Origin of the sequence: Pseudomonas sp. BN606 (assembly GCF_029873115.1) — a bacterium.
GTDB lineage: Bacteria > Pseudomonadota > Gammaproteobacteria > Pseudomonadales > Pseudomonadaceae > Metapseudomonas.
Genome location: NZ_SSOF01000039.1, coordinates 57,275 through 114,314 on the forward strand (window position 1 = coordinate 57,275; position 57,040 = coordinate 114,314).

At 61.6% G+C, this 57,040-nt stretch carries 53 protein-coding genes, 2 tRNA genes, 1 other RNA gene and 1 pseudogene (1 of these 57 only partly in view); 22 read left to right on the top strand and 35 right to left on the bottom strand.

Features of this window, described 5'->3' with window-relative positions:
- The 12 genes from rbfA to rlmE all read right to left on the bottom strand — a co-directional run.
- Positions 1–160, bottom strand: the beginning of a protein-coding gene (gene rbfA, locus E8E75_RS03510; RefSeq protein WP_120654514.1) for a 30S ribosome-binding factor RbfA. It extends 230 nt beyond the left edge of the window; 160 of the gene's 390 nt are visible here — the first part of the coding sequence; it begins with the start codon at positions 158–160; its stop codon lies off the left edge, out of view.
- A 94-nt stretch (positions 161–254) separates the two neighbouring features.
- Entirely contained in the window at positions 255–2,816 is a 2,562-nt protein-coding gene (gene infB / locus E8E75_RS03515; protein ID WP_153920518.1) for a translation initiation factor IF-2, read from the bottom strand.
- A gap of 26 nt (positions 2,817–2,842) precedes the next feature.
- On the bottom strand, positions 2,843–4,324 hold the full coding sequence (gene nusA / locus E8E75_RS03520; protein ID WP_120654512.1) for a transcription termination factor NusA: 1,482 nt from the start codon (positions 4,322–4,324) through the stop codon (positions 2,843–2,845).
- A 47-nt stretch (positions 4,325–4,371) separates the two neighbouring features.
- Complete coding sequence (gene rimP / locus E8E75_RS03525) at positions 4,372–4,830, bottom strand: ribosome maturation factor RimP (protein WP_120654511.1); 459 nt, start codon at positions 4,828–4,830, stop codon at positions 4,372–4,374.
- A gap of 130 nt (positions 4,831–4,960) precedes the next feature.
- Positions 4,961–5,037: transfer RNA gene (locus tag E8E75_RS03530), tRNA-Met, on the bottom strand.
- A gap of 98 nt (positions 5,038–5,135) precedes the next feature.
- Positions 5,136–5,221: transfer RNA gene (locus tag E8E75_RS03535), tRNA-Leu, on the bottom strand.
- Between the two features lie 10 nt (positions 5,222–5,231).
- Positions 5,232–5,615: a preprotein translocase subunit SecG gene (gene secG / locus E8E75_RS03540; RefSeq protein ID WP_077522865.1), complete on the bottom strand. Its 384-nt coding sequence runs from the start codon at positions 5,613–5,615 to the stop codon at positions 5,232–5,234.
- Positions 5,616–5,619: 4 nt separating this feature from the next.
- Positions 5,620–6,375 (bottom strand): triose-phosphate isomerase, encoded by a 756-nt coding sequence (gene tpiA, locus E8E75_RS03545; protein ID WP_153920519.1) that lies wholly within the window; start codon positions 6,373–6,375, stop codon positions 5,620–5,622.
- Between the two features lie 65 nt (positions 6,376–6,440).
- Complete coding sequence (gene glmM / locus E8E75_RS03550; protein WP_120654509.1) at positions 6,441–7,781, bottom strand: phosphoglucosamine mutase; 1,341 nt, start codon at positions 7,779–7,781, stop codon at positions 6,441–6,443.
- A gap of 18 nt (positions 7,782–7,799) precedes the next feature.
- Positions 7,800–8,651: a dihydropteroate synthase gene (gene folP / locus E8E75_RS03555; RefSeq protein ID WP_120654508.1), complete on the bottom strand. Its 852-nt coding sequence runs from the start codon at positions 8,649–8,651 to the stop codon at positions 7,800–7,802.
- Positions 8,652–8,660: 9 nt separating this feature from the next.
- Positions 8,661–10,574: an ATP-dependent zinc metalloprotease FtsH gene (ftsH, locus tag E8E75_RS03560; protein WP_120654507.1), complete on the bottom strand. Its 1,914-nt coding sequence runs from the start codon at positions 10,572–10,574 to the stop codon at positions 8,661–8,663.
- Positions 10,575–10,775: 201 nt separating this feature from the next.
- On the bottom strand, positions 10,776–11,399 hold the full coding sequence (rlmE, locus tag E8E75_RS03565; RefSeq protein ID WP_120654506.1) for a 23S rRNA (uridine(2552)-2'-O)-methyltransferase RlmE: 624 nt from the start codon (positions 11,397–11,399) through the stop codon (positions 10,776–10,778).
- A gap of 76 nt (positions 11,400–11,475) precedes the next feature.
- On the opposite strand from rlmE, the gene E8E75_RS03570 reads away from it, so the two are divergent.
- Positions 11,476–11,790, top strand: coding sequence for a YhbY family RNA-binding protein (locus E8E75_RS03570; RefSeq protein ID WP_120654505.1), 315 nt, complete (start codon positions 11,476–11,478; stop codon positions 11,788–11,790).
- A gap of 22 nt (positions 11,791–11,812) precedes the next feature.
- Here the strand turns inward: E8E75_RS03570 and E8E75_RS03575 are convergent, their stop codons facing one another.
- The 9 genes from E8E75_RS03575 to grpE form a co-directional block, all read right to left on the bottom strand.
- Complete coding sequence (locus tag E8E75_RS03575; protein WP_120654504.1) at positions 11,813–12,253, bottom strand: DUF4149 domain-containing protein; 441 nt, start codon at positions 12,251–12,253, stop codon at positions 11,813–11,815.
- Complete coding sequence (gene greA, locus E8E75_RS03580; RefSeq protein WP_016494781.1) at positions 12,231–12,707, bottom strand: transcription elongation factor GreA; 477 nt, start codon at positions 12,705–12,707, stop codon at positions 12,231–12,233. Before greA ends, E8E75_RS03575 begins: the two co-directional genes overlap by 23 nt.
- Positions 12,704–15,925: a carbamoyl-phosphate synthase large subunit gene (gene carB, locus E8E75_RS03585; RefSeq protein WP_153920521.1), complete on the bottom strand. Its 3,222-nt coding sequence runs from the start codon at positions 15,923–15,925 to the stop codon at positions 12,704–12,706. Before carB ends, greA begins: the two co-directional genes overlap by 4 nt.
- 19 nt (positions 15,926–15,944) lie before the next feature.
- Entirely contained in the window at positions 15,945–16,595 is a 651-nt protein-coding gene (gene leuE / locus E8E75_RS03590; RefSeq protein WP_120655349.1) for a leucine efflux protein LeuE, read from the bottom strand.
- A 25-nt stretch (positions 16,596–16,620) separates the two neighbouring features.
- Positions 16,621–17,757 carry a glutamine-hydrolyzing carbamoyl-phosphate synthase small subunit gene (gene carA / locus E8E75_RS03595; RefSeq protein WP_120654502.1) on the bottom strand — a complete coding sequence of 379 codons (1,137 nt, stop codon included), beginning with the start codon at positions 17,755–17,757 and terminating at the stop codon, positions 16,621–16,623.
- A gap of 183 nt (positions 17,758–17,940) precedes the next feature.
- A complete protein-coding gene (gene dapB / locus E8E75_RS03600) occupies positions 17,941–18,744 on the bottom strand; it encodes a 4-hydroxy-tetrahydrodipicolinate reductase (protein WP_120654501.1) in 804 nt (267 codons plus the stop codon).
- A gap of 82 nt (positions 18,745–18,826) precedes the next feature.
- Entirely contained in the window at positions 18,827–19,954 is a 1,128-nt protein-coding gene (dnaJ, locus tag E8E75_RS03605; protein ID WP_153920523.1) for a molecular chaperone DnaJ, read from the bottom strand.
- A gap of 124 nt (positions 19,955–20,078) precedes the next feature.
- Positions 20,079–21,992, bottom strand: coding sequence for a molecular chaperone DnaK (dnaK, locus tag E8E75_RS03610; RefSeq protein ID WP_120654499.1), 1,914 nt, complete (start codon positions 21,990–21,992; stop codon positions 20,079–20,081).
- A 100-nt stretch (positions 21,993–22,092) separates the two neighbouring features.
- Complete coding sequence (gene grpE / locus E8E75_RS03615) at positions 22,093–22,662, bottom strand: nucleotide exchange factor GrpE (protein WP_120654498.1); 570 nt, start codon at positions 22,660–22,662, stop codon at positions 22,093–22,095.
- A 156-nt stretch (positions 22,663–22,818) separates the two neighbouring features.
- Between grpE and recN the strand changes: the two genes are divergently transcribed.
- A complete protein-coding gene (recN, locus tag E8E75_RS03620; protein WP_120654497.1) occupies positions 22,819–24,492 on the top strand; it encodes a DNA repair protein RecN in 1,674 nt (557 codons plus the stop codon).
- A 57-nt stretch (positions 24,493–24,549) separates the two neighbouring features.
- On the opposite strand, the gene fur is transcribed toward recN, so the two are convergent.
- Complete coding sequence (gene fur / locus E8E75_RS03625; protein WP_120654496.1) at positions 24,550–24,954, bottom strand: ferric iron uptake transcriptional regulator; 405 nt, start codon at positions 24,952–24,954, stop codon at positions 24,550–24,552.
- Positions 24,955–25,053: 99 nt separating this feature from the next.
- Between fur and E8E75_RS03630 the strand changes: the two genes are divergently transcribed.
- Positions 25,054–25,587 carry an outer membrane protein assembly factor BamE gene (locus tag E8E75_RS03630; protein ID WP_120654495.1) on the top strand — a complete coding sequence of 178 codons (534 nt, stop codon included), beginning with the start codon at positions 25,054–25,056 and terminating at the stop codon, positions 25,585–25,587.
- A gap of 53 nt (positions 25,588–25,640) precedes the next feature.
- Here the strand turns inward: E8E75_RS03630 and E8E75_RS03635 are convergent, their stop codons facing one another.
- Positions 25,641–25,961 carry an RnfH family protein gene (locus E8E75_RS03635; protein WP_153920525.1) on the bottom strand — a complete coding sequence of 107 codons (321 nt, stop codon included), beginning with the start codon at positions 25,959–25,961 and terminating at the stop codon, positions 25,641–25,643.
- Entirely contained in the window at positions 25,954–26,388 is a 435-nt protein-coding gene (locus E8E75_RS03640) for a type II toxin-antitoxin system RatA family toxin (protein WP_120654493.1), read from the bottom strand. Before E8E75_RS03640 ends, E8E75_RS03635 begins: the two co-directional genes overlap by 8 nt.
- Positions 26,389–26,541: 153 nt before the next feature.
- Here E8E75_RS03640 and smpB point away from each other — a divergent pair, with 153 nt between their 5' ends.
- Complete coding sequence (gene smpB, locus E8E75_RS03645) at positions 26,542–27,021, top strand: SsrA-binding protein SmpB (RefSeq protein WP_028629989.1); 480 nt, start codon at positions 26,542–26,544, stop codon at positions 27,019–27,021.
- Between the two features lie 45 nt (positions 27,022–27,066).
- Here smpB and E8E75_RS03650 read toward each other — a convergent pair whose 3' ends face one another.
- Positions 27,067–27,834: an FCD domain-containing protein gene (locus E8E75_RS03650; RefSeq protein ID WP_120654492.1), complete on the bottom strand. Its 768-nt coding sequence runs from the start codon at positions 27,832–27,834 to the stop codon at positions 27,067–27,069.
- Positions 27,835–28,158: 324 nt separating this feature from the next.
- On the opposite strand from E8E75_RS03650, the gene E8E75_RS03655 reads away from it, so the two are divergent.
- The 5 genes from E8E75_RS03655 (at position 28,159) to E8E75_RS03675 (ending at position 34,800) form a co-directional block, all read left to right on the top strand.
- Positions 28,159–29,844: a lactate permease LctP family transporter gene (locus E8E75_RS03655; RefSeq protein ID WP_120654491.1), complete on the top strand. Its 1,686-nt coding sequence runs from the start codon at positions 28,159–28,161 to the stop codon at positions 29,842–29,844.
- Positions 29,845–29,918: 74 nt separating this feature from the next.
- A complete protein-coding gene (gene lldD / locus E8E75_RS03660) occupies positions 29,919–31,064 on the top strand; it encodes an FMN-dependent L-lactate dehydrogenase LldD (protein WP_153920527.1) in 1,146 nt (381 codons plus the stop codon).
- 58 nt (positions 31,065–31,122) lie between these two features.
- A complete protein-coding gene (locus E8E75_RS03665; RefSeq protein ID WP_153920529.1) occupies positions 31,123–33,936 on the top strand; it encodes an FAD-binding and (Fe-S)-binding domain-containing protein in 2,814 nt (937 codons plus the stop codon).
- Positions 33,937–34,147: 211 nt separating this feature from the next.
- Positions 34,148–34,426, top strand: coding sequence for a hypothetical protein (locus E8E75_RS03670; RefSeq protein ID WP_120654488.1), 279 nt, complete (start codon positions 34,148–34,150; stop codon positions 34,424–34,426).
- A 128-nt stretch (positions 34,427–34,554) separates the two neighbouring features.
- Positions 34,555–34,800 carry a hypothetical protein gene (locus tag E8E75_RS03675; protein ID WP_120654487.1) on the top strand — a complete coding sequence of 82 codons (246 nt, stop codon included), beginning with the start codon at positions 34,555–34,557 and terminating at the stop codon, positions 34,798–34,800.
- A gap of 39 nt (positions 34,801–34,839) precedes the next feature.
- Here the strand turns inward: E8E75_RS03675 and E8E75_RS03680 are convergent, their stop codons facing one another.
- A complete protein-coding gene (locus E8E75_RS03680; RefSeq protein ID WP_120654486.1) occupies positions 34,840–37,758 on the bottom strand; it encodes an ATP-binding protein in 2,919 nt (972 codons plus the stop codon).
- A 141-nt stretch (positions 37,759–37,899) separates the two neighbouring features.
- On the opposite strand from E8E75_RS03680, the gene ssrA reads away from it, so the two are divergent.
- Positions 37,900–38,274: a transfer-messenger RNA gene (gene ssrA, locus E8E75_RS03685) on the top strand.
- A 127-nt stretch (positions 38,275–38,401) separates the two neighbouring features.
- On the opposite strand, the gene E8E75_RS03690 is transcribed toward ssrA, so the two are convergent.
- The 3 genes and pseudogenes from E8E75_RS03690 to E8E75_RS03700 all read right to left on the bottom strand — a co-directional run bounded on the left by E8E75_RS03690 (position 38,402) and on the right by E8E75_RS03700 (position 39,634).
- Complete coding sequence (locus E8E75_RS03690; RefSeq protein WP_120654485.1) at positions 38,402–38,773, bottom strand: hypothetical protein; 372 nt, start codon at positions 38,771–38,773, stop codon at positions 38,402–38,404.
- A gap of 56 nt (positions 38,774–38,829) precedes the next feature.
- Positions 38,830–39,068, bottom strand: a pseudogene (locus tag E8E75_RS03695) (tyrosine-type recombinase/integrase); the annotation flags it as partial.
- Between the two features lie 389 nt (positions 39,069–39,457).
- Entirely contained in the window at positions 39,458–39,634 is a 177-nt protein-coding gene (locus tag E8E75_RS03700; RefSeq protein WP_153920530.1) for a hypothetical protein, read from the bottom strand.
- Between the two features lie 183 nt (positions 39,635–39,817).
- Here E8E75_RS03700 and E8E75_RS03705 point away from each other — a divergent pair, with 183 nt between their 5' ends.
- From E8E75_RS03705 to E8E75_RS03725, 5 genes are all read left to right on the top strand, one after another.
- Positions 39,818–40,129: a hypothetical protein gene (locus E8E75_RS03705; RefSeq protein WP_153920533.1), complete on the top strand. Its 312-nt coding sequence runs from the start codon at positions 39,818–39,820 to the stop codon at positions 40,127–40,129.
- A 9-nt stretch (positions 40,130–40,138) separates the two neighbouring features.
- Entirely contained in the window at positions 40,139–40,354 is a 216-nt protein-coding gene (locus E8E75_RS03710; protein ID WP_120654483.1) for a CsbD family protein, read from the top strand.
- Positions 40,355–40,396: 42 nt separating this feature from the next.
- Positions 40,397–40,633, top strand: coding sequence for a hypothetical protein (locus E8E75_RS03715; RefSeq protein ID WP_120654482.1), 237 nt, complete (start codon positions 40,397–40,399; stop codon positions 40,631–40,633).
- Positions 40,634–40,754: 121 nt separating this feature from the next.
- Positions 40,755–41,138: a hypothetical protein gene (locus E8E75_RS03720; protein WP_153920535.1), complete on the top strand. Its 384-nt coding sequence runs from the start codon at positions 40,755–40,757 to the stop codon at positions 41,136–41,138.
- Between the two features lie 28 nt (positions 41,139–41,166).
- The gene (locus E8E75_RS03725) at positions 41,167–49,878 is read left to right on the top strand and encodes a glucoamylase family protein (RefSeq protein WP_280358047.1); all 8,712 of its coding nucleotides are present in this window, start codon (positions 41,167–41,169) and stop codon (positions 49,876–49,878) included.
- Positions 49,879–50,034: 156 nt separating this feature from the next.
- On the opposite strand, the gene E8E75_RS03730 is transcribed toward E8E75_RS03725, so the two are convergent.
- The 3 genes from E8E75_RS03730 to E8E75_RS03740 form a co-directional block, all read right to left on the bottom strand.
- Positions 50,035–50,181, bottom strand: a complete 147-nt coding sequence (locus E8E75_RS03730; protein ID WP_120654479.1) for a lmo0937 family membrane protein — start codon at positions 50,179–50,181, stop codon at positions 50,035–50,037.
- A gap of 179 nt (positions 50,182–50,360) precedes the next feature.
- Positions 50,361–51,098, bottom strand: coding sequence for a Crp/Fnr family transcriptional regulator (locus E8E75_RS03735; protein WP_153920657.1), 738 nt, complete (start codon positions 51,096–51,098; stop codon positions 50,361–50,363).
- Between the two features lie 313 nt (positions 51,099–51,411).
- Positions 51,412–51,684 carry a BON domain-containing protein gene (locus tag E8E75_RS03740; RefSeq protein ID WP_256673123.1) on the bottom strand — a complete coding sequence of 91 codons (273 nt, stop codon included), beginning with the start codon at positions 51,682–51,684 and terminating at the stop codon, positions 51,412–51,414.
- A 186-nt stretch (positions 51,685–51,870) separates the two neighbouring features.
- On the opposite strand from E8E75_RS03740, the gene E8E75_RS03745 reads away from it, so the two are divergent.
- From E8E75_RS03745 to E8E75_RS03755, 3 genes are all read left to right on the top strand, one after another.
- A complete protein-coding gene (locus tag E8E75_RS03745; RefSeq protein ID WP_120654474.1) occupies positions 51,871–52,080 on the top strand; it encodes a hypothetical protein in 210 nt (69 codons plus the stop codon).
- Between the two features lie 150 nt (positions 52,081–52,230).
- Positions 52,231–52,404 (top strand): CsbD family protein, encoded by a 174-nt coding sequence (locus E8E75_RS03750; RefSeq protein WP_120654473.1) that lies wholly within the window; start codon positions 52,231–52,233, stop codon positions 52,402–52,404.
- Between the two features lie 104 nt (positions 52,405–52,508).
- Positions 52,509–52,922, top strand: coding sequence for a PRC-barrel domain-containing protein (locus tag E8E75_RS03755; RefSeq protein ID WP_120654472.1), 414 nt, complete (start codon positions 52,509–52,511; stop codon positions 52,920–52,922).
- Positions 52,923–52,973: 51 nt separating this feature from the next.
- Here the strand turns inward: E8E75_RS03755 and E8E75_RS03760 are convergent, their stop codons facing one another.
- Positions 52,974–53,120 carry a lmo0937 family membrane protein gene (locus E8E75_RS03760; protein WP_120655347.1) on the bottom strand — a complete coding sequence of 49 codons (147 nt, stop codon included), beginning with the start codon at positions 53,118–53,120 and terminating at the stop codon, positions 52,974–52,976.
- A 289-nt stretch (positions 53,121–53,409) separates the two neighbouring features.
- On the opposite strand from E8E75_RS03760, the gene E8E75_RS03765 reads away from it, so the two are divergent.
- A complete protein-coding gene (locus E8E75_RS03765) occupies positions 53,410–54,093 on the top strand; it encodes a Crp/Fnr family transcriptional regulator (RefSeq protein WP_280358051.1) in 684 nt (227 codons plus the stop codon).
- Between the two features lie 125 nt (positions 54,094–54,218).
- Positions 54,219–54,542 carry a DUF883 family protein gene (locus tag E8E75_RS03770; protein WP_153920541.1) on the top strand — a complete coding sequence of 108 codons (324 nt, stop codon included), beginning with the start codon at positions 54,219–54,221 and terminating at the stop codon, positions 54,540–54,542.
- 109 nt (positions 54,543–54,651) lie between these two features.
- Here the strand turns inward: E8E75_RS03770 and E8E75_RS03775 are convergent, their stop codons facing one another.
- Positions 54,652–55,257 carry a lecithin retinol acyltransferase family protein gene (locus E8E75_RS03775; RefSeq protein ID WP_153920543.1) on the bottom strand — a complete coding sequence of 202 codons (606 nt, stop codon included), beginning with the start codon at positions 55,255–55,257 and terminating at the stop codon, positions 54,652–54,654.
- Positions 55,258–55,608: 351 nt separating this feature from the next.
- Here E8E75_RS03775 and E8E75_RS03780 point away from each other — a divergent pair, with 351 nt between their 5' ends.
- Together E8E75_RS03780 and E8E75_RS03785 are read left to right on the top strand one after the other, a co-directional pair.
- A complete protein-coding gene (locus tag E8E75_RS03780; RefSeq protein WP_153920545.1) occupies positions 55,609–55,851 on the top strand; it encodes a hypothetical protein in 243 nt (80 codons plus the stop codon).
- Between the two features lie 41 nt (positions 55,852–55,892).
- Positions 55,893–56,102 (top strand): hypothetical protein, encoded by a 210-nt coding sequence (locus tag E8E75_RS03785; protein WP_153920546.1) that lies wholly within the window; start codon positions 55,893–55,895, stop codon positions 56,100–56,102.
- 79 nt (positions 56,103–56,181) lie between these two features.
- On the opposite strand, the gene E8E75_RS03790 is transcribed toward E8E75_RS03785, so the two are convergent.
- Positions 56,182–56,919, bottom strand: a complete 738-nt coding sequence (locus tag E8E75_RS03790) for a serine protease (RefSeq protein ID WP_153920548.1) — start codon at positions 56,917–56,919, stop codon at positions 56,182–56,184.
- Positions 56,920–57,040 lie beyond the last annotated feature (121 nt).

Below are 57,040 nucleotides of genomic sequence, written 5' to 3' on the forward strand. Positions count from 1 at the left end.
TGATGAACACCTTGGCATGGGAGAGGTCACGGCTCACGTCGACAGCAGTGATGGTCACAAGCCCCAGGCGCGGGTCTTTGATCTCACGCTGGATCAGCAGCGCCATTTCGCGCTGCATCTGGTCGCCGATGCGTTGGGTACGGCTGTAGTCTTTAGCCATTTCGTTTCACTCTTGATCGCTTAAAAGCCGAAAGCCAGGAGTGGAAGGCGATGGCTTCCAGCTCCTGGCTCCCGGCTTGTGGCAAGCGCGACACTTACAGCGTGCGCGCCACCTGGACCTTCTCGAAGACTTCGATCTTGTCACCGACTTTGACGTCGTTGTAGCTCTTCACGCCGATACCGCACTCCATGCCGGCACGCACCTCGGACACGTCGTCCTTGAAGCGGCGCAGGGATTCCAGTTCGCCTTCGAAGATCACCACATCGTCGCGCAGTACGCGGATCGGGCGGTTGCGGTGTACCAGACCTTCGGTAACCATGCAGCCGGCGACCGCGCCGAACTTCGGCGAGCGGAACACGTCGCGCACCTCGGCGATACCCAGGATGTTCTCCCGGACTTCGCTGCCCAGCATGCCGGACAGTGCTTTCTTAACGTCTTCGATGATGTCGTAGATGATGTTGTAGTAGCGCAGGTCCAGACCTTCCTGCTCGACGATCTTGCGCGCACCGGCATCGGCACGCACGTTGAAGCCGAACAGCACGGCGTTGGACGCCAGCGCCAGGTTGGCGTCGCTCTCGGTGATACCACCTACACCGCCACCCACAACACGTACCTGGACTTCCTCGTTGCCGATATCGGCCAGGGCGCCCTGCAGGGCCTCGAGAGAACCACGCACATCGGACTTGAGCACGATGTTGAGGGTCTTTTTCTCGTCCTGCCCCATGCTTTCGAAGATGTTTTCCAGCTTGGAGGACTGCTGGCGAGCCAGCTTGACCTCGCGGAACTTGCCTTGACGGAACAGGGCAACTTCGCGCGCTTTCTTCTCGTCGGCGACCACAGTCAGGTCGTCACCGGCGTCCGGAGTGCCATCCAGGCCAAGAATCTCGACCGGGATGGACGGACCGGCTTCTTTCACCGGCTTGCCGTTCTCGTCGAGCATGGCGCGAACGCGGCCATAGTTGACGCCGCAGAGAACCATGTCGCCCTGGCGCAGGGTACCGTCCTGTACCAGCACGGTAGCGACCGGGCCACGGCCCTTGTCCAGGCGGGACTCGACCACGACACCACGACCAGGGGCCGACGGAGTGGCAGTGAGCTCCAGAACCTCTGCCTGCAGCAGCACGGCTTCGAGCAGTTCGTCGACGCCGGTACCGGCCTTGGCCGAAACAGGCACGAACTGGGTGTCGCCGCCCCACTCCTCCGGAATCACATCCAGCGCGGCAAGGCCGTTCTTGATGTTGTCCGGGTTGGCTTCCGGCTTGTCCATCTTGTTGACCGCAACCACGATCGGCACGCCAGCCGCTTTCGCGTGCTGTACCGCTTCAACGGTCTGCGGCATCACCCCGTCGTCGGCCGCCACCACTAGGATGACGATGTCGGTAGCCTTGGCACCACGGGCACGCATCGCGGTGAACGCTGCGTGGCCAGGGGTGTCGAGGAAGGTCACCATGCCGCGATCGGTTTCGACGTGGTAGGCGCCGATGTGCTGGGTGATACCACCCGCTTCACCGCTGGCTACCTTGGTACGACGAATGTAGTCGAGCAGGGAGGTCTTGCCGTGGTCGACGTGGCCCATCACGGTCACTACCGGCGCACGGGTCAGGGCTTCGCCTTCAAACTTCAGGGACTCGGCCAGTTGGTCTTCCAGGGCGTTCTCGTTTACCAGTTTGACCTTGTGGCCGAATTCTTCGGCGATCAACTGAGCGGTCTCACGGTCGAGCACCTGGTTGATGGTCACCGGAGTGCCCATCTTGAACATGAACTTGACGACTTCTGCACCCTTGACAGCCATCTGGGCGGCCAGTTCGGCCACGGTGATGGTCTCGCCAATGCTGACTTCACGCACGATAGGTCCTGTCGGGCTCTGGAACCCGTGCTGGTTACGCTTCTTCAGCTTGGACTTGCCACCACGGCCACCGCCACGACGACCGAAAGCATCGCTTTCTTCGTCGGTACTGCGCGGTGCCACGCGGGGAGCCGGAGCCTTTTCTTTCTCTTTGAGCGAAGGACGGTGCTGCGCATGCTTGCGGTCGCGGCGATCGTCTTCATCACGAGCACGCTCGGGACGACGAACCTCTTCCTTCTTGCGCTCGCCGTTAACCGCAGCTGCGCCGGCCGCTGCAGGAGCAACTGCTGCCGCAGAGGCAGCAGCGACAGGCGCGGCTGCGACAGCGGCCGGCTCGCCGGCAGCAGCAACAACGTCCGCCGGAGCGGATTCGGTAGCTACCTTGGCACGAGATTCCGCTTCGCGGCGGGCAGCCTCTTCGGCACGCTGACGAGCCTCATCTTCAGCCTTCAGTCGAGCGGCTTCTTCCGCTACGCGCTGCTCTTCGAGTTCGCGCTGACGCTCAGCCTCGATCTCGTCGGGGCTGCGCTTGACGTAGGTCTTCTTCTTGCGTACTTCGACGTTGATGGTCTTGCTACCGGCGACCCTCAGCGTAGTAGTGGTCTTGCGCTGCAGGGTAATCTTGCGCGGCTCTTCCAGGCGCTCACCGTGGCTGCTCTTGAGATGGGCCAGCAGGGCCTGCTTCTCATTGTCGGTTACAACTTGTTCGGCGCTGGTGTGCGGCAATCCCGCCTCGCGCATCTGCAGCAGCAGGCGCTCCACCGGTGTATCGACCACTTGGGCCAGTTCTTTCACCGTGACTTGCGTCATGCACTTCTCTCCTCAGGCCGCGATACTTACTCGAACCAGTGGGCTCGGGCGGCCATGATCAGCTTGCCGGCACGCTCTTCGTCCATGCCGTCGATGTCGAGCAGGTCGTCGATCGACTGCTCGGCCAGATCTTCGCGGTTAATAACGCCACGTACGGCGAGTTCAACAGCCAGGTCCTTGTCCATGCCTTCCAGGGAAAGCAGGTCTTCGGCAGGCTGGGCATCCGCCAGCTTTTCTTCGGTTGCGATAGCCTTGGTCAGCAGGCGGTCCTTCGCGCGCGCACGCAGCTCGTTGACGATGTCCTCATCGAAGCCGTCGATGCTGAGCATTTCTTCCATGGGCACGTAGGCGATTTCTTCCAGGCTGGTGAAACCTTCTTCAACCAGTACCTGGGCCAGCTCTTCGTCCACTTCCAGCTCTTCAACGAATGCACGCAGGATGTCGCCGGTTTCGGCTTGCTGCTTGGCCTGGATGTCCGCTTCGGTCATCACGTTGAGGGTCCAGCCGGTCAGCTGGCTGGCCAGGCGCACGTTCTGGCCGCCACGACCAATGGCCTGGGCCAGGTTGTCTTCGGCAACGGCGATGTCCATTGCGTGGGCATCTTCGTCGACGATGATCGCAACCACTTCGGCCGGGGCCATGGCATTGATCACGAACTGTGCCGGGTTGTCGTCCCAGAGGACTATATCGACACGCTCACCGCCCAACTCGCCGGATACGGCCTGGACGCGGGAGCCACGCATACCGATGCAGGCACCCTGCGGGTCGATACGTTTGTCCTTGGAGCGTACGGCGATCTTGGCGCGCGAACCCGGGTCACGGGAGGCGGCCATCACTTCGATCAGCTCTTCGGCGATTTCCGGCACTTCGATGCGGAACAACTCGATCAGCATCTGCGGCGCAGTGCGCGACAGGATCAGTTGCGGACCGCGATTTTCGGTGCGGATTTCTTTCAGCAGGGCACGCACACGAGCACCAACCCGGAAGGTTTCGCGGGCGATGATGTCCTCGCGAGCCAGGAGCGCTTCGGCGTTGTTGCCCAGGTCAACGATCACGTTGTCGCGAGTGACTTTCTTCACAGTGCCGAAAATGATGTCGCCCAGCTTCTCGCGGTAGGCTTCAACCACCTGCGCACGCTCGGCCTCACGTACCTTCTGCACGATGACCTGCTTGGCGGTCTGGGCAGCGATGCGACCGAACTCGATGGACTCGATCTTCTCTTCGATGATGTCGCCGATCTTGGCATTCTCATCGCGAGCCTGAGCCTGGTCGAGGGTCAGCTGGATCGCCGGATCCTCGAAATCTTCTTCCTCGACCACAGTCCAGCTACGGAAAGTGTCGTAGTTACCGCTCTGACGATTGATCGACACTCGCAGGTCGACCTCGTCCTCAAAACGCTTCTTGGTAGCGGTGGCCAGGGCCAGCTCCAGCGCCTCGAAAATAACGCCAGCCGGTACACCCTTTTCGTTGGATACCGACTCAACAACCAGCAGTACTTCTTTGCTCATCGTACGCCTCGCCTTTCGCAATCCATTGGATCCGCGGGATCCGCGTCTCAGTCAAAACGGGGAATGATGTTGGCCTTGTCGATCAACTCGATCGGCAGGAGGAACTCGCGGTCTTCTATGAGAACCACCACGTCCTGCTCCTCCACCCCGCGGAGGAGCCCCTGAAAATTGCGCCGCCCTTCGAAGGGCGAACGCAGCTTGATCTTGACCAGCTCACCGGCGTGGGCCGCAAACTGCTCAAGGGTGAACAGCGGACGATCCATGCCCGGCGAAGAAACTTCGAGGGTGTATTCGTTGCTGATCGGGTCCTCGACATCGAGTACACCACTGATCTGCCGACTGACCTTCTCGCAATCCTCGACTAGGATGCCGTTCTCGTGATCGATATAGATACGCAGCAGGGAATGCCGCCCTTGAGACAGGAACTCGATGCCCCAGCACTGATAACCGAGCGCTTCGACTACCGGGGCCAACAAGGCCTGCAACTGTTCTAGCTTGCTCGACACCTGATCGCCTCTCGCATGCTGTGCAAATAAAAAATGGGCGAAACGCCCATCCCTTCAAACCGCCTGATCTGTGATCGGAGGCCAACTGTCCAGCTAGCAAAAAGCCCCTAAAAAGGGGCTTCGCGACTACTGGTTGCGGGGGCTGGATTTGAACCAACGACCTTCGGGTTATGAGCCCGACGAGCTACCAGACTGCTCCACCCCGCGTCAAAGCTGGTGCGAGAGTATACGGCCAGCACCTTGCGTGGTCAACCGAACATCCCGCGAAGAAGAAGGCCCGCATCACTGCGGGCCTTCTCTTTGTATGGTACCGAGGAGGGGACTCGAACCCCTACAGCCTATGGCCACTACCACCTCAAGGTAGCGTGTCTACCAATTCCACCACCTCGGCAAAACTTGCCTTACTTCTGCTCCGGAGCCTGCGGCACATCACCCGATTGGGTAGCTGGCTTCTGCTCTTCGAGCACCGGCACATCATCAGCTGCCGGCTTAGCGGGCTGAACTTCGAGGGCCGCCGGATCTGGCAGACCTACATTGCTCAGCGCCTCAGCCTTTTCCTTAGCGAAGAACGCTAAACCCAGACTGGTAATGAAAAAAACCGCGGCGAGTATAGCAGTAACTCGACTCAAAAAGGTAGCAGAACCTTGGCTTCCGAATACGGTTGCCGAAGCACCGGAGCCAAAAGAGGCACCAGCATCCGCGCCCTTGCCCTGCTGAACCAGCACCAGACCAACAACGCCCAGCGCGACCAGCAAGTGCACCACAATTACGACAGTTTCCAGCATCTCGTCAGCTTCCTGCGGCGCGACAGATCGCACCGAACTCATCCGCATTCAGGGAGGCTCCACCAACCAGCCCCCCATCGATATCCGGCATGCCGAACAAGTCGGCCGCACTGGCCGCCTTCACACTGCCGCCGTACAGAATTCGTACGCCGCGAGCAACCTCAGCATTCTCCGCCGACAGTTGCGAGCGAATCGCCGCATGAACCTCTTGCGCTTGCTGCGGCGAAGCTGTCAGCCCCGTACCAATGGCCCAAACCGGCTCATAGGCAATTACCGCTTGCGCAAATGCGCCCACACCAAGCTCTTCGATCACGCTACCCAACTGACGCCCTACAACATCGAGCGTCTTGCCGGCTTCGCGCTGCTCCCGAGTTTCACCGACGCACAGCACCGGGATCAGACCACAGGATTGAGCAGCAGCGAACTTGCGACTCACGACTTCGTCGCTTTCGCCCAAAATCAGGCGACGCTCCGAATGACCGACCAGAACCAGACTGCAACCCACGTCCGCCAACTGGCTTGCCGCGATCTCTCCGGTGAGGGCTCCCTGCACCGGCTCCACCGCACAATTCTGAGCACCTACGACAATCGACTTGCCGTCCAGGCCTTGAATGACCTGATTGATGTACAGACAGGGCGGCATTACCGCGACTTCGACTCCAGTAGGCAACGCCAAATGGCGCAAGCCTTTGATCAGCTCTGCGACGCTGGCGCGGGTACCGTGCATTTTCCAGTTACCGGCTACCAGAGGTCGGCGCATGCTTTATCTCGTCGATCAAAGTGGGCGCAGATGTTACCCAAGAGATTTTCAACAAGCAAGCGAAATCAAGCACATACCTCTGTCACGACTTTTGCCAGTTCCTCGGCGTAGCCGCGCACCAGCTTTTCGTCGTCGCCCTCGACCATCACGCGCACGAGCGGCTCGGTACCGGACTTGCGCAGAAGCACACGCCCCCGCCCTGCCATCTGGGTAGTAACGCGGGCAGACGCATCCTTCACGGCCGGATGATTGACCGGATCCACGTCGCCGCCTGCGTAGCGAACGTTGATCAGCACCTGCGGGCACTTGCGCATGCCCTGGCGAGCTTCGGCGAGAGATTGACCGCTGCGCTGCAAAGCCAGCAGGACCTGGAGGGCGGAAACGATGGCGTCACCCGTGGTAGTGAAATGGCTACAGACGATATGGCCGGAATTCTCGCCACCCAGCGTCCAGCCATTGGCCTGCAGTTCACTCATCACGTAGCGATCGCCGACTTTGGCACGTACGAATGGAATCTCGAGCTCCTTGAAGGCCAGTTCAAGGCCCAGGTTGCTCATCAGGGTACCGACAACCCCCCCGTTCAGCCTGTCTCGGGCATGCAGGTCACGGGCGATCAGATAGATCAGTTCGTCGCCATCGACTACCGCACCAGTGTGATCGACCATCAGGACGCGGTCGCCATCTCCATCGAAGGCAATACCGATGTCCGCATTCTGCTCGACGACCGCCGCCTGCAGGCTGGCCATATGAGTGGAACCGCAATCGTCATTGATATTGAGACCGTTGGGCTGCGCGGCCAGCACGCTGACTTGTGCTCCCAGTTCGCGAAACACGTTGGGTGCGACCTTATACGTAGCACCATGAGCGCAATCCACCACCATCTTTAGGCCAGCAAAATCGGTACTGATCGGGGTAGTGCTCTTGCAGAATTCGATGTAGCGGCCGGCGGCGTCGTTGATGCGGGATACCTTGCCCAATTGAGCCGAGTCCACCACGGTCATCGGCTGGTCAAGCAACTCCTCGATCATCAACTCAACTTCATCCGAGAGCTTGGTCCCCTTGCCCGAGAAGAACTTGATGCCATTGTCGTGATGCGGGTTGTGCGAGGCACTGATGACAATGCCCGCATCCGCCAGGAAGGTGCGGGTCAGGTAGGCGATAGCTGGAGTCGGCATGGGACCGAGGAGCATCACATCCGCGCCGGCAGCCAGCAGGCCGGCCTCGAGAGCGGACTCGAACATGTAGCCGGAAATCCGAGTGTCCTTGCCGATCAGGATGCGGCACTTACCCTGCTTGCGGAACGCCATACCGGCGGCCCAGCCAAGCTTGAGCATGAATTCCGGAGTAATCGGGAACTGCCCGACGTGGCCACGAATACCGTCGGTGCCAAAATACTTTCTGCTCATTAGGTGCTCCGTATTGTCTTATTCCGCCGCTTGTACCGCGGCTATCATGCGTACTGCGTCAACGGTCTCCGCGACATCGTGTACGCGCACGATGCGCGCACCCTTGGCCACGGCGAGGGCGGCCAAGGCGAGGCTGCCCGGGAGACGTTGCTGAACTTCTCGCCCCAGCGTCTGACCAATCATGCTTTTGCGCGAAACGCCAACCAGCAACGGGCGCCCGAGCTCATGCAGGACCTCCAGATGCTTGAACAGACTGAGGTTGTGCGCCAACGTCTTGGCGAAGCCGAAGCCTGGATCCAGGACTATCCGATCCTCCGAGATGCCCGCAACCACGCATGCCCGTACGCGCTCGGAAAGGAACTCGCCGACTTCGCGAACAACATCGCCATAATGCGGATCCTGCTGCATGGTGCCCGGCTCGCCGAGCATGTGCATCAGACAGACCGCCAGACCGGTGTCTGCGGCGGCGTCCAGCGCGCCGTCACGGCGCAAGGAGCGCACATCATTGATCATGCCGGCGCCGAGGCGAGCACCTTCACGGATCACCGCGGGAGTGGACGTATCCAGAGAGATGACCACATCCAGTTCGCGGGCGATGACCTCGACCACGGGGGCTACGCGCTCAAGCTCCTCGGTTGGGGACACAGGTCGTGCCCCGGGGCGAGTCGACTCGCCGCCGACATCGATCAGGGTCGCGCCGGCAGCGACCATTTCCTCGGCATGGCGCAACGCCGCATCACGCGCATTGAAACGACCGCCATCGGAGAAGGAATCTGGAGTGACATTTAGGATGCCCATGACATGCGGCTGGGCCAAATCAAGAACCCGGCTGCCGCAAGGCAACCGGGTCGGGCACTGCACTGACTTCATCTACAGGCCTTAGTGTTCGCCAGCCGGCCCGCCGATGGGGGTTTCAGGGCGCTTGGTCTCCTCACGGGGAGCGGGAGTACCAGAAGTACCGGAACCACCCTGCCAATCCTTGGGTTCACGCACAGTGCGACCGGCCATGATGTCGTCGATCTGCTCGGAATCGATGGTTTCGTACTTCATCAAGGCTTCGGCCATGGCATCGAGCTTGTCACGATTCTCCGTCAGAAGGTTCTTCGCGGTGGTATAGCTCTCGTCGATAATCCGACGGACTTCCTGGTCGATCAGCTTGGCGGTTTCACCCGATACATTCGCGTGCTGTGCACCCGCGCTGCGACCAAGGAACACCTCGCCCTCTTCCTCTGCGTACATCAGCGGACCTAGCTTTTCGGACAGCCCCCACTTGGTGACCATGTTCCGAGCGATCTGAGTGGCACGCATGATGTCGTTAGAGGCCCCCGTAGTGACACCATCAAATCCGAGGGTCATTTCTTCGGCGATCCGGCCGCCGAACAGTGAGCAAATCTGACTGGTCAGCGCGCGCTTGGAGAGGCTGTAACGATCTTCCTCGGGGAGGAACATCGTCACGCCCAGAGCGCGCCCACGCGGAATGATCGACACTTTGTAGACAGGATCATGCTCCGGTACCAGGCGCCCAACGATGGCGTGGCCCGCCTCGTGGAACGCGGTATTCAGTTTTTCCTTCTCGGACATCACCATGGACTTGCGCTCAGCGCCCATCATGATCTTGTCCTTGGCCAATTCGAACTCTTTCATTTCGACGAGGCGCTTATTGACGCGAGCGGCGAACAGAGAGGCTTCGTTGACCAGGTTGGCCAGGTCCGCACCGGAGAAACCTGGGGTACCACGCGCGATGACGCCAGCATCTACGTCGTCGCCCATGGGCACCTTGCGCATATGCACCTTGAGGATCTGCTCGCGCCCACGGATATCCGGCAGGCCCACGACCACCTGACGGTCGAAGCGGCCAGGACGCAGCAGAGCCGGGTCCAGCACATCAGGACGGTTAGTGGCGGCGATCACGATGATGCCGTCATTCATCTCGAAGCCATCCATCTCCACCAGCAACTGGTTGAGAGTCTGCTCACGCTCGTCGTGACCACCACCCAGTCCGGCACCACGATGGCGACCAACAGCGTCGATCTCGTCGATGAAGATAATGCACGGGGCGTGTTTCTTGGCTTGATCGAACATGTCGCGGACGCGAGACGCACCCACACCGACGAACATCTCGACGAAGTCGGAACCGGAAATGGTGAAGAACGGAACCTTTGCTTCACCCGCGATGGCCTTGGCCAGCAGGGTCTTGCCGGTACCGGGCGGGCCGACCATCAGCACGCCGCGCGGGATGCGGCCACCCAGGCGCTGGAACTTGCCAGGATCACGCAGGAACTCAACCAGCTCGCTGACTTCCTCCTTCGCTTCATCGCAACCGGCGACGTCGGCGAAGGTGGTCTTGACCTGATCTTCCGAGAGCAGGCGCGCCTTGCTCTTGCCAAAGCTCATCGGGCCGCCGCGACCACCGCCGCCGCCCTGCATCTGGCGCATGAAGAACATGAAGACCGCAATGATCACCAGAATCGGGAAACTGGCTACCAGCAGTTGAGTCCAGATGCTCTGCTGCTCAGGCTGCTTGCCTTCGATGATCACGTTGTTGTCGATCAGGTCGCCGATCAGGCCACCGTCCTGAATCGCCGGACGAATGGTCTTGAAGGGCTCGCCATCATTGCGCTTACCGGTGATGACGAAGCCATCGACGGTTACTCGCTCGACCTTGCCTTCCTTAACCTGCTCGATGAATTCCGAGTAGTTAAGCGTCTGCGGTTCGCTCGGGCTGGAGAAATTGTTCATCACCGTGACTAGCACGGCGGCGATGATTAGCCACAGGATCAGATTTTTTGCCATATCGTTCAATTAGCTACCCTCTGGAACGGGCTCCTTCCTGGAGCGCAGCCCGCATGACGGCTGGTGATTAATCGGCCTAACTTACTACACAACCCCTACCCCTGGCAGGCGCCGTCTGTAACCCTTTATGAGACCTCGCGGCCTCCCTGCTATATCCAGCTCCTGCAGAGGGGAACCGATTGGTCAGGTTCCCGTTGCAGTCTATTCCCCACGGAAGCCACGCGCGAGCAGGTATTGCTCCCGGGAGCGGTCACGCGACGAAAGCGGCTTGCGCATCTGCACCTTGTCGAACATCTCGCGCACCTGCTTGTGGTAGACGTCGAAACCTTCGCCCTGGAAGATCTTGATCAAAAAATCGCCACCTGGGCGCAAAGCACGGCCGGCCAGATCCAGCGCCAACTCACAGAGGTGCATTGCACGCGGCTGATCACTAGCCCTTACCCCACTCATATTGGGGGCCATATCGGAAATCACAAGGTCTACCGGGTTTTCACCGATCGCCTCGAGGATGCGTGCGAAGACTTCATCATCAGTGAAGTCGCCCTGAATAAACGTCACATCAGGAATGCTATCCATCTCCAGGATGTCAGAGGCGATCAATCGACCGCGATCACCTATCACGCGGCTAGTCACCTGGGACCAGCCGCCCGGCGCAGCACCGAGGTCAACGACTGTCATGCCAGGCCGCAGGATGCGGTCCTTTTCCTGGATTTCGAGCAATTTGTAGCTGGCACGGGAACGATAACCGTCCTTCTGAGCCATTTTGACGTACGGGTCGTCGATATGTCTTTGCAGCCATCGCTGGCTACTCTTGGAACGGGCCACGGGATACCTCGTGTTCGGCTGTGCGCCCCGGAATCACTCGGGTAAACTAGCAGCCTTTTTTCGCAGGGGTTTGATTATGGCGCTCTCACAGGAGCACAAGAAGCAATACAAATCTATCGGTCATCACCTGAAACCGGTATTGACGGTGGCCGAAAACGGTCTGACCGAAGGTGTGCTGGCCGAACTGGAGCGCGCGCTGAACGATCATGAGTTGATCAAGGTTCAGTTCCGCATCACTGAGCGTGATGACCGCCGTGCCCTGATCGACGAGCTCTGCGCCGCCGGTAACTGCGAACTGGTCCAGGTCATCGGCAAGATGGCGTTGGTCTATCGCCGCAACCCCAAGCCGAACCGCAACCTCTCCAACATCAGCCGCTTCAGCGGGCTCTGATTCCCTCACCAAGGGCGCGCGCTCAGCGCGCCCGGTCCTCCGCCATCTTCACTGGCAAAGGCTGGATTACCAGCAGCAGGCCGCAGAAGGCCAGCGACAAATAGCTGAAGTTCAGCCAGTAAGCCGCCTCCGGCCTCCAGAAGCGCACGAGCAGAAACACCGCTACCAGAGCCAGTACAGCTGCGAGCAATTGCGCGCGGGCATCACGCCAGAGACGCGCAAGCCCCGCATGCTGAATCAGCAGCAGGGCCTGGAGCAACGCGCAAAATCCGGCAAAGGCTACAAGCAGGGGGCGCAGACCAGCCGCCACTTCATCGACCAGCATTGGCGCAAGACCAATCTGGCCGAGCGCCGGAAGCATGACGAAGTGCAGCAGCCAGAGGCCACCAACCCAGAAAGTCTGGGCCAACTGCCAGGCAATGGCGCCGGCCCGGAAACGCTTAGACGTGACGGACTTCGACAATCTCGTACTCGACGATACCGCTCGGAGTCTTGACGGTCACCACGTCCCCTTCTTCCTTACCCACCAGGGCGCGAGCGATGGGAGAGCTCACCGACAGTTTGCCTTTCTTAATGTCGGCTTCGTCGTCACCAACGATCTGGTAGGTAACGGCTTCGTCGGTTTCGACGTTGGCAATATCCACCGTGGTGCCGAAAATCACCTTGCCGGTATGGGCGATGCTGGTGACATCGATAACCACCGAATTCTGCAGACGGCCTTCGATATCACGGATACGCGCCTCGACCATGCCCTGCTGCTCGCGCGCCGCATGATATTCAGCGTTTTCCTTGAGATCACCCAGTTCACGCGCTTCGCCGATGGCTTGACTCAGTTGCGGGCGCATTACTTTGGTCAGATGAGCCAGCTCCTCTTCCAGGGCGCGAGCGCCCTGGACAGTCATGGGGTACTTATTCATGCCTTGATTCCTGCATGGAGATCCTGCAAGCGACGCACGGTCTTCTCGGGACCGAATTTGAGCGCCTCACAGATCGCCTGACCAGCCGCGATGGTGGTGGTGCAGTAGATCTTGTGCTGCAGGGCGTTACGACGGATCGAGTAGGAGTCAGCAATGGACTGACGCCCCTCAGTGGTGTTGATGATGAGGGTAACCTCATCGTTCTTGATCATGTCAACGACATGAGGACGGCCCTCCGTCACCTTGTTCACGCGACGGACCGGCAGACCAGCCGCCTCGATCACCTTGGCGGTGCCGGAGGTGGCGACGACCTCGAAGCCCAACTCGATCAGATCGCGAGCGACCTGGGTGACCATCGGCTTGTCGTCTTCACGCACGCTGATGAATACGGTGCCGGAGTTCGGCAGGATCTCGCTGGCACCAAGCTGGGCCTTGGAGAAGGCTTCACCGAAGGTGTCACCGACACCCATAACCTCACCGGTGGACTTCATTTCCGGGCCGAGGATCGGGTCGACGCCCGGGAACTTGGCGAACGGGAACACCGCTTCCTTGACGCTGAAGAACGGCGGAATGATTTCCTTGGTGAAGCCAATTTCCTTGAGGCTCTTGCCAGCCATTACGCGGGCAGCGACCTTGGCCAGCGATTCGCCGATGCATTTGGAGACGAACGGCACGGTACGGGACGCGCGCGGGTTGACCTCGATGACGTAGATGTCCTCGCCCTGCACGGCCATCTGCACGTTCATCAGGCCGACCACGCCGAGTTCCAGGGCCATTTTCTTGACCTGGTCACGGATCTCGTCCTGGATGTGCTGCGGCAACGAATACGGCGGCAACGAGCAGGCGGAGTCACCGGAATGCACGCCAGCCTGTTCGATGTGCTGCATGATCGCGCCAATTACGACGGTTTCGCCGTCGCAGACTGCATCGATGTCGACTTCGATGGCGCAGTTGAGGAAGCGGTCGAGCAGCACCGGGCTGTCGTTGGACACCTTCACCGCTTCGCGCATGTAGCGCTTGAGCTCTTCTTCCTGGTAGACGATTTCCATCGCGCGACCGCCCAGTACGTAGGACGGACGCACCACCATCGGGTAGCCGATGCCCTTCGAAAGGGCCAGGGCTTCGTCTTCGCTGCGGGCGGTGGCGTTGGCCGGCTGGCGCAGGTTCAGGCGCTGCACCATCTGCTGGAAGCGCTCGCGGTCTTCGGCGCGGTCGATCGCGTCGGGGCTGGTACCGATGATCGGCACACCGGCCTCTTCCAGCGCACGGCAGAGTTTCAGCGGAGTCTGGCCGCCGTACTGGACGATCACACCTTTCGGCTGCTCGACGCGGACGATTTCCAGCACGTCTTCCAGGGTGACCGGCTCGAAGTACAGGCGGTCGGAAGTGTCGTAGTCGGTGGAAACGGTTTCCGGGTTGCAGTTGACCATGATGGTCTCGTAGCCGTCTTCGCGCATCGCCAGCGCCGCGTGCACGCAGCAGTAGTCGAACTCGATGCCCTGGCCAATACGGTTGGGGCCGCCACCGAGGATCATGATCTTGTCGCGGGTAGACGGATTGGCCTCGCACTCTTCCTCGTAGGTCGAGTACATGTAGGCAGTGTCGGTGGCGAATTCAGCGGCGCAGGTATCCACGCGCTTGAATACCGGCAGCACCTTCAGCTTGTGACGATGGCTGCGCAGATTCTTCTCGGTGACGCCGAGCAGCTTGGCCAGGCGAGAGTCGGAGAAGCCTTTGCGCTTGAGCTTGCGCATCAGGTCGGCATCGATGCCGGACAGACCGAGGGTCTTGACCTTCTCTTCGTCCTTCACGAGGTCCTCGATCTGTACCAGGAACCACTCGTCGATACGGGTAAGGTCGAAGACTTCTTCGATGGTCTTGCCGGCACGGAAGGCGTCAGCCACGTACCAGATACGCTCGGCGCCCGGCACGGTCAGCTCACGCTTCAGGATGCCTTCGGCTTCCGGGTCGTTCAGGTCCAGCTTGGGATCGAAGCCGGCAACGCCCACTTCCAGGCCGCGCAGGGCTTTCTGCACGGACTCCTGGAAAGTACGACCGATGGCCATGACTTCGCCCACGGATTTCATCTGGGTGGTGAGGCGGGCGTCCGCTTTCGGGAATTTCTCGAAGGCGAAGCGCGGAACCTTGGTCACGACATAGTCGATTGCCGGCTCGAAGGACGCCGGGGTACGACCGCCGGTGATGTCGTTCTGCAGCTCGTCGAGGGTGTAACCGACAGCCAGCTTGGCGGCGATCTTGGCGATCGGGAAGCCAGTGGCCTTCGAAGCCAGGGCCGAGGAGCGCGATACGCGCGGGTTCATCTCGATCACGACCATACGGCCGGTGTCCGGGCAGATGCCGAACTGCACGTTGGAACCGCCGGTCTCGACGCCGATCTCACGCAGCACCGCCAGGGAGGCGTTGCGCATGATCTGGTATTCCTTGTCGGTCAGGGTCTGGGCCGGGGCTACGGTGATGGAGTCACCGGTGTGCACGCCCATCGGGTCGAAGTTCTCGATGGAGCAGACGATGATGCAGTTGTCCTTCTTGTCGCGGACAACCTCCATCTCGTATTCCTTCCAGCCGATCAGGGATTCGTCGATCAGCAGCTCGTTGGTAGGCGACAGGTCCAGGCCACGGGCGCAGATCTCCTCGAACTCCTCGCGGTTATAGGCGATGCCGCCACCGGTGCCGCCCATGGTGAAGGACGGACGGATGATGCAGGGGAATCCGACTTGCTCCAGCACGCCGTAGGCTTCTTCCATGCTGTGGGCGATACCCGAGCGCGGGCAGGCCAGGCCGATGTCCTTCATGGCCCTGTCGAAGCGCGAACGATCCTCGGCCTTGTCGATGGTATCGGCGTTGGCACCGATCATTTCCACGCCGAACTTTTCGAGCACGCCATGACGTTCCAGGTCGAGGGCGCAGTTCAGCGCGGTCTGGCCGCCCATGGTGGGCAGCAGCGCGTCAGGACGCTCCTTCTCGATGATCTTGGCGACGGTCGCCCACTTGATCGGCTCGATGTAGGTGGCATCGGCCATGGCCGGGTCGGTCATGATGGTGGCCGGGTTGGAGTTCACCAGGATGACGCGGAAGCCTTCTTCCTTCAGGGCCTTGCAGGCCTGAGCGCCGGAATAGTCGAACTCGCAGGCCTGGCCGATCACGATGGGGCCGGCACCGAGGATCAGGATGCTCTTGATGTCTGTACGCTTGGGCATGGGACTCTCGTTGCAATAATCAGGACAGGGTTGCGGTCGCCAGCTTCACGCCAAAGCCGACGAACAGGGCGCCGACGCCGCTCGAGGCGCCGGCAGCCAGCCGTTGCCGCCGGCGGAACCAGGCCGCCAGGCGTACACCGGAGAAAATCAGGAAACTCAAGTACAGGGCGCTGATGACTTCGAGGATTGCGCCCAGCACCAGGAACGACACTCCGGGGTAGGCGTATCCCGGATCGACGAACTGGATGAAGAAGGACACAAAGAAGAGGATCGCCTTGGGGTTGGACAAGCTCAGCAGCAGCGCCTTGCGGAACGGCTGGTTGACGTCCATGTCCTTCGCCGGAGCGGCTTGCTCGATCGGCTGGCGCAACTTCTGCCAGCCACCCCGGAGCATGCCGACGCCCAGATAGAACAGGTAGGCGGCGCCGACGTACTTCAGGCCGAGGAATAGCATCGGTTCGGCCTTGAGCAGCGAGGCGATTCCCAGTGCCGACAGCAGCATGAGGATCGCATCGCCGAGGAACACCGCACTGGCCGCCCGGTAGCCGGCGGCCACGCCGCGCTGGGCGGCAGTGGCGAGCACGAACAGCGAGTTCGGCCCAGGCAGCAGGACGATGAACAGCGTCCCCAGGACGTAGGTCCAGAGGTCGGTGATCCCCAGGGTCGGCATCATCTTCGCAAGCCCCTCAACGGTCTCAGCGACGCTCGGCCATCGCCGCGATGAAGCGGTCGAACAGCGGAGCCACGTCGTGCGGACCAGGGCTGGCTTCCGGGTGACCCTGGAAGCTGAAGGCGACCTTGTCGGTGCGCTCGATGCCCTGCAGGGTGCCGTCGAACAGCGACTTGTGGGTTGCGCGCAGGTTGGCCGGCAGGGTCGACTCGTCTACAGCGAAACCGTGGTTCTGACTGGTGATCATCACCACGCTGGAGTCCAGGTCCTGTACCGGGTGGTTGGCGCCATGGTGGCCATGGCCCATCTTCACGGTTTTGGCGCCGGAGGCCAGCGCCAGCAATTGGTGGCCGAGGCAGATGCCGAACACCGGAATCTCGGTATCGAGGAACTCGCGAATTGCCTGGATGGCGTAATCGCACGGCTCGGGGTCGCCAGGGCCGTTGGAGAGGAAGATGCCGTCCGGATTCAACGCCAGAACTTCGCTGGCCGGAGTCTGCGCGGGCACCACGGTCAGGCGGCAGCCACGGGCTACCAGCATTCGCAGGATGTTCAGCTTGACGCCGAAATCGTAGGCCACCACGTGGTAAGGCAGCTCGCTGGCAGCGATTTCCGGATGGCTGTCGGTTTCCAGGTTCCACACGCTGGAGCGCCACTCATAGCGTTCCTCGCAGGACACCACCTTGGCCAAGTCCATGCCTTTCAGGCCCGGGAAACTGCGAGCCAGCTCCAGCGCTTTCTCTTCGGTGGCGTCGGCGCCAGCGAGGATGCAGCCGTTCTGCGAGCCCTTTTCACGCAGGATGCGGGTCAGGCGGCGGGTATCGATGCCGGCAATGGCGACGGTACCGTTCTCTTTCAGGTAATCCGGCAGCGACTGCTTGTTACGCCAGTTGCTGGCCAGCAGCGGCAGGTCGCGGATGATGAGGCCGGCGGCCCATACACGGTCAGCCTCGGCGTCTTCCGGCGTGGTGCCGGTGTTGCCGATGTGCGGATAGGTCAGGGTAACGATTTGCTGGGCATAGGAAGGATCGGTAAGGATTTCCTGATAGCCGGTCATGGCAGTGTTGAACACTACCTCGCCGATGGTATGGCCATCGGCCCCAATGGCTTCGCCGCGAAAAATGCTGCCGTCGGCAAGCGCGAGTATGGCTGGCTTAATCAAGAAGACCTCCCGTAGATCAAGGCTGAAGCAAACGCAGGTTGTAAAAAAGCGGGATGACGTTGTTACCGTCACCCCGCTTTTTTATCTGAGCCATTTCTGCGTAACTTTTAGTGGACACACTAAAGCTGCAGTTTATAGGAATGCGTCATTTCGGTCCACCCGAAAGACATCCCGATTAGCGACTCAGCGGAGACCGAGCACATCCTGCATGTCATACAGACCCGCTTCCTGGCCTTCCAGCCAGAGTGCGGCACGCACTGCACCGCGGGCAAAGGTCATGCGACTGGAAGCCTTGTGGGTGATCTCCACCCGCTCACCTTCGGCCGCGAACAGCACAGTGTGATCACCTACGACATCACCAGCGCGCACGGTGGCGAATCCGATGGTCTCGCGAGCGCGGGCGCCAGTCTGACCTTCACGACCGTAGACAGCGACCTTGGACAGATCGCGACCGAGCGCATCGGCAACCACTTCACCCATGCGAAGTGCGGTACCGGATGGCGCATCCACCTTGTGACGGTGGTGGGCCTCGATGATCTCGATGTCGACCTCGTCCCCCAGGACGCGGGCGGCGGTATCGAGCAGCTTGAGGCAGAGGTTCACACCGACACTGAAGTTGGCAGCGAAGACGATCGGAATCTCCGTGGCGGCAGCCGCCAACAGGGCTTTCTCGTCAGAGGAGAATCCCGTCGTGCCGATCACCATAGCCTTGCCCGCCTGACGGCAGACTTCCAGATTCTTCAAAGTCACCGATGGGTGAGTGAAGTCGATCAGCACGTCGAATTCGTCGACTACCTTGGCCAGATCACCCGACAGCGGCACGCCGATGCGGCCCAGCGCCGCCAGCTCGCCAGCGTCAGCGCCGACCAGGCTGCTGTCCGGACGATCGATGGCAGCCGTCAGGCCAGCGCCCTGCGCCTGCTGCACCGCTTCGATCAAATTCTTGCCCATGCGCCCAGCGGCGCCCATCACTGCAATACGTCGCATAAAAAAGCTCCAAGCTGGAAGCCTGGAGCTGGAAATCGGGACAGGAGCAGTTCAACTCCAAGCACCGACTTCCAGCTCGTCGTTAGAGATCGCCGAAGAAGCGCTTCATACCCTCGAACCAGCTACTGGCCTTGGGCGAATGGGAGCCATCGCTCTGCAGCGTCTTGCGGAACTCATCGAGCAGCTCGCGCTGGCGCTTGTCCAGGTTGACCGGCGTTTCCACCACAACCCGGCACATCAGGTCGCCAGCACCTCCACCACGCACCGGCGCTACGCCCTTGCCGCGCAGACGGAACAGCTTGCCGGTCTGTGTCGCTTCCGGAATCTTCAGTTTGACCCGGCCATCCAGGGTCGGCACCTCGAGCTCGCCCCCCAAGGCTGCGTCTGCGAAGCTGATCGGCACCTCGCAGTAGAGGTGCTTGCCATCACGCTGGAAGATCGGGTGCTCGCGCACGTTGACCACCACGTAGAGGTCGCCGGAAGACCCACCAAGCGCACCAGCCTCGCCTTCGCCGGAAAGACGAATACGGTCACCGGTGTCGACGCCAGCAGGCACTTTCACCGACAGGGTCTTGTGTTCTTCCACGCGCCCCTGGCCGTGGCAACTGCCACACGGGTCGCTGATCATCTTGCCGCTGCCATGGCAGCGCGGGCAGGTCTGCTGCACCGAGAAGAAGCCCTGCTGCATGCGCACCTGGCCGATACCACCGCAGGTGGTACAGGTGACCGGACTGGTGCCCTTCTTGGCACCAGAGCCTTCGCAGGTCTTGCAATTGACCAGCGTCGGCACGCGGATGGTCACGGTAGTACCACGCACCGCTTCTTCCAGATCCAGTTCCAGGGTGTAGCGCAGGTCGCTGCCACGCTGTGGACCGCCACGCTGGCCACCACGCTGACCACCGAAGAAGTCACTGAACACATCGCCGAAGATGTCGGAGAAGCTGGCCCCACCAAAACCGGCACCGGCGCCTGCGCCCATCTGCGGATCGACACCGGCGTGGCCGTACTGGTCATACGCTGCGCGCTTGCTGGCATCGGAGAGAACTTCGTAGGCCTCGTTGGCCTCCTTGAACTGCTCCTCCGCAGCCTTGTCGCCCGGATTGCGGTCCGGGTGGAACTTCATGGCGAGACGGCGATAAGCCTTCTTCAGCTCCGCCTCGCTGGCGCCACGCTCGACACCAAGGATCTCGTAAAAGTCACGTTTAGCCATAGGTTTCCTGCACTCTCGAATTCACCAGCCCCAGACACACCAACGCGGGAGCAAGCTCCCGCGCGGCAGATCAGGCGTACGGGCCGTCTGGCACCGTACGCCGGGGCGAAAGCAAGCGTGACACTTACTTGTTTTCCTTGACCTCTTCGAACTCGGCGTCGACGGCATCGTCGCCAGCCTTGTCCGCAGCGGAAGCTTGCGGCTGTTCGCCAGCCTGAGCCTGGTCGGCGTACATCTTCTGGGCCAGCGGAGTGGACGCCTGGGACAGGGCATTCATCTTGGCTTCGATGTCGGCCTTGTCGTCGCCCTTCACGGCCACTTCCAACTCACCCAGCGCCTTCTCGATCGCAACCTTCTCCTCAGCAGTGGCCTTGTCGCCGGCCTCGGTGATCATCTTGCGAGTGGCGTGAACCAGCGCGTCGCCCTGGTTGCGGGCAGCGGCCAGCTCTTCGAACTTGCGGTCTTCCTCGGCGTTGGCCTCGGCATCACGCACCATCTGCTGGATTTCTTCCTCGGACAGACCGGAGTTGGCCTTGATCACGATGGATTGCTGCTTGCCGGTGGCCTTGTCCTTCGCGCCGACGTGCAGGATGCCGTTGGCATCGATGTCGAAGGTCACTTCGATCTGCGGTACGCCACGCGGAGCCGGCGGAATCTCGGCCAGATCGAACTTGCCCAGGGACTTGTTCTGGGCGGCCTGCTTGCGCTCACCCTGCAGCACGTGAATGGTCACTGCAGACTGGTTGTCGTCGGCGGTGGAGAACACCTGCGACTTCTTGGTCGGGATGGTGGTGTTCTTCTCGATCAGCGCGGTCATCACGCCACCCAGGGTTTCGATACCCAGGGTCAGCGGGGATACGTCGAGCAGCAGCACGTCTTTCACATCACCGGCCAGCACGGCACCCTGGATGGCGGCACCAATGGCGACGGCCTCGTCGGGGTTCACGTCCTTGCGCGGCTCTTTGCCGAAGAAGTCGGCAACCTGCTTCTGCACCAGCGGCATACGGGTCTGGCCACCGACCAGGATCACTTCCTGGATATCGGATACGTCCAGGCCTGCGTCCTTCAGGGCGATGCGGCAGGGCTCGATGGTACGCGCGACCAGATCTTCGACCAGGGCTTCCAGCTTGGCGCGGGAAATCTTCACGTTCAGGTGCTTCGGACCGGTCTGATCTGCAGTGATGTACGGCAGGTTGACGTCAGTCTGCTGAGCGGAAGACAGCTCGATCTTGGCCTTTTCGGCAGCTTCTTTCAGACGCTGCATGGCCAGGGGATCACCCTTCAGGTCCATGCCGGACTCTTTCTTGAACTCGTCGACGAGGTAATCAATCAGGCGCAGGTCGAAGTCTTCACCACCAAGGAAGGTGTCGCCGTTGGTGGCCAGCACTTCGAACTGGTGCTCGCCGTCGACCTCAGCGATCTCGATCACCGACACGTCGAAGGTACCGCCGCCCAGGTCATAGACGATAACGGTGTGATCGCCCTTGGCCTTGTCCATGCCGTAGGCCAGTGCAGCCGCGGTCGGCTCGTTGATGATGCGCTTGACGTCCAGACCGGCGATGCGGCCGGCGTCCTTGGTAGCCTGGCGCTGGCTGTCGTTGAAGTAGGCCGGAACGGTGATCACCGCTTCGGTGACCGGCTCGCCGAGGTAGTCTTCGGCGGTCTTCTTCATCTTCTTCAGCACTTCCGCAGAGATTTGCGGCGGCGCCATCTTCTGGCCCTTCACTTCCACCCAGGCGTCACCGTTGTCGGCCTTGGCGATCTTGTAGGGAACCATCTTGATGTCTTTCTGCACGACGTCTTCTTCGAAGCGGCGACCGATCAGACGCTTCACGGCGTACAGGGTGTTCTGCGGGTTGGTGACCGCCTGGCGCTTGGCGGACTGCCCGACCAGGGTCTCACCGTCGTTGGTGTAGGCGATGATGGACGGCGTGGTGCGAGCGCCTTCGGCGTTCTCGATCACCTTGACGTTGCCGTTTTCCAGGATGGCCACGCAAGAGTTGGTGGTCCCCAGGTCGATACCAATGATTTTGCCCATATTCTCTCTCCCGAAACTTTGGATTCTCCGCGGCCTCACTTCACGGACCGCGGCAGCACATAAACGCTTGATCTAACAGATGGGGGCCCAAGCCCGGATTTCAAGCCTGCTCGTCGATCGACGGCGGCGTCGCGCTCGGAGCCTTGCTGACCACCACCATGGCGGGGCGCAACAGGCGGCCGTTGAGCAGGTAACCCTTCTGGAACACCTTGAGCACGCTGCCCGGCTCGACATGGGTGCTCTCTTCCATTGCCATGGCTTGGTGATGCTCAGGATTGAAGGGCGCGCCATGCGGGTCGACCGCCTCCAACTGGTGACGTTTGAGCGTGTCGTGGAACAGCTTAAGCGTCAGCTCCATCCCTTCGCGCACCGGCTTGATCGTCTCGTCAGTGGCGCTGGACAGTTCGAGACCGCGCTCCAGACTGTCGACAACCGGCAGCAGGTCGTTGGCGAATTTTTCCAGGGCGAACTTGTGCGCCTTTTCCACATCCTGTTCGGCACGGCGACGGATGTTTTGCAGTTCGGCGGCAACACGCAGCGACTGATCCTGGGCCGCAGCCAGCTGCTCTTCCAGCACCTGTACGCGGGTGGCGAGGTCTTCGCCGGATGCGGCGTCGGCAGCAGGATTCGCTTCGGGGGTCTGGTTATCCAGGGTCTGTTCGTCGGCCATGCCTTCCTCCTCATAAAAGACAGCTGCGGGTAAAGACCCGCTGATATGTCCGCCTATATGGGGTCGCAATTTGTTGCTTCAAGGGGGAGGAGCGATTGTCAGGCAGAAAACAAACACTGTATAAATACACAGCCAACTCAGCGCGGGAGTCGCACCATGCTGGTACACCTGTCAATCCACAATTACGCCATCGTCGAGCACCTGGATCTGGAGCTTGAGGGTGGAATGTCCGTGATCACCGGGGAAACCGGCGCCGGCAAGTCGATAATGCTCGACGCCCTCGGCCTGACCCTGGGTGATCGCGCCGACAGCGGCGTGGTGCGCCCCGGCGCCGACAAAGCCGACATCCTCGCCAGCTTCGACCTCAGCCGCATCCCCGAAGCCCGCACCTGGCTGGCCGAGCGCGACCTGGACAACGACGGCCCATGCATACTGCGACGCGTCATCACCGCCGAAGGTCGTTCCCGTGCCTACATCAATGGCAGCCCCTGCCCCCAAGGCGACCTAAAGACCCTGGGCGAACTGCTGATCGACATCCACAGCCAACACGAACACCAGTCCCTGCTCAAGACCGACACCCATCGGCGCCTGCTGGATGAGTTCGCAGGCGCCAGCGACCTCGCCCGCCAGGTGCAACTGGCAGCCCAACGCTGGCGACAGACCCGCCAGGAGCTGGAGCACCTGTCCCGAGCAGGCGACGAACAGCGGGCACGCCACCAGCTGCTCACCTACCAGTTGGACGAGTTGGAAAACCTGGCCCTCGGCGAGAACGAACTGGAACGGCTGGAGCAGGAACACAAAAACCTCGCCAATGCCGAAAGCCTGCTGGCCGCATGCCGCCAGGTCATCGAAATGTGCAGCGACAGCGATGCCGGCAACGTACTCAGCGCGCTGACCGCCAGTCTCAACCGCCTCACCGCCTTTCATTCCCAGCCAGGCGCCCTGACCGAAGCGGTCAACCTGCTGTCCAGCGCACAGATCCAGGTCGAGGAGGCCATGGGCGAGCTGAACCGCTTCCTCGATCATTTCGACGCCGACCCTGAACGCCAGCAAGCTCTGGAGGAACGTCTCGACGCCATCTACACCCTGGCTCGAAAACACCGCGTCCAACCGAACGACCTCGCCGAGCTTCAGCAACGCCTGCTGGACGAACTGGAAGCCCTCAACGCCGATGACGAAGCAGCCGAGCGACTCGCCGAGGAACTGACTGCGTATGAGCGTCACTATCAGGAGAAAGCCACTGAACTGAGCCGGCTGCGTGGCGAAGCGGCGGAACAGCTGGCCGGCGCCGTGGAAATCGAGATGCAGCGCCTGGGCATGCCCGGCGGGCGCTTCAATATCAGGCTATATGCGAGCCAGCTGGATGAGCCACAACACTACGGACTGGAACAAGTGGAGTTTCTGGTGAGCGCCAACCCTGGCCAACCGCTGAAGGCATTGGCAAAGGTCGCCTCGGGCGGCGAACTGTCCCGTATCAGCCTGGCGATCCAGGTGATCACCGCGCAGACATCACGCGTGCCCACCCTGGTCTTCGACGAGGTGGACGTTGGTATCGGCGGCCCCACCGCCGAAGTGGTTGGCCAACTGCTGCGTCGCCTCGGCGAGCGTGGCCAGGTCCTTACCGTCACCCACCTTCCGCAAGTAGCCGCGCAGGGCCACCACCACCTCTTCGTGCACAAGGTGCGTGGCACCCAGGAAACGCGCACTGCAGTGACCAAGCTGCAGGAAGCACCGCGCATCGAAGAGATCGCCCGCATGCTGGGCGGCCTGGACCTCACCGAGGAATCCCTGGCCCACGCCCGGAAGATGGTGGTCAGCGCCCAGCGCTGATTTCAACCCAAACGAAAAAGGCGACCTTGTGGTCGCCTTTTCCTTTGCGCGAAGCGCTCACTTTTTCTTGCGGATGTACAGCACCAGATTGTGGTCAACAAGCTCGTAACCACGCTCCTTGACGATTTCCTTCTGGCGCTTCTCGATTTCCGGATCGAAGAACTCGATCACTTCACCGGAATCGACGCACACCATGTGGTCGTGATGGCCGCTATCGGCCAGCTCGAACACTGCATGACCGCCGTCGAAGTTGTGACGAACCACCAGGCCCGCCGCTTCGAACTGGGTCAGAACTCGATAGACAGTGGCCAGACCGACATCTTCACCAGCTTCCATCAAGGCCTTGTAAACGTCCTCCGCGCTCATGTGGCGTTGCTCGGTGGAGTCGAGCATCTGGAGGATCTTGACCCGAGGCAAGGTCACCTTCAGGCCGGCTTTACGCAGTTCGTTGTTTTCAACCATGGTCGGTTTTCTCGAGGAATGCGGCTTTCGCAGCTTCCCTTAATGCAGGTATGATCGGGACTTTTCGTGCCCAGCCAAGATAGTGGAAGTCTCCCACCGATGCAAAACACCAAGCTCCTGCTGACCAGCCTTTCCTTCGCAGGCTTGCTCGCACTCGCCGGTTGCTCGTTTCCCGGGGTCTACAAGATCGACATCCAGCAGGGCAACGTCGTAACGCAAGACATGATAGACCAGTTGAAGCCCGGAATGACCCGGCGTCAAGTGCGGTTTATCATGGGCAACCCGCTGATCACCGACACCTTCCACGCCAAGCGCTGGGACTACCTCTACAGCATCCAGCCAGGCGGCGGTCAACGCCTACAGGAGCGCGTCAGCCTGATGTTCGACGGCAACGACCAACTGATCGGACTGGCTGGCGACTTCATGCCCGGCGTGAGCCGTGACGAAGCGATCCTCGGCGGCGAAAGCACCACCACGACTACCGAAGCCAAACCGGAACAGCCGAAAGAGCAGCAAAAGGCCGAAGAACCGGCAGCGCCGGGTTCCCTGCTGGAGAAAATCCAGAAAGAAGTGGACAGCGCAGAGCCGGTACCGGTGCCGATTCCGGAGCCGCTGGAAACCTCGCCGCAATAACACGCGGCAACAAAAAAGCCCGGGCTGGTCCCGGGCTTTTTCATGGACGGGATTCAGGCGCCCCGCTCACCCTCACGCACTTGGGCAGCCTTTGCTGCTCGCTGCTTGCGCACTTCCTTCGGATCAGCGATCAGCGGCCGATATATCTCCACTCGATCCCCCTCCTCCAACAATCGATCTTCCGGGTTCGGCAGCGCCTTGCCGAAGATGCCAAGCGGGCAGCTGGCAAGATCCAGGTCGGGGAAGTGCTCCGCCATGCCCGAACGCAGCACCGCCTCCCGGGCGCTGATGCCCACAGGGACATCAAGGCGGAGTAACTGCTGGTGGCCGGCCAGGGCGTAGACCACCTCGATGTGGATCACAGCATTAGCCATAGAGCTGCTTCGCACGCTGGCAGAACGCGTCCACCATGGTATTGGCAGCCTGGGTGAACAAAGGCCCCAGGGTAGCCTTGATGATCGGGCCGGCGTAATCGAACCGCAGATCCAGACTGATCTTGCAGGCCTTGTCTCCCAACGACTTGAAATGCCAAACGCCGTGCAACTGACTGAAGGGGCCTTCTTCCAGATTCATTTCGATCATGCTGCCCCCGTCCAGCTTGTTGCGGGTGACGAAGCGCTGGCTGAGGCTGCCCTTGGCCACTTCGAGCCTGGCGAGCATATGACTCTCGCTCTCCTCCATGACGGTGGCAGCCGAACACCACGGCAGGAATTCCGGGTAGCGCGCCACATCGTTGACCAGGTCGTAGAGCGCCTGCGCAGGGAATGGCAACAGGGCGGAGCGCTGGATATGGGTGGTCATCTTGGCCTCAAACAGGGTTCCAGACCGCTTCGCGCAGGGATGCACAGGGCCGGACTGATCAAAAAAGTGCCGCATTGTCGGAGATTCACCAGCATCGCTCAAGCCTACGCCGCCGTAGCCGCGCCGTCTGCGACTCCCTATAATGCGCCGCCTATGGCTAAGCAAAAGAAACATCCGGAAGGCACCATCGCCCTCAACAAGAAGGCGCTGCACGACTATTCCATCGAACAGAAATTCGAAGCCGGGCTGGCTCTCGCCGGCTGGGAAGTGAAGAGTCTGCGCGCCGGAAAGGCACAGCTGGTGGACAGCTATGTGCTGCTGAAAGACGGCGAAGCCTGGCTGCTCGGCAGCCACATCACCCCACTGAAGACGGCGAGCACTCACGTGATTGCCGACCCGGTGCGCACCCGCAAGCTGCTGCTGCACAAGCGCGAGCTGGGCAAGCTTTTCGGCGCGGTTCAGCAGAAGGGCTACGCCTGCGTGGCGCTGTCGATCTACTGGAAGAAGCACCTGATCAAGTGCGAGATCGCCCTGGCCAAGGGCAAGAAGGAATTCGACAAGCGCGCCACGGAGAAGGAGCGCGACTCCGACCGTGAGATCGCGCGGGCCATGCGTACCAAGGGCAAGGAATAAGCCCAACACAAAACAACGCCGGGCACTGCCCGGCGTTTTTTTGCCTCAGATACCCTGACGCCGCTGAGATCTCGCCAGCCGCTGCGCTTCTAGCTGACCTTCCTCCAGCACCTCTTGAACGTACTGGATGTGCTGATGGGAAATCTCCCGCGCATCGACTGCACGCCGCTCGATGATCGCTTCATAGAGGGCCCGGTGTTGCTTCGTCAGCATGTCGCGGGTCTCACCACGCTGCAGGTACATCCCACCGATGTTGGTTACCACATTGTGCTTCAGCAGATCGAAGAGTCCCCGAATGGTGTGCAGCAGCACCGCATTGTGGCTGGCCTCGGCAATTGCCAGATGGAAGCGCGCGTCCGCCGCCCCCTCCTCCGCCCGACTTGCCTTGCTGTCCGGCGCATAGCAGGCCTGAAGACTCTCGTAGGCCTCTGTCAGGCGCTCGTGATCCACCTCCGTCGCCCGCTGCGCCGCGTAGTACGCGCACGAGCCTTCCAGGGTATGGCGAAACTCCAGGAGATCGCGCTGGGCCTCGGGATTGCTCTCCAACAATTGCAACAAGGGATCGCTGAACGTCGCCCCCAGCTCGGCAGCGACATAGTTGCCCCCGCCCTGCCGGCTGACCAGCAGCCCTCGCGCCACCAGCTTCTGGATCGCCTCACGTAGCGAGGGGCGTGACACACCGAACTGCTCGGCCAGCGCACGCTCGGCAGGTAGCCGTTCACCGGCCTTCAAGGTGCCCTCGAGGATCATCGCCTCAAGCTGACTGACGATATCGTCCGACAAGCGGCGCTGACGTACCTGACCGAATCCCATTGCTCTACCCAACCCTTCACGCCGCCTCGGGCGGCCTTAAAACACAGCGCCTACGGGGCGCGACGCGGCAGCCTAACCAGCCCACCAGTCACGCACAAGAAGCACACCTTCCATCGGCCGCTCGACCAAAGTCGCAAAGCGGCAAATTGACACAACGATATTCAGGCTTTTACTCTGAGCCGTCGCTTTTGTAAATTGGTATTACCAATTATTCCGACACGCAGCGCCGACTCGGTCTTCGCCTGCCGCCGCGCCACAAGCGCAACGGTCTTCGCCCGATCCGGCAAACAGGCACTCCAAAAACAATTAGGGAGCCACCCCACGATGCAAACCTGGCAGCAGATCTATACCCCTCTCGGCAGCCTCGGGCTGTCGGCGCTCGTCGCACTGATTCCGATCATCTTCTTCTTCCTGGCCCTGGCGGTGTTCCGCATGAAGGGCTACATCGCCGGCACCATCACCCTGGCGCTGTCTCTGGCAGTGGCGATCTTCGCCTTCCAGATGCCAGTGGACATGGCGTTCGCTGCAGCCGGCTACGGCTTCGCCTACGGGCTCTGGCCCATCGCCTGGATCATCGTCGCGGCGGTGTTCCTCTACAAACTCACGGTCAAGAGCGGCCAGTTCGAAGTGATCCGCAGCTCCGTGCTGTCCATCACCGATGACCAGCGCCTGCAGGTCCTGCTGATCGGTTTCTCCTTCGGCGCCTTCCTCGAGGGTGCAGCTGGATTCGGCGCACCGGTGGCCATTACCGCCGCCCTGCTGGTCGGCCTGGGCTTCAACCCGCTCTACGCAGCGGGCCTGTGCCTGATCGCCAACACCGCACCGGTGGCCTTCGGCGCCCTGGGCATCCCGATCATCGTCGCAGGCCAGGTCACCGGCATCGACGCCTTCAAGATCGGCGCCATGACAGGCCGCCAACTGCCGCTGCTGTCGATCATCGTGCCCTTCTGGCTGGTAGCCATGATGGACGGCTGGCGCGGCATCAAGGAAACCTGGCCGGCAGCCCTGGTGGCTGGTGCCAGCTTCGCTGTCACCCAGTACTTCACCTCCAACTTCATCGGCCCGGAACTGCCCGACATTACCTCCGCGCTGGTGAGCCTGGTGTCCCTGACCCTGTTCCTGAAGGTGTGGCAGCCCAAACGCGCTGAAGACCGCGAAGTGGTCGGCATCTCTGGCGGCACAGCGGTGATGGGTGGCTTCGGCGGGCCGCGCAATACCACACCTTCACCCTACAGCTTCGGAGAGATCCTCAAGGCCTGGTCGCCCTTCCTGGTACTGACCGTACTGGTGACCATCTGGACCCTGAAGCCCTTCAAGGCCATGTTCGCCCCGGGAGGCGCACTGGAGCAGTTCGTCTTCCTGATCGCCATCCCGCACCTCGACCAACTGGTGATGAAAGGCGCACCCATCGTGGCCACCGCCACCGCCATTCCGGCCGTCTACAAGTTCGACCCAGTATCCGCCACCGGCACCGCGATCTTCTTCTCGGCCTTGATCTCCATGGCCATCCTCGGGATTCATATCAAAAATGGTATGACCACTCTCAAGGAAACTTTCGTCGAGCTGAAGTGGCCGATCCTCTCTATCGGCATGGTGCTGGCCTTCGCCTTCGTCACCAACTTCTCCGGCATGTCCACCACCCTGGCGCTTGTCCTGGCCGGTACCGGCGCGGCCTTCCCGTTCTTCTCGCCGTTCCTCGGCTGGTTGGGCGTGTTCCTCACCGGTTCGGATACCTCGTCCAACGCCCTGTTCGGTTCCCTGCAGGCCACCACTGCGCACCAGATCGGCGTGAACGACACCCTGCTGGTAGCGGCCAACACCAGCGGCGGCGTGACCGGCAAGATGATTTCGCCGCAGTCCATCGCCGTTGCCTGCGCAGCCACAGGCATGGTCGGCAAGGAATCCGACCTGTTCCGCTTCACCCTGAAGCACAGCCTGATGTTCGCCGCCATGGTCGGCCTGATCACGCTGGCTCAGGCCTACGTGTTCACCGGCATGCTCGTACATTGATCGAGCGCCCGGGCTGCCCCGCGCGGCAGCCCGGTTCTCCCATACTGCCCTGAAGCCCGCCCCGGACCGACTACATGATCATCTCCGCCTCTACCGACTACCGTGCCGCCGCTCAGCGCAGGCTCCCGCCCTTCCTGTTCCACTACATCGACGGCGGCGCCTATGCCGAGTACACCCTGCGCCGCAACGTCGAAGACCTGGCCAGCATCGCCCTGCGCCAGCGCGTGCTGCGGAACATGTCCGAGCTGAGCCTGGAGACCAAGCTGTTCGGCGAGACCCTATCCATGCCGGTGGCGCTGGCCCCTGTTGGCCTGACCGGCATGTATGCGCGTCGCGGCGAGGTACAGGCGGCCAAAGCGGCGGCGAACAAAGGCATTCCCTTCACCCTTTCCACCGTTTCTGTCTGCCCGATCGAGGAAGTCGCGCCGGCCATCAACCGGCCCATGTGGTTCCAGCTTTACGTACTGAAAGACCGCGGCTTCATGAAAAACGCCCTGGAGCGCGCCAAGGCCGCCGGCGTGACGACTTTGGTATTCACCGTCGACATGCCGGTACCGGGCGCGCGCTACCGTGATGCCCATTCCGGCATGAGCGGCCCGAACGCAGCCATGCGCCGTGTCCTCCAGGCCATGACCCACCCGACCTGGGCCTGGGATGTTGGCTTGCTGGGCAAGCCCCATGACCTGGGCAACATCTCCACCTACCGGGGCAACCCCACGGGCCTGGCCGACTACATCGGCTGGCTCGGCGCCAACTTCGATCCATCGATTTCCTGGAAGGACCTGGAGTGGATCCGCGATTTCTGGAAAGGTCCGATGGTGATCAAGGGCATCCTCGACCCCGAGGACGCAAAAGACGCGGTGAAATTCGGTGCTGACGGCATCGTTGTCTCCAACCACGGTGGCCGCCAACTCGATGGCGTGCTTTCCAGCGCCCGCGCCCTGCCGGCCATCGCCGATGCAGTGAAGGGCGAACTGAAGATTCTCGCTGACTCCGGCATCCGCACTGGCCTCGACGTGGTGCGCATGCTGGCCCTCGGCGCCGACACCGTGATGCTCGGCCGCGCCTTCGTCTACGCTCTGGCCGCAGCAGGCGGAGCAGGCGTAAGCAACCTGCTGGACCTGATTGAAAAGGAAATGCGTGTGGCCATGGTGCTTACCGGCGCCAAATCCATCGGCGAAATCAGCGCCGACTCGCTGGTACGCGAACTCGGTCGCTGACCGGCCACCCAACTCCGGCGGGCCGCCCGCGGCCCGCGACAAATAGACGGGACACCGCATGAGCCTGCCGATTCCTTTCCTCAACACCGTTGAACACCTGATCCCCCGCGAGCGTCGTTTCGACGATCCGCTTTCCACCCTGGCCTTCGGCACCGACGCGAGCTTCTACCGGCTGATTCCCAAGCTGGTGATCCGCGTGGAGAGTGAAGCCGAAGTCATTGCCCTGCTGAAAGCCGCCCACGCCGAACTGGTCCCGGTGACCTTCCGCGCGGCCGGCACCAGCCTTTCCGGCCAGGCCATCACCGATTCGGTATTGCTGGTCCTGGGTGACAACTGGAACGGCCGCGACATTCGCCAAGGCGGCGCACAGATTCGCCTGCAACCCGGCGTCATCGGCGCCCAGGCCAACGCCTGGCTGGCCCCCTTCGGCCGCAAGATCGGCCCGGACCCAGCCTCCATCAACGCCTGCAAGATCGGCGGCATCGTCGCCAACAATGCCAGCGGCATGTGCTGCGGCACCGCGCAGAACAGCTACCACACCCTCGCCGGGCTGCGCCTGGTGCTGGCCGACGGTACCCTGCTGGATACCGAAGACCCTGCCAGCATCGCTGCCTTCCGCCACAGCCATGGCCCACTGCTGGCCGAGCTGGCCGAGCTGGGCCGACAGACCCGCGCCAACACCAAACTGGCTGCGAAGATTCGCCACAAGTACCGCCTGAAGAACACCACCGGCCTGTCGCTCAACGCCCTGGTGGACTTCGACCAGCCCCTGGATATCCTCAGCCACCTGCTGGTCGGCTCCGAAGGTACCCTCGGCTTCATCAGTGCAGTTACCTACGACACCGTGCCCGACCACCCGCATAAGGCCAGCGCGCTGATCGTCTTCCCCGACGTGGAAAGCTGCTGCAAGGCGGTGACCCTGCTGAAAAGCCAGCCGGTTTCGGCAGTGGAACTGCTGGACCGGCGCAGCCTGCGCTCGGTCCAGAGCAAGCCCGGCATGCCCGACTGGGTGAAAGGACTGTCGGCCAACGCCTGCGCCCTGCTGATCGAATCCCGCGCGGCCAGCCAGAGCCTGCTGCACGAGCAATTGGCGCAGATCATGGCGTCCATTGCTCATTTCCCGCTGGAACAGAAGGTCGACTTCAGCGAAGACCCAACCGTCTACAACCTGCTGTGGAAAATCCGCAAGGACACCTTCCCCGCCGTCGGAGCTGTACGCCAGACCGGCACCACAGTGATCATCGAAGACGTCACCTTCCCCATCGAGCAACTGGCCGAAGGCGTCAATCGCCTGCTGGCGTTGTTCGACAAGCACGGCTACGACGAAGCGATCATTTTCGGCCACGCCCTCGAGGGCAACCTGCACTTCGTCTTCACCCAGGGTTTCGACAGCCCCGAACAGGTGGCCCGCTACGAAGCCTTCATGCAGGACGTGGCGCAACTGGTGGCAGTGGAGTTCGGAGGCTCTCTCAAGGCCGAACACGGTACCGGACGCAATATGGCGCCCTTCGTCGAACTGGAATGGGGCAGCGATGCGTATCAGCTCATGTGGAAGATCAAGCGCCTGCTGGACCCACGCGGCGTGCTCAACCCTGACGTGATACTCAGTGAAGACAACGACATTCACCTGAAGAACCTCAAGCCGCTTCCGGCCGCCGACGAAATCGTCGACAAGTGCATTGAATGCGGTTTCTGCGAACCGGTATGCCCATCCAAGGGACTGACCCTGAGTCCGCGCCAACGCATCGTGATCTGGCGTGACATTCAGGCCAAACAGCGCGCGGGCATCGACACCACCGAACTTGAACAGGCCTACCAATACCAGGGCATCGACACTTGCGCCGCCACCGGCCTCTGCGCCCAGCGCTGCCCGGTGGGCATCAACACCGGTGATCTGGTGCGCAAGCTACGTGCGAAGAGCGCCCTCCATGCTGGCAGCGCCAACTGGCTGGCCGGCCACTTCGCTACCGCCCTCAGCGGCGCGCGCCTGACCCTGCGTGTCGCCAACGGCGCCCGCCGCGTGCTCGGCGCGCCCTTGCTGGAGAAAGCTTCCGGTGCCCTGCGCCAGCTTTCCGGCAACCGCCTGCCACAATGGACACCCGCCCTGCCCCAGGCCGTAGCCCCCATCCACATTACCCCGCCCACCACCGGCAATCAGCCAAGGGTGGTTTACCTCGCAGCATGCGTCTCCCGCGCCATGGGCCCATCGGCAGGCGACCGCGAGCAGGTGCCCTTGATCGACAAGACTCGAATGCTGCTGGAGAAGGCCGGCTACCAAGTGGTGTTCCCGGAGAACCTCGACAGCCTCTGCTGCGGCCAGCCGTTTGCTTCCAAGGGTTACGCCGATCAGGCCGAAAACAAGCGCCGCGAACTGGTGGATGCCCTGCTCAGCGCCAGCCGCGGCGGCCTGGACCCGATCTACTGCGACACCAGCCCCTGCACCTTGCGCCTGGTGCAGGACGGACTGGATTCACGCCTGCAGCTGTTCGACCCAGTGCGCTTCATCCGCAACTATCTGCTGGAACGGCTGGACTTCACCCCCCAGGACAAACCAGTGGCCATCCATGTCACCTGCAGCACCCAGCACCTGGGCGAGGCACAGGGTCTGATCGATATCGTCAAACGCTGCACGCGGGAAGTCGTGATACCGGAAGGTATCCATTGCTGCGGCTTCGCCGGTGACAAGGGATTCACCACCCCGGAACTGAATGCCCATTCCCTGCGTTCCCTGAAAGACGCCGTGCAGATCTGCGACGAAGGCATCTCCACCAGTCGTACCTGCGAGATCGGCCTATCCCAGCATGGCGGCATCGACTATCACGGGCTGGTCTACCTGGTGGACCGCGTTACCCGTCCCCGTGTAGTGGCGTGAGTCAGGGCAGCGCCTCGCTGCGTGGGGGCGAATTCATTCGCGAATGAATTCGCCCCACAGCGAAACATTCCACGTCTTGCCACTTGGGCAAAAAACCTGAACCCCCTCGCAAACAGGGCAGTCCACCCCCATGAGCCCTGCAAATGGCCACGGGCTTATCCGTCTCGGACACGAAGGCCCCGAGTGCCGAAAAATCGAGAGGTGACTCCCCATGAAACGCACCGCCCTCTTCATCACCGCCGCCCTGCTTGCTTCGCCCATATTCGCCGCCGACGATCTGTGCGCAGTCAACCTGCAGAAACTCAACGATGCCATGGCTACCAACACCAACCTCGGCGACCCACTGCGCCAGGAGGTCGAGGACCTGCGCATGAAGGCCGAACAGGCCCAACAGAGTGGTGACACCAAGGCCTGTATCAACCACAGCAGCATGGCCCTGCAACGTCTCCAGCAACCGGCTACGGATGGCGGCTCGGGTGAATCCAGCTGATACCGGGTTAACCCTTCCGTGACTTGAGTGGGGCTGCGCGCGGCCCTGCTCGCCGTTATCCCAACCATGCGGCACAAGTCAGGGGCTTACCTATACTGCTCAGCGGTTAACCCGAAAGGAGGTTCGACATGCGCCGTCTTGCCGTTTTCCTTGCCGCCGTACTGCTCAGTGCTCCAGTTCTTGCCTCACACTGCCCAGCAGATATGGCAAAGATCGATGCAATCCTGAAGACCGATCCACCCGCTGACCCCGCCGTACTCGATCAAGTGAAAAAGCTCCGCGCCGAGGGCGAAGAGCTGCATAACTCCGGCGATCATGCCGAGTCTGAGAAAGTGCTGGCTGAAGCGCTGAACCTGCTGCAGTCCAGCGAATAGGAAATCGCCCAGGATCCAGCGCGAGCTGGATCCTGGGCTTCAGGCCTCCTGGCCCAGCAGCGAAAGCGCCATGCGGCGCACCTGCTTCAAGTCCACAGGCTTACTCAGGCAGGCGTCGGCACCGCGACGGCGCGCTTCGGCCAGTAGCTTTTCATCCACAGCCGCACTCACCACCAGCACTGGCGTCATTGCCAAACGCGGGCTCGACCGCACGAAGTCGAGCACATCGAGGCCATCACCGTCCGGCAAGTCCAGGTCGAGCAACAACAGCGACGGCGTGATATCCGCCAACAGTCCCAGCGCCTTGCCCACCGAGCCGGCGCCGCGCACCTCAGCCATGTCGCGCAGGCCTTCCTGCAACACCTTGAGGCAGGCCGGATGGTCTTCCACACAGAGCACCTTCGGCAGTACCTGCGGCTCCTCCAAGTCAGGCTTGACCGGCGCTGGCGGCTCGAAGTCGTCCGATGCCGCAACACTGGGCAGGTCGATCCAGAAACGGCTACCGATATCCGGCGCGCTGCTGAAGCCCATTTCGCCACCCATCAGCTCCGCCAGTTCGCGGCACAGCACCAGACCGATACCGGTTCCCGGAATGGTCGAGTTTTCCCGGCCCAGCCGCTGGAAAGGCTGGAACAGCATCGTCTGCTGCTCCTGGCTCAGGCCCGGGCCACTGTCAGCCACCCAGAGACGCACCGCGGCCGGGCGTATCTCGTAGCCCATGCTCACCATCCCTTGTGGGCTGTTGTACTTCACCGCGTTGGACAGCAGGTTCAGCATCACCTGGCGCAGGCGCCGGGCATCCGCCATCACGTGCAACGGCGGTGCAGGCGGCGGCATCAGCTGCAACTGCAGGTTGCGCGCCTGCAGCTCGGGCTGGATCAGTTCGGAGCAGCTGGCCAGCAACGGGCCGATCTCTACCGGCTTGAGCTGCAGCTTCTGGCGCCTGTTCTCGATGCTCGACAGGTCGAGAATGTCATCCACCAGTGACGTGAGGTGACGGCTGGCGTTGACGATCTCCTGCGCGTAATCCCCTTCCACCTTGCGATCTTCCTGCCCTTCCGCCTCCAGCGCGATGAGCTGGGCGAAGCCGTTTATGGCATTGAGCGGCGTACGCAGTTCGTGGCTCATGCTGGACAGGAAGCGGCTCTTGGCCTGACTCGCGGCCTGGGCCTCGCGACTGGCGACACGCAACTCTTCTTCCACCTGTTTGAGCCGGGTGATATCCACGTGTGTACCAGCGACTCGCAGGGCTCGGCCGTCGGAGTCGCGCTCAAGTACCTTGCCGCGGCTGAGCAACCAGGAATAGCGCCCCTCCACATCGGCAAAGCGGTACTCGGCGTCGAAGTTGTCCTGGTCGCTGACCGAGAACAGCATCCGTAGGCGACGCACCCGCTCCACATCGTCCGGGTGCACACGCTCGTTGAATTCGGCGAACGTGATGTTGTCGCTGCGAAGGCCAAAGCGTTTGACGAATCGCCCACTCATCTTGATCGACAGGGTGATGGCATCTACTTCCCAGAGGCTTTCAGTGGTGCTCTCCAGCACCAGATCGAGGTTGCGCCGGGCTTCCAGCCGCTCCTCCTCGCTCGCCTGCAATTGCGCGCCGCTAAGCTGCACCGCCTCCGCCAACGCCTGCAGTTCGGCAATGCGGCTACTGGGTGCAGGTGGGCGGAAGTCGCCCTGGCCGATGCGTTTCATCATGCCCATGATGCCGGCCATGGGCGTGGCCAGCTCACCGCTGAGCCGCCGTGACCGCGACCACATCCAGGCGAAGAACAGCGCGTAGAAGAAACCGAGTCCGGCGATCAGCAGGTAACCGATCTGCTGGTAACGCTCAGCGAGCCGGTTGGTTTCCTTGAAGATGTTGGCCTCGTCCACCACCATCATCAGCCGCCAGCCGGTTTGCGGAATCTCGGCCCAGGCCACCAGTTGCTTGCGCCCACCCAACTCGACTTCCTGGACATTGCCCTTGCCGGCGGCCATGGCCTCCAGCAGCGGCTGCATCTCGCGGTGGCGAGCCAGGTTGAAGTCCTCGGGCTTGAGCACTTCGCGGCGCACGGCCTCGTCGTAGGAGAAGCGGGTCAGTTCGCGCAGGCCAAAATCACGCTCGCCCGCCTCCGGCAGCGCCATGATGCTGTGGTCGCGGCTCACCAGCATTGCGTAGCCCTGCCACGGCACCTTCAAGCTACCTATCTCGCCAAGCATCTGCCCGACGGTGATATCCAGTCCCACCACCCCTTCAAGGAAATCGCCACGGTAGACCGGGGTGATCGCCGACATCATCCAGCCAAGTCCGGCCGGGTCGAGGTACACGTCCGTCCAGACCGTCTTGCGCTGCGGATTGTGCTTGGCGTCGGCGAGGTAATAGAAGTTGTAGTTGGGTATCACCATGTCATGGGGATACTGCTCGGGCGTCATGAAGAACGGAAAAATGCGGTTGTAGCTGTCCCAGCTGTTGAAGTAGACCGCTGCCACCAGCGGGTTGGACTCGCGGATGGAACGCATGAGCGGGTCGACTTGGGACAGGCGCAGGGCCTTGTCGTGATCCTGCTTCTCCACCGGCGTGCTGCTGGCATAGAAGGACGCGGCGCGGCCATCGTCGGTGCGGGTGTAATAGACGCCATCCGAACTCAGCACATGCCGCTGGCGCTCCAGGTCATCCGGCCTGAAGCTGCGATCCTGAATCGCCCGGCCAACCGCATCACGGAACAGGCGCGTGGGCACCTCGATGCCCTGCAGTCGCATATCGATCACTTTTCCCTCGCGCAGCACCGCGCCACTCAAGTCCTCCAGCGCGCTCTGCTGCAGGTAGTCCACCTGGGCATCGCGAATCGCACTGTTGGTCAACAGATAAGCCGTGATCAACACCGATTCGACCAGAATCAGCGGGATCAGGGCACTCTGTACGAAGGCACGCCAGATCCACTGGCGGAGGGGAGTTCGGGCAGAACGCGGCATGGCGACGTCTCGGCTCAAAGGTCTTCCTGACAATAGCCTGCAATCATATCGCAAGCACCCATGACATTAGGTTAAAAGCGCGGTCGACGCTGCCCCCCTTTTTGCCGTAGAATCCGCACTGTTGTACACCCTGCAGTTCTTGGGGCCGATTAGGATTCGACGCCGGTAACAAAACTCTAGGGGCATGCCGAGCTGGTAGCAGACCTCGTAAATTAGCTGCTGCAAACTATTAGTTGCCAACGACGACAACTACGGGGCGGCCCTCGCGGCCTAACCCTTCTGGCGGCTTCGGCTGCCAGCAGTCATGAGGGGATGCCTGTAAACCCGAAATGACTGTCAGATAGAACAGGATCGCCGCCAAGTTCGCTGTAGACGTAACGGCTAAAACTCATACAGCTCGCTCTGAGCACCCTGCCAGTCGGGCCGCAAAGAGCTAACTCAGTAGACTTGGCTAAGCATGTAGTCCCGAAAGCGGAGAGCTGGCGGACGGGGGTTCAAATCCCCCCGGCTCCACCAAAAACAACGACTAAGCCCCTGATTTTCCTAGCGAATTTCAGGGGCTTTTTCGTTTCTGCCTGGATGTCTCGAAGAAGTGTCGAACATCAATGACCCTTCGGGTCGAAGCAAGGGTTTGCAAAGCTCCCTACTTCAGTTTCCCGTGCAAAAAAACCGCGCCTGCCGTTAGCGCAGCGGCACCAAGGCCTGTCGCGATCATCGCACCGATTCTCATATTCCCTCGCTGAGTAGTTGTGGAGCGCTCCCCACAATCACGGGCTTCCTTCTTCTGCCGCTTGTCCCCATTTTCCGCCATCTTCGCGTACCGCATCCGCTCCTCAGGGGAATCAGCATTCTTGATTGCCTCCTTCAAAGCTTCCATCAGTGCTTCTGAGGTGGCGGCACTTGCCTTCAATTCTTCCGCATCAACCTTTGCAGCGCTCTCCGATGCCTTTGAGATCCCCTCTAGGGCCTCCTTAACAACTTCATCGCTGACCTTCTCCGGCTTATAAGCTGTCATGCCCCACTCCTTCCTTGCTATCAACGAACAAGCCCTTGAATGATGGCACAAGACTATTAGTGCAGCTCCGAAAGGCCACACGACATCGAGGAGCTGAATAGAAGGAGTACCGAGCGGCCCAAACGGATCGCGTCCTGAAGATGATCCGGCGAAAGGTGGGCATAACGCAGGGTCATCGCCAGCGTGGAGTGCCCCAGGACTCCTGGAGGGTCACAATGTTGCCGCCATTCTGGACAAAGTGGCTTGCAAAGGTATGCCGCAATGCGTGGGCCGCTTGGCCTTTGGGTAGCTGAATCGTTGCCCCCGCACCGAAACCGCGACAGCGGTGTATTGATGTGCTGCCGGATTCCGGCGTAATCGTTATTCGCAGTGCCCCTTTGGCCGGGATGTCCCGGGACCTGCGGGCTCGCTGTCCGGGACTGCCTCGGCGTCTTCCTCCGGGTCGGGGAACGAGTAGAGCTCCGAGCGGGAAAACAACGGCAAGTGTCGCGATTTCTCGCTGGGCTCGCGCGGGTCGTGGGGCTTGCGGATGACCGGCGGGAGGACGGGTTTGTCGCAACAGCTTTGGATGTTCATGGTGCTCTCGATAACGCCCAATACGCTTTGGGCTGGTGCTGTCAGCGTGTCAGGTCGTTTGAGAGCTGTCGGTGCGTTATAGCACTGATGCTTTGCAGCAAAGCCACCTCAAGGCGTCGGCCCCTGGTGCGGAGCCAATTCGTCATCCTGCGGTACGCGTGCCGCTTCATTCGCCTCCTCGGCACGTTTATGCAGCAGCTCACCGGGGGTCTTGATCCGCGGTGAGTGCTTCGAGTTCGGCTTGCGAGGTTTGCGCGGCGGATTGGGATCGATGTGGGTATGCATGGCGACCTCGGGGTGCTGGCGCTGCGGTGGGCAGTGCCTTGCCCATCGAGCATTGCAGTTCGGACCGGGCGTCTCGGTGCGTCATCCCACAGACAGCTAAGTGCTCCAACGCACCGACTGCGCGCGACGGTACTGCCACGCTGCTTGAAGCACAGCATTTCGCATGCCCTTCAAGGAACAGACATGACAGATAAAGCCGACAGCCACGACGCCGACACCGTCGCCCCTGCACAGAAGCCGGACATCCCGCCGCACTTGCAGCGAGCACACGCCCTCCATCACTTCCTGGAAAGGGTCGACGCCATCATCAAGAAACGCTGCGCGTTGTTACTGGCGCGTCAAACCAGGGAGGCGGCCTCGGGTAACAAGCCTCAGCGACAAGAGGAGCAAATGCCGCCGGCCTTCCATCATTCCATCACCCCGCGCGGCGATGACGAACTTACCAATCCGGGCCCTGACGAGGCTCCGAAACGCTTAACACCATCCGCAGACTGAGGACAGACCATGAGCAGGCTCCTTGCAGACATCATCAAGAGCAAATGGCGAGAGCTGGTGGGTACCGCCAGGATCCTCTGGGACGAGCTGACCGTGGCCGAGCTGATCAACTCCGAAGGGGATGCACAAAAGCTGGCGAACCTGATCGAGGAACGCTACGAGATGACCCATGAAGAGGCTGAAAAACAAGTGCTCAGCTTCTTCGAGAGAAGCCGCACCCTGTAGCTGCGCGTGCAGCAGGGGCCTGCGCCAACAAGGGAACAGCCCATGATCACAGCATACTTCGTCGTTGCAAGAAGCTCCGGCAACATCATCCGGATCACTCGGCGAGAGAGCCCGCCAGATGATACGCCCACTGTTTTCAACGTCCCCATCTCGACCTCCAACCAGATGCGCTACGACAGCCTGTATGCCGATAGCGAGGACCTGATCAGCCTGCAAAGCGTCACCCGGCCGGCCAAGGCCGACACTGCGAAACCCCAGAATTCGTGCCGGATCGACTGACTCGCAAGCCCCCCCTCTCCTCTGTCCCGCCTATGTGCGGTAGCAGACAGACGCCCACTGCCGACGCCTAGAGACTCGACTAGACAACGCTGCACAGCCCCTCATGGCGGGGAAACGCCTGATGAATCTGTTCCAACTCAAACGCAACTCCATGGCGAATCGGCTGGACCTGCTGATGAACAGCAGCGCGGCACTCGTACTGGTGATCTTTCTGCTGCTCGCTGGGCCACTGGAGGCATGGCAGGAAGCTACGGCCCTGGCCATGATCGGCCTGGCAGCGGCGCGCCCCGTCGTTGCATTGCTGCGGCATTACGCAACCTGGCCGCGACCGGCGCATGTGCGCTCGACCATTCTGCCGCTGCTGGTGATTTTCGCCCTGCTCGGTGTGCTTCTGCTGATGCCCCTGGCACTGGTGGCTGGCCCCTGGCACGCAACTGCCTTTGGCATTGGCCTCCTGTGCGGCTTCCTGCTGGATCGTGCCGATATCCAGCGGGCTGATCCCTGAAGCGGCAACCATTACCTCAGGCCCCGGGATGGACATCTTTCGTACCCTGGCATCGCTCCGAATCCCACGTTTCAACACGAGGCTCCTGCGCTGGCGAACGGCGTTTCGAAACTTCGAGTACGAACCCGACCTGCGCTCGGACCTGTTCAGCGCCGAGCAAATGGAGCAGCACGGCCCGGCCCTGGCCGGGATGCACCGACTGAGCCCGAATCGGACCCCGGATGGGTTGTTGCAGCGACTTGCCGATAACGAAGTAACCCTGGCCAGCAGCTGTCGGATCCTCACCGCGGCCTCACTGTCCAGCCGGCGTATCACCCCCGCCGGCGAATGGCTGCTGGACAATCATTACCTGATCGAAGAGCAGATCCGCACCGCCCGCAAGCACTTGCCCAAGGGCTACTGCCACGAGCTTCCTCACCTGGCCTCCGGCGATTCCAAGGGCTTGCCGAGGGTCTATGACATCGCCCTGCAAACCATTTCCCACGGAGATGGCAGGGTGGACTGTGGCAGCCTTGGTCACTTCGTCAATGCCTACCAGAACGTGACGCCGCTCAAACTTGGCGAACTCTGGGCCATTCCCATCATGCTGCGCCTGGCACTGATCGAAAACCTGCGCCGTGTGGCCGCGCGCGTCATGGCCAACTGGGGGGACCGCAACCTGGCCGATGACTGGGCTGACCGGCTGGCCGAGATTGCCGAGCAGGATCCGAAAAGCGTCGTGCTGACGGTGGCCGACATGGCGCGCACCGACCCACCCATGACCAGTTCCTTCGTCGCAGAACTCGCCCGACGCCTGCAGGGCCAGAGCGCAGCACTGGCCTTGCCCTTGAGCTGGATCGAACAGCACCTGGCCGAAACCGGACTGAGCATCGAGCGCCTCGTGTCATCCGATGCCCAGCAGCAGGCCGCCGACCAGGTGGCCATCAGCAACAGCATCGCCAGCCTGCGTCTGTTGTCGGCAACCGACTGGCGCGACTTCGTCGAAGACATGAGCCACGTCGAACAGGCCCTGCGACAGGACCCAGCCGGCATATACGAAACCATGGAATTCGCCACCCGGGACCTCTATCGACATGCAGTGGAGCACCTGGCGAAACACTGCGCGAGCCCGGAGACGACAGTGGCTCGCCGGGCCATCGAGCTGGCCGGTGGTGCAGCAGCCGGAGGGATCACTGGCCACGTCGGCTATTACCTGATCGACAAGGGGCGGATTGAACTCGAGCGACGCCTGTCCGTGAAGCCGACACTGCGGGAACGCTGGGAGCGCCTGCTACAAAGCGCACCGCTGCTCTTCTATCTGGCTCCGGTGACGCTGCTGTCACTGGGCCTGACCTGGCCCTTCATACTCTGGGCGCAAGCCAGCGGGCTCCCCACCTTCGCCATTACCCTGCTGGCACTGGCAGCTGCCCTGATGGCGAGCCGACTGGCGATCAGCCTGGTGAACTGGCTGGTCACCCTCACCGTGGCTCCGCACCAACTGCCGCGCCTGGACTATCGCAAGGGCATCCCTGCCGAGGCGCGAACCCTGGTGGTGGTGCCGACCCTGATCGGCTGCGCTGCGGACATCGACGAACTCTGCGAAGGCCTCGAGGTACGGTTCCTCGCCAACCGCGACCCCCATCTGCATTTCGGCCTGTTGAGCGACTTCCTGGACGCCAGCACCGAGGTCCGCGAACAGGACGCTGAGCTTCAGGCCCTGGCGCAGGAGCGCATCGAAGCACTGAACCGCAAGTACCCCGATGCAGCCGAGGACCGCTTCTTCCTCTTCCATCGAGCGCGTCGCTGGAACCCCGCCGAGGCCAGCTGGATGGGCTTCGAGCGCAAGCGTGGCAAGATTTCCGAGCTCAACGCCGTACTGCGCGGCAACGGCCTGGAGCGCTTCGCCTTGATCGTCGGCGAGATCGACATCCTGCAGCAGGTCAACTACGTCATCACCCTCGATACCGATACCCAGCTACCACGCGATGCGGCACGGCAGTTCATCGGCACCCTGGCTCACCCGCTCAACCGGGCGCGCTTCGATACAGAGGGAAAATGCATCACAGGTGGCTACGCCATCCTGCAACCACGGGTAGGCATCAGCCTGCCGAGCACCGCCCGCTCCGCCTATGCCCGGCTGCTCGGCAGCGATGCCGGGGTAGATCCGTATACCCGTGCCGTGTCGGACGTCTACCAGGACCTGTTCCAGCAGGGCTCGTTCATCGGCAAGGGCATCTATGCCGTGGATGCCTTCGAGCACGCGCTTTGCGGCCACTTTCCAGATAACCGCATCCTCAGTCATGACCTGATCGAGGGCTGCTTCGCCCGCTCCGGCTTGCTCAGTGACGTACAGCTCTACGAAGAATTCCCTTCTCGCTACAGCAGCGATGTGAAGCGCCACCACCGCTGGATTCGCGGCGACTGGCAACTCCTGCCCTGGACCCTGCCATGGTCGCCGGACGCACGGGGAGGCTACGAGCGCAACCGACTGAGCGCCCTGGCGCGCTGGAAAATTGCCGACAATATGCGCCGTAGCCTGGAACCTACTGCATTTCTCTGCATGTTCCTGGCGGGCTGGCTGCTGATGGCCCAGCCCGTTGCCTGGACCCTGGCAGTACTGGCCGTCAGCATGCTCACGCCGCTGCTCGCCTCGCTGCTCGATCTCCTGAGAAAGCCCCACGACATGTCGCTGAGGCAGCATCTTTCCGCCACGCTGCGCGGCGCTTCCCAGCACTTTGCCCGGGCCCTGCTGACCCTCGCCTGCTTGCCCCATGAGGCGCACTACAGCCTCGACGCCATCCTCCGCACGCTGTGGCGCATGTACTTCAGCAAGAAGCAGCTGTTGCAGTGGAGCCCCTCACGGGAAGTGGAGAGAACCAGTACCAATCAACTGGGCGGCCTGTACCGGATGATGTGGACCGGCCCCGCACTGACCCTGCTGCTTGCAGTGCTTCTGGCGATGACGCCTTTGGCCTTGGCGGCCGCCGCGCCGCTGCTCCTGCTCTGGCTGGCGAGCCCGGCTATCGCCTGGTGGCTGAGCAGGCCTGCGCTCCCCAGGCGCTTTGTACCGGCACCAGGCGAACTGCGCTTCCTGCGCAACCTCGCACGCCAGACCTGGGCCTTCTTCGACCAGCTTGTCGGCCCTGCGGACAACTGGCTTCCACCCGACAACCTCCAGGAACACCCCTCCACTACCATCGCCCATCGCACATCGCCAACCAACATTGGCGTGGCCATCCTGGCGAACCTCGCCGCCTATGACTTCGGTTACCTGAGTGCCGAGCGCCTGCTGCAGCGCTGCGAGCTGACACTGGCCAGCATGGCGAAACTCGAGCGCCATCGCCGGCACTTCTACAACTGGTATGACACCCAGACCCTCCAGCCCCTGGCACCGCAATATGTGTCGACCGTGGACAGCGGCAACCTGGCGGGCATGTTGCTGACCCTGGCCCCCGGACTTCTGGCGCTGGCCGACGACAGCCCGTTTCGCACTGAACAGCTGCGTGGCCTGGAAGACACCCTCGATGTACTGGAGACCGCCTGCACCGACGACCGTAACACCAGGGCCTCCTTGCGCAGGTTTCGCGGCACGCTGGAGGCCATGCTGGACGAGCCACCGGAATCGCTGGCGGCCGCATTCGAGTTCCTGCAGGTCCTGCGCGACCGCGCGGATGAGTTGGCAACAGCCAGCGATGCCGCCCCTGACAGCGATACCGCGTTCTGGGTAGCAGCCCTGCATGCGCAATGCGTGGACCAGCACGACCAGCTGCGCCTGTGCCTGTTGCCGAACGTCGACGACTCAGCCGCTTCGGTGGATTTCCCACCCATGCCTTCTTGGCGCCAGCTCGCCCTGCTCGATGCCGGGCAATGGCCGGAAGCGATGCGCGAGCCCATCCTGGCGGTGCGTCGACACGCCGCCGCACGGATCGAAAATGCCGAGCGCCTGGCCGAAGCAGCGGCAAACCTGGCCATGATGGATTTCGGGTTCCTCTATGACATCCAGCGCAACCTGTTCTGCATTGGCTACAACGTCGACGAACGCCGTCTCGACTCCAGCTACTACGACCTGCTTGCGTCTGAAGCGCGGCTGAGCACCTTCGTGGCGATTGCCCACGGCCAGTTGCCCCAGGCCAGTTGGTTCAGCCTCGGCCGCCTGCTCACCAGCACTCGAGGCGTACCGGTGCTGCTGTCCTGGTCGGGCTCGATGTTCGAATACCTGATGCCGTTGCTGGTGATGCCGAGATACGAAGGCACCCTGCTCGACCAGACGTGCTGCGCCGCCGTCGCCAGGCAGGTCGAGTACGGCCAGCAACTGGGAATCCCCTGGGGCGTATCGGAATCGGGCTACAACACGCTGGATGCACACTTCAATTACCAGTACCGGGCTTTCGGCGTACCAGGCTTGGGGCTGAAGCGTGGCCTCGGTGACGACCGGGTAGTGGCGCCCTACGCCACGACGCTCGCCCTGCTGGTCGCCCCCGAACTGGCCTGCCGCAACCTGCAGGCTCTGGCAGCACAGGGTCTGGCGGGCCGCTACGGCCTGTACGAAGCCATTGACTTCACCCCGGCGCGCCTGCCACGCGGACAAAACTCCGCAGTCGTGCGTTCGTACATGGCCCACCATCAGGGCATGAGCCTGCTGGCGCTGGTCAGCCTGCTACGGGATCGCCCCATGCAGAAGCGCTTCGAGTCCAACCCGCAGTTCCAGGCCAGCGCACTGTTACTGCAAGAGCGTGTCCCCAGGAGCGCACAGGAATTCCTGTACACCGCCGATTTCCAAACCAGCAGCACCGCCACCCGGCCGGTCGAGAACAGGCTGCGAATCTATGCCGATCCGGGACGCCGCCACCCGGCCGTGCAATTGCTTTCCAACGGCCGCTACCACGTGATGATCAGCAGCGCCGGCGGCGGTTACAGCCGCTGCCGCGAATTGGCAGTGACGCGCTGGCACGAAGATGCCACCTGCGACGACTGGGGCATGTTCTGCTACCTGCGCGACTTAGCCAGCGGCGACTTCTGGTCCAGTACACACCAGCCAACGCTGAAGAAGCCGGACCAGCACGAAGCGATCTTCTCCGATGCCCGCGCGGAGTTCCGGGTTCGCCACCGTGACTTCGACGCCCACAGCGAGATCGTCGTCTCGCCGGAAGATGACATCGAGTTGCGCAGGATCACCTTGACCAACCGCGCCCGAACCCGGCGCAGCATCGAGCTCACCAGCTACGCCGAAGTGGTGCTCGCGCCCCCCATGAGCGATGCGCTACACCGCGCATTCAGCAACCTGTTCGTCCAGACCGAGCTGTGCACGCCCTTGCAGGCGATCCTCTGCACACGCCGGCCACGATCGGACAAGGAGCAGGTGCCCTGGTTCTGCCACCTGCTGGCGGTCCACGGTGCGGACATAGACGCTATTTCCTACGAGACCGACCGCGCCCGCTTCATCGGTCGTGGTCGCGATCTGGTCAATCCAGCCGCCATGGACGCCGGCCGGGAGACCCTCGGCAACACCTCCGGTTCCGTCCTCGACCCCATCGTCGCGATCCGCTGCAGCATCACCCTCGACGCTGGCCAGGCCGCCACCATCGACCTGGTCAGCGGCATCAGCGACAGCCGCGACGGATGCCTGCAACTGATCGACAAATACCGCGACCGCCACCTCGCCGACCGCGTGTTCGACCTCGCCTGGACCCACTGCCAGGTGCTGCTGCGCCAGCTCAATGCCTCCCATGCCGACGCTTGGCTGTACGAGCAGATGGCGGCCTCCATCCTTTACGCCAATAGCGCGCTGAGGCCGAAGAATGGCGCCCTGACGGGAAATCAGCGCAACCAGTCCGGCCTCTGGGGCCAGGCGATTTCGGGCGACCTGCCAATCGTGCTGGTACAGATCACCGATGCGGCCAACATCGAGATGGTGCGCCAGCTGGTCCAGGCCCATGCGTATTGGCGGCTGAAGGGCCTTGCCGTCGACCTGGTGATCTGGAACGAAGACAGTGCCGGCTACCGGCAGCAACTCCAGGACCAGATCATTGGGCTGATCACCTCCGGCGCCGAAGCCAACCTGATCGACCGTCCGGGCGGAATCTTCGTGCGTCCGGCACACCAGCTCTCGCAGGAAGATCGCACCCTGATCAAGGCCGTCGCACGCGTCATTCTCAGCGACACCGCCGGCACTCTGCAGGACCAGGTCGTGCGTCGACAGCCCAGGACCTACTGGCCACGCTTCGAGCCGGACCTCATCCTGCCGCCCGTGCAGCCCCAGGAATCGATGAGCAGCGCAGCCGACCCGGCGTTGTGCATGGCTAACGCCTATGGCGGTTTCAGTCGCGACGGCAACGAGTACATGCTGAAGCTGGAACCCGGTGTCGCCACCCCGGCCCCCTGGGTCAACGTGCTGGCGAACGCCACGTTCGGTACCGTCATCTCGGAGAGTGGCAGTGCCTATACCTGGCACCTGAACGCCCACGAATTCCGCCTGACACCCTGGCATAACGATGCCGTGCGTGACCTCAGCGGCGAGGCCCTGTACCTGCGGGACGATGAGACCGGGCACTACTGGTCACCCACGCCCCTGCCCAGGCGCGGCAGCGGCACCTACGCAATACGCCACGGGTTTGGCTACAGCTGCTTCGAGCACCGTGAAAAAGGCATTGAGAGCGAACTCTGGGTCTACGTGGCGCTCGACGCGCCGGTCAAGTACTCCCTGCTGAAACTCCGCAACCTGTCCGGTCAGCCACGCAAACTCTCCGTCACCGGTTATGTCGAATGGGTACTCGGGGATCTGCGGGACAAGACCGCCATGCACCTGGTCACCGAAGTCGACAGCAGCACCGGCGCGCTGATCGCGCGCAATCCCTATTCGATGGAGTTCCCGGGACGGGTGGCCTTCTTCGCGATGGACCCGCCGAGCCGGAGCCGTACCGCCGACCGCAGCGAGTTCATCGGCCGCAACGGCAACCTCCAGGCACCCGCGGCGATGGCGCAAGGTCAACTCCTCGGGCACTTTGGTGGCGGCCTCGACCCCTGCGCAGCCCTCCAGGCGGGCATCGAACTGGCCCCCGGAGACTCATACGAGCTGGTGTTCTGCCTGGGCGCCGAGCAGGACATCGAGACCGCTACCGCCCTGCTGCGCAGAGCCCTCAGTTCGGGAGCGGCCCATGTGGCCTTGCAGCAAGTGCGCGAGCACTGGCGCGTAACCCTGGGGCAAGTACAGGTTGAAACTGCCGACCCTGCCGTAGACCTGATGCTCAATGGCTGGCTGCTGTACCAGGCCATCGCCTCTCGCTTCCTCGCCCGCAGCGGCTATTACCAGTCCGGCGGTGCCTATGGCTTCCGAGACCAGTTGCAGGACAGCATGGCCATGCTGCATACCGCCCCGGCCAGTGGCCGCCAGCACCTGCTGCTCTGCGCAGCCCGTCAGTTTGAGGAGGGCGATGTCCAGCACTGGTGGCACCCACCGATGGGACGCGGCGTCAGAACGCGCTGCTCGGACGACTACCTGTGGCTACCCCTGGCCGTAAGCCGCTATGTAGAGCTGACCGGCGACCAGACTGTGCTCGATGAACAGGTGGGTTATCTCCAGGGTCACGAACTGAATGCCGGCGAGGCGTCCTACTACGACCTGCCGGAACATTCGACGCTACAGGAAAGCCTCTACCAGCATTGCGTGCGAGCGCTGGAGCGCGGAATGCCGCGAGGCGCCCATGGCCTGCCGTTGATGGGTGACGGCGACTGGAACGATGGCATGAACCGTGTCGGTGAACTGGGGCGGGGCGAAAGCGTCTGGCTAGGATTCTTCCAGCACCTGGTACTTGAGCGGTTCGCGAACATCGCGCAGGAGCGCAGCGATACCGACTTCGCCCAACGTTGCCACGAACAGGCCGCGCAGCTGCATGCAAGCCTGGAGCAACACGGATGGGATGGGGCCTGGTATCGAAGGGCCTACTTCGACGACGGCTCGTCGCTCGGTTCGGCCAGCAATGACGAATGCCGCATCGATGCCATTGCCCAGAGTTGGTCGGTGCTTTCCGGCGTGGCACCTCCCGGGCGACGGTACCGGGCGATGGAGTCGCTCCTCGAACATCTGGTACGACGTGACTCCCGCCTGATCCTGCTGCTTGCACCACCCTTTGATCACTCTCTGCCCGACCCTGGATACATCAAGGGCTACGTCCCCGGCGTGCGCGAGAACGGTGGCCAGTACACCCATGCCGCGGTGTGGGCGTGCATGGCCTTCGCCGAGATGGGCGACAGCGCGCGCGCCTGGGAACTGCTGGAGATGATCAACCCGGTCGGCCATGGCATCGCAAGCCATATCGAGACATACAAGATCGAACCCTATGTGCTGGCCGCCGATGTCTACGCCAGCACCCCACACCTGGGGCGTGGCGGGTGGAGCTGGTACACCGGTGCGGCCGGCTGGATGTACCGCCTCATCCTCGAGTCGTTGCTAGGCCTGCGACGCGAGGGCTCAAGCCTGCGCTTCGAACCCGTGCTGCCGGCCGATTGGCGCGGCTACACATTGCGCTACCGCTTCGGTTCCGCGCTGTACCACATCAACCTGGTTCAGACCGAAGGCGTGCCGGACGGCCAGCAGGTCAGCCTCGATGGTGAATGGCTCCAGGATCGCCGTGTCCCGCTGCTGGACGATGGCCGGACCCACCAGGTCGAAATCCACTGCCAACCCTGCGGACCCGCGCAGCCGCGAAGCGGGCGCGAAGAGACGATGGCGAAGCTGCCGGGGCGCGAGGATGGCATCCCCTGATACCTACGGCTGGGTCATGGAAAGCAGGGAAAAGAGAGGAGTAACGCGACACCGGTGAAGTCCGGGCTGCCAGGAGGGGTGGCCCCGAAAGAGGCCCTGGCAGCCGAACTGCATACGCTGAGTGGCAAGAGGTTTGCTGGGCCTCCTACTCCACGCTTACGAACGACGTCCCTGAATGAACTGGAGCAGGAACAGCACAATCGCCGCTACCAGGAGAATATGGATAAACCCACCCATGGAGTAGGACGTGATCAGTCCCAACACCCACAAGACCAGCAACACGACCACAAGTGTCTGGAGCATTTCTGTTCTCCTTTTGCAGCGCGAAGCAACTGCCTGCTCACAGGTTGCATCCGGAGCGAAAGGCTCGTCTGTATGGCAACGCACCAAAGGAAAAATACTTGTGGCCCATGAACTGTCCGCAGCCCGAACGCGCCCCTGCGCAATTCAGCGCGCAATGCGCAGGGCATGACTTGAGTCCGTCAAAGGGAAGTATCGTGTCGGGTGGGAGTTTTGCAGGGCAGCAGTCGGTCGGTCTCTTTCTTGACCACGGCATAGCACTCGCAGCTCAGCGCCTCGAGCTTGGCCCGGTCAAGCACCGTGATGTGCCCGCGGCTGTACGCGATCACGCCAAGCTTCTGCAGTTTGCCGGCAGCGTCCGTCACCCCTTCGCGACGCACACCGAGCATGTTGGCGATGAGTTCCTGGGTCATCGTCAGATGGTTACTCGGCAGGCGATCCAACGACAGCAGCAACCATCGACACAGTTGCTGGTCGATTGAATGGTGGCGATTGCAGACTGCGGTCTGTGCCATTTGGGTAATCAGGGCCTGGGTATAGCGCAGCATCAGAAGCAGTAACTCCCCATGCCGATTGACCTCGGTTTTCAACTCATTCCCCCGCAACCGATAGGCGTGACCGGCGCTCTGCACGATGGCCCGGCTCGGGGTGCTTTCCCCCCCCATGAACACCGCCAGGCCTATCATCCCCTCGTTGCCGACGACCGAGATCTCCGCCGAGGAGCCGTTCTCCATCACATACAGCAGGGACACGATCGAGTCGGTGGGGAAAAAGACATGACGCAACGTATCCCCCGACTCATACAGCACTTTGCCAAGTGGCAGCGACACCAGTTGCATCTGTGGGATCAAGCGCTGCCGAACCTCTACCGGCAACGTCGCGAGCAAGTGGTTCTGCATAGGTGAAGGTGTATCCGACATGGGCGCCACCATCGAGCCAAGCACCTGAAAAAGGCCCTTGATCCTGTAACGATAGGTCAACGGGACCGCCGTTGTGTGCGCTATCGGACATAAGGCTTTCGATGCACCATTCTCTTCTTGTGAGCACGCCGCCGGCAGCTGTTGCCAGGGTGAAAACGGCTGGCGGCAGCCCCTGGGCAAGTAGTTGCTGGCCGGAGGTGAATAGTGGGGGTTCTACTCACCTCACCCAACCAGCCCCATCACGAGTCGAGGCTTACTGATCACGGCGCGTGACTGTTCGAGCATGGCGACTCAGAGGGCTGAGCCCCCGACGTCAGTAGCGAAGTTCCGTTGAACGAACGCTCTTCACGCCTCGGACGTTCTGCGCCAGCTCGATCGCCCGGTCACGCTCGGCATCGTTGTCGACGAGGCCACTCAGCGTAACGATGCCGCTGTTCGTGCTCACGGAGATGTCGGACCCGTTGACGTTGCTGGAATACATCAAGGTGGACTTCACCTTGGTCGTGATCCAGCTATCGGCAATATCCCCACCTGTTTCCTTCGCAGTGCTCTTGGCACTGTCGACCGGCGCTGGCTTCGAACTCATCACAACCTCCACGCTGTGCGGCGAGATATCGGATGAGAAAGTGGTCAATGGCCGTGCCTGCGTCGGTGCGCTAGCGCTCATAACCCTGCAAGTTGCGCCTTGGTGCGGTGGCGTACATACCGGTGTGTTCAGACAGCACAAAATGAAACACAGGCAGAGCAGCACCGGCTGCAGCAGGCACTGGCCATGAATGGAATGTACGACTCGACCTTGTTTCAGCGTTTGGATGCGCAGTGCCAGCCGCTGCTGCGCTACCTGCACAAGCTCACAGGTGTCCGCTATGCGGCAACCTCCGAAGCGGACGGAATCTATGAACTCAGCCCGATACATGGCGAGCACAAGCATGCCAGCCAGGATCAGCTGGCCAACGCTGAGGTTTGGCAAAAGCTGGTTTGAGCAACAGCCATCCGACTGACTGAACGGCATGGGTGCGCTAACGCACAGACACCCCACCGGCTTGCCGACAAGGTCATGACTCGGCTCATCGCAATCGTGCGCGGGCTGGGCACAAGGCATCACCGCTCTCGCTGCTCATGGAGCAAGCTCATGAACAAAGATCAATTCAAAGGAAAGGTCGATCAGTTGAAGGGCCTGATCAAGGAAACCACAGGCAGGCTTATCGGCAACCAACGGCTCGAAAACGAAGGCAAGGCACAAAATGCCACCGGTGATATCCAGGAGACGGTCGGCGACATCAAGGAGGACATCAAGAGGCCTTGACTCGGTTTCATGATTGGCTCCCCTTCCCTGGCGCTGCTTTCGTTCCCCGTACGCAGGCTCTACAGGGAAAGGGCCAGCCAAACTTTCTGCAATTGGAGGTACTCATGAACCATCAGGGAAAGAACGCCGGCAACGAAGACAACGAAGCCGGCCACGCCTCTCGAACCGGGCCTGGACCTAACCTGATGGGCGCAGACACGCTCATCGGTAACGATGTCTACAACCTCGCGGGAGATGACCTCGGAGTAATCAAGGAACTCATGCTGGATATGCGCAGCGGCCGCATCATCTATGCGGTGCTGTCCTTCAAGTCGTTCCTCGGCCTGGGAGAAAAACTCTTCGCGGTGCCCTGGAGAGCGTTGACCCGGGATACCGAGCACAAGCGCTTCATGCTCGATGTTGATCGGCACCAGTTGAAAGGTGCCCCCGGATTCGACAAGAGCCATTGGCCTGACATGGCTGACCAGCGCTGGCAAATGCAGATCAGCCGCTTCTACGGAAGGACGGGATGGGAGTGAACGGTATGCCCCTCGCGGCGGGGGTTCTGTGATTGCCAGGACGTCTTGGGCTCACTCTCGCCGTCCCAGCCTGGACCGGAACATGACCAGCGCGATCGACAGAAACAGCAGGATGTGGATGAGTCCCCCCATGTAGAAGGACGTAAGCAGTCCCAACGCCCACAGGGCCAACAATCCGATTACGACGAATTCGAACATGTCCATTCTCCGCTGCGTCATGGCAAATACCTGCCTTGTTGCAGGTTGCATCCACGCCGGAAGGACGGTCTGTACGGTATCGCACTCAAGGCCAGCAGCTTCACCGCAAACAAGCCGGGCGCAACACTTCCCCCATGGCCCTCGCGCCCTCGACCGCAATCCATCCCGCTTGCGTGTCCTAACGAACAGACCGCCGCGACCACTGGGCGCAAGAGTGCAGCATGACCTAGCTGCCCTATCGCACCGCCAAGGACCGGCGCGTGCGACAGGGCAAAGGGAGGCGACCATAGTGACCAACCAACTTCTCAATGGCATCCCGAGCAAAGAGCGCAACAGGATTCTCAATCACTGCGAATCGGTAGAGTTGGTCTTTGGCAGCCTTCTTTGCGAAACAGGTCGGATATACAGGCATGCCTACTTCCCGATTACCGGCTTCATTTCGCTGGTGACCCATCTGGATTCCCATCGGCCGCTGGAAATGGGCCTGATCGGCAGCGAAGGCATGCTGGGTGTCACCTTGGTACTGGGGGTACGCAAGGCGCCAATCCGCGCAGTTGTGCAAGGCGCCGGAAACGCCCTGCGCATTTCCTCCGCCCACCTTCTGCACGAGTTGCACGAATGCCCCGACCTGCAACGCAGCTTGAATCGCTACCTCTACATATCGATGGCGCAACTGTCGCAATCGGCCGCCTGCATCCATTTCCATGAGATCCAGCCACGGCTGGCGCGCTGGCTGCTGATGACCCACGACCGGGCGCAGGCCGACCATTTCCACCTCACCCATGAGTTTCTCGCTGACATGCTCGGCGTGCGTCGGAGTGGCATCACGGTGGCCGCAGGGGCGCTGCAGGAACAACACCTCATCCGCTATACCCGCGGCGAAATCACCATTCTCGATCGCGCAGGGCTCGAAGCAGCGGCCTGCGAATGTTACTGCGCAGTGACAGACTCCTACAGCAAGCTGCTCGGCTAAGCGGCACAGCGAACCGACGGGCCGAGAAGATGGGGTCAATGTGAACAGTCAACTACTTCGGACGCCTTCGAGCGAAAGACTCGAGGCCCGCCAGCACCTCATCACCCCATCAATGGAGTCACCTCATGCCTACCAAATCGAACGGTCTCAGATCGAACAGCAACAGCCCCAGCCAGGAGTTTCACAGCTTTCTGGCAGATGTCGAAGACCTGATGAAGGACACTACCTCGCTTAGCGCGGAGGAGCTGACACAAGCCCAGGCCATGCTCAGCGAACGGATATCAGCGGCGAGGGCGTCGATGGAGCAACTGGGTGACAAGCTCGCTCAGCAAAGCCGCAAGAGCGCTGCCGCCACCAATGACTATGTCCACGAGCAACCCTGGAAAGTGATAGGCGCCAGCGCCGCCGCAGCCTTCCTGTTCGGGTTCGTGCTGGCCCGTCGTAGCTGACACACGCCTCGATCTGCAAATGCACTGAGGAATATGGAGGCGCGTCGCTCGCGCCGCGCCCTTCCTCCAGACCACAAGTGCTTTCTACCGCACAAACCATTACCCAGGTTCAAATGAAGGAAGTTTGAGACTCCGAGATCAAAGAGAAAACGTGGCGCGGGAATTGGAGACAGGCATTAATTTGAGAGCTGTAGCTTTCTCCGCTAATGCACCAGTTGCAAAAATGCTCGCAGTTATTCGAAAGCAACCTGTACTGACTCTCACCCACTCTTGAGCGCGCCCGACTTGCGATTTCATCGCTGGAATATCGGCATTGCTCTTGAACTATCCAGACATCATGTCCATTGGCGAAGCACTCAAGATCGGTCACTTCAACGGGGCCGGGTTTTATCGAACTAGCGAATCCGGAGTAGTGAACGACATTACCGCCACCAAGATAAATTCCGTGATGCGCATAAAGCGTGCGCGGGCTAATCAAATGCGAACCGACAGGCAAGCTGCTTGCGCCTTGCTTGATATCTTCCAGCCTGAACAACGAACTCGCTGCAGAGTTTGCCAACTGCCCCCTTCCGCGCGATTTGGCGAAAGGCTTCCGCTCAGGCATCAGAGCATTCAGCTGACGGGTGATGCGGGTAGTTAGCAGGGTCAAGCAGACAAACAGTGCTGAGCGAAGCGCATTAAAACTGTCCGCTAATTCATCTGTGAAGTGCCTCATGATGAAACCCTCCGAAAGCCTTGATGCTGAATATATCGCCAGGGCCGCAGAGATTCATTTGTGCGGAGGATTAAATCCATTAACCAATAAATATGCTCCACCTATACACAAGTATTAAATCCAATACGCAAGTACAAGTCCCCCATCGACAGCCATAGCTTTTAATCAAAACTCTTCGATTTTTTATTACGGACCTGCCCCCCCAGATATCTGGCCGTCGTCCTGGCGAGAGGGCATGCCAGCTGGCCGTTCAGGACCCTTGGTCCGGTTTACCAATAAAGCCAAGCAATTGCCGGCCAGGGGGTAGATAGTGGAATTCCAAGCACTCTCACAACTCCGGCAGAGGCCACCATGAAACGAGACTTCCCCGAGCACGTTGCATGGAGTCAGGCCCAGATGAATGGCGACCACGCGCTGGCATTCGTCGCATTCAAAACGCGCAACAGCGGCACGGAAATGCGCTTTCACCAGGTCTATGACGGCACCAGCTTTACTCGCCTGTCAGAGGCGATCAGCGCGGCTGAACGTGCGCTGGGCAAGGTGCTGGGATTCGATGCTCACGGCGCGCCGGTGTTCAGTTCGCGCGAGTGCTGACCTGCGACAGCGTCCACGATGAGTCTCACCCCGAGGTTTCCATGGCCAAGCGTGATGCGCTACCGCTCGTGCTCCATCGCATCCACATGAATCAGATCATGCTGGGTGCCGCCCTTGTCGAACTGGCGATCTGGATCGACCAATGCGGCTCACCGGACGCCTCTGAGCAGCTCTGCCATCGCCTGGCGACCCTGGAGGCCAACGCCGATTTCATCAGCGAAACCATTGTGGACCTCATGGCTGACTCATAGCTGCCGAGGCCACGTTGCCACAGCCCGCCCCGTGCGGGCTTTTTTTGGCCAGCCGCATGGACACCTGGCATCGTTTTCCTCAGGTCTCGCTCAGGGTCATGAGGATGTCGGCATACCAGGTGCAATTGAGCCCAAGCGCTTCGTCCTGCACGAGGTCGCGGCTGCCAAGGTCCAGGCGTGCCGAGTGGACGCCGAGCAACATCCAGGGCAGTCCCCCCAGATCCTGGCACTCTTCCGGCGCGCGCATCACTACCGGCGCGCCACTGGTGCCACGATGGGTGCGTGCATCGGTGAGGAAATAGCCCTGTCCCTGGAAACGCAGGCCGAACGACGACGCGACAATGGCATGCCGTACCACCGGCATGTGATGAAGGCTGTCGTGAAAGCCCAGGGGAAAACCCACAACCAATAGCGCGGTGCCGACTTCGATGGGCTCGCCGGGCAGTTGCAGGTGCCTCGGCGTGAATGCGTGGTAGACCGTGGCAGCCGGCAACGCCGAGCGCTCGATCTCGATCAGCGCCACATCGACGCCACCTGCCGTATCCCGCCCCTGTCGCCACAGGCTTTCCCGGTCGCGATACAAGGGCACGGAGAAGCCGCAGGATTGGGCCATGTTGTGAAGATCCGTGTGCAGTTCGATTTCGAGTCGATCGGGGAAATGCCGGCTCGGAGCATCCAGCACCACGTGCCGACTGGTGACCAGGAACAGGCGCTCGTCACGCGCAAAGAAGAATCCGCTGGCATTGGTCAGCACGCGCGTACCGGCCAGGGTGCAAATGCGCACGGTGCTCAGCAGCAGGGGTTCGATTACCGACATGGCGTAAGGTCCTTGAACTCGCGCCGCTGGGACCGCGCGTTGTTGGAAAAAAGCTCATGCCACGAGCATCCGCCTAGACGGGCCGTTTGACCATGAATAACGCGTCAAGACGGCAGAAAAG

Coding starts and splice junctions, on each gene's coding strand:
- E8E75_RS03705 (WP_153920533.1), top strand. CDS start 39,818: ATGACAGATAAAGCCGACAGCCACGACGCCGACACCGTCGCCCCTGCA.
- greA (WP_016494781.1), bottom strand. CDS start 12,707: ATGAATAAGTACCCCATGACTGTCCAGGGCGCTCGCGCCCTGGAAGAG.
- carB (WP_153920521.1), bottom strand. CDS start 15,925: ATGCCCAAGCGTACAGACATCAAGAGCATCCTGATCCTCGGTGCCGGC.
- nusA (WP_120654512.1), bottom strand. CDS start 4,324: ATGAGCAAAGAAGTACTGCTGGTTGTTGAGTCGGTATCCAACGAAAAG.
- E8E75_RS03650 (WP_120654492.1), bottom strand. CDS start 27,834: ATGGGATTCGGTCAGGTACGTCAGCGCCGCTTGTCGGACGATATCGTC.
- E8E75_RS03630 (WP_120654495.1), top strand. CDS start 25,054: ATGCAAAACACCAAGCTCCTGCTGACCAGCCTTTCCTTCGCAGGCTTG.
- fur (WP_120654496.1), bottom strand. CDS start 24,954: ATGGTTGAAAACAACGAACTGCGTAAAGCCGGCCTGAAGGTGACCTTG.
- E8E75_RS03640 (WP_120654493.1), bottom strand. CDS start 26,388: ATGACCACCCATATCCAGCGCTCCGCCCTGTTGCCATTCCCTGCGCAG.
- E8E75_RS03655 (WP_120654491.1), top strand. CDS start 28,159: ATGCAAACCTGGCAGCAGATCTATACCCCTCTCGGCAGCCTCGGGCTG.
- E8E75_RS03670 (WP_120654488.1), top strand. CDS start 34,148: ATGAAACGCACCGCCCTCTTCATCACCGCCGCCCTGCTTGCTTCGCCC.
- smpB (WP_028629989.1), top strand. CDS start 26,542: ATGGCTAAGCAAAAGAAACATCCGGAAGGCACCATCGCCCTCAACAAG.
- E8E75_RS03745 (WP_120654474.1), top strand. CDS start 51,871: ATGAATGGAATGTACGACTCGACCTTGTTTCAGCGTTTGGATGCGCAG.
- lldD (WP_153920527.1), top strand. CDS start 29,919: ATGATCATCTCCGCCTCTACCGACTACCGTGCCGCCGCTCAGCGCAGG.
- E8E75_RS03760 (WP_120655347.1), bottom strand. CDS start 53,120: ATGTTCGAATTCGTCGTAATCGGATTGTTGGCCCTGTGGGCGTTGGGA.
- E8E75_RS03730 (WP_120654479.1), bottom strand. CDS start 50,181: ATGCTCCAGACACTTGTGGTCGTGTTGCTGGTCTTGTGGGTGTTGGGA.
- E8E75_RS03735 (WP_153920657.1), bottom strand. CDS start 51,098: ATGTCGGATACACCTTCACCTATGCAGAACCACTTGCTCGCGACGTTG.
- dnaJ (WP_153920523.1), bottom strand. CDS start 19,954: ATGGCTAAACGTGACTTTTACGAGATCCTTGGTGTCGAGCGTGGCGCC.
- recN (WP_120654497.1), top strand. CDS start 22,819: ATGCTGGTACACCTGTCAATCCACAATTACGCCATCGTCGAGCACCTG.
- E8E75_RS03675 (WP_120654487.1), top strand. CDS start 34,555: ATGCGCCGTCTTGCCGTTTTCCTTGCCGCCGTACTGCTCAGTGCTCCA.
- E8E75_RS03725 (WP_280358047.1), top strand. CDS start 41,167: ATGGACATCTTTCGTACCCTGGCATCGCTCCGAATCCCACGTTTCAAC.
- infB (WP_153920518.1), bottom strand. CDS start 2,816: ATGACGCAAGTCACGGTGAAAGAACTGGCCCAAGTGGTCGATACACCG.
- E8E75_RS03700 (WP_153920530.1), bottom strand. CDS start 39,634: ATGCATACCCACATCGATCCCAATCCGCCGCGCAAACCTCGCAAGCCG.
- dnaK (WP_120654499.1), bottom strand. CDS start 21,992: ATGGGCAAAATCATTGGTATCGACCTGGGGACCACCAACTCTTGCGTG.
- E8E75_RS03635 (WP_153920525.1), bottom strand. CDS start 25,961: ATGGCTAATGCTGTGATCCACATCGAGGTGGTCTACGCCCTGGCCGGC.
- secG (WP_077522865.1), bottom strand. CDS start 5,615: ATGCTGGAAACTGTCGTAATTGTGGTGCACTTGCTGGTCGCGCTGGGC.
- glmM (WP_120654509.1), bottom strand. CDS start 7,781: ATGAGCAGAAAGTATTTTGGCACCGACGGTATTCGTGGCCACGTCGGG.
- E8E75_RS03680 (WP_120654486.1), bottom strand. CDS start 37,758: ATGCCGCGTTCTGCCCGAACTCCCCTCCGCCAGTGGATCTGGCGTGCC.
- E8E75_RS03750 (WP_120654473.1), top strand. CDS start 52,231: ATGAACAAAGATCAATTCAAAGGAAAGGTCGATCAGTTGAAGGGCCTG.
- E8E75_RS03780 (WP_153920545.1), top strand. CDS start 55,609: ATGAAACGAGACTTCCCCGAGCACGTTGCATGGAGTCAGGCCCAGATG.
- E8E75_RS03710 (WP_120654483.1), top strand. CDS start 40,139: ATGAGCAGGCTCCTTGCAGACATCATCAAGAGCAAATGGCGAGAGCTG.
- E8E75_RS03770 (WP_153920541.1), top strand. CDS start 54,219: ATGCCTACCAAATCGAACGGTCTCAGATCGAACAGCAACAGCCCCAGC.
- E8E75_RS03775 (WP_153920543.1), bottom strand. CDS start 55,257: ATGAGGCACTTCACAGATGAATTAGCGGACAGTTTTAATGCGCTTCGC.
- grpE (WP_120654498.1), bottom strand. CDS start 22,662: ATGGCCGACGAACAGACCCTGGATAACCAGACCCCCGAAGCGAATCCT.
- ftsH (WP_120654507.1), bottom strand. CDS start 10,574: ATGGCAAAAAATCTGATCCTGTGGCTAATCATCGCCGCCGTGCTAGTC.
- E8E75_RS03720 (WP_153920535.1), top strand. CDS start 40,755: ATGAATCTGTTCCAACTCAAACGCAACTCCATGGCGAATCGGCTGGAC.
- E8E75_RS03570 (WP_120654505.1), top strand. CDS start 11,476: ATGGCGCTCTCACAGGAGCACAAGAAGCAATACAAATCTATCGGTCAT.
- E8E75_RS03755 (WP_120654472.1), top strand. CDS start 52,509: ATGAACCATCAGGGAAAGAACGCCGGCAACGAAGACAACGAAGCCGGC.
- E8E75_RS03715 (WP_120654482.1), top strand. CDS start 40,397: ATGATCACAGCATACTTCGTCGTTGCAAGAAGCTCCGGCAACATCATC.
- E8E75_RS03785 (WP_153920546.1), top strand. CDS start 55,893: ATGGCCAAGCGTGATGCGCTACCGCTCGTGCTCCATCGCATCCACATG.
- E8E75_RS03690 (WP_120654485.1), bottom strand. CDS start 38,773: ATGACAGCTTATAAGCCGGAGAAGGTCAGCGATGAAGTTGTTAAGGAG.
- dapB (WP_120654501.1), bottom strand. CDS start 18,744: ATGCGACGTATTGCAGTGATGGGCGCCGCTGGGCGCATGGGCAAGAAT.
- folP (WP_120654508.1), bottom strand. CDS start 8,651: ATGAAGTCAGTGCAGTGCCCGACCCGGTTGCCTTGCGGCAGCCGGGTT.
- E8E75_RS03665 (WP_153920529.1), top strand. CDS start 31,123: ATGAGCCTGCCGATTCCTTTCCTCAACACCGTTGAACACCTGATCCCC.
- E8E75_RS03740 (WP_256673123.1), bottom strand. CDS start 51,684: ATGAGTTCGAAGCCAGCGCCGGTCGACAGTGCCAAGAGCACTGCGAAG.
- E8E75_RS03790 (WP_153920548.1), bottom strand. CDS start 56,919: ATGTCGGTAATCGAACCCCTGCTGCTGAGCACCGTGCGCATTTGCACC.
- tpiA (WP_153920519.1), bottom strand. CDS start 6,375: ATGCGCCGACCTCTGGTAGCCGGTAACTGGAAAATGCACGGTACCCGC.
- leuE (WP_120655349.1), bottom strand. CDS start 16,595: ATGCCGACCCTGGGGATCACCGACCTCTGGACCTACGTCCTGGGGACG.